The organism is Halorubrum salsamenti (assembly GCF_007671685.1).
GTDB lineage: Archaea > Halobacteriota > Halobacteria > Halobacteriales > Haloferacaceae > Halorubrum > Halorubrum salsamenti.
This window is the reverse complement of record NZ_VCNL01000003.1, coordinates 1-55,109: the sequence shown is the minus strand read 5'-3', so window position 1 is coordinate 55,109 and position 55,109 is coordinate 1. Positions and strand designations below refer to the sequence as shown.

The following is a 55,109-nucleotide window of genomic DNA, read 5'->3' as shown; positions in this document are numbered from 1 at the left end:
GCCCTGTCCGCGGCGAGCTCCTTGTCGATGTCGTCTTCGACGTACCCCATCGACTCCACGGTGACGACGTTGCCGCCGCCGGGGTCGACGACCATCACCTCCTCGCCCACCTCGATCGTCCCCTCGATCGAGCGCGCGGAGTAGTGGGGGTTGAACCCGCCCCCAGAGAGCTTCACCTCGCCGCCGGCGGTGGTCACCTCCTCGGTGACGACGCCGGTCTTTCCCTTTAGCGCGGCGCTGTCGCTCGTCTGCTGTTGACCTTTTCCGCCGTACAGGTCGAACTCGTGGTAGCCGTAGAAGGCCGCCGCGCCGAACACGAGCGTCAGCATCGCCATGACGAGGGTCAGGCCCGCGCCGACGACCCCGAGCGACGTGAGGAGGAGGCCGCCGAGCCCAGCCCCGATCAGCGCGATGCCGACCACGATGAAGTTCGCGCCCGGGGCGAGCGCCTCCGCCATCGAGAGCAATAGCCCGGCCGTCAGCAACAGCAGGGGCAGCGTGTCCGGGGAGAGCAGTCCGGACTGCACGAGCACGTCCATATCCGGACGTACGGCTGTGACGGTATAAGTGGTGGTACGAGACGACGGAACGAAACGGCACGACGACGGAACGAAACGGTCGGAACGCGACGGCGACCGGTCAGAACCCGAACAGCAGCACGCCCACGGTAAGCACGACCCCCAGCGCGACGAAGACGGCGTGCTCGGTGTCGATCGACTCGGGTTCGATCGGCTCGGTCTCGGGCGTGTGGGTGTCCTCGGTGACTCCGTCCGGCCCCACGTCGTCGACGGCGAACCGCCACTCGCGCTCGTCGTCCTCGTCGTCCGTCCGGGTCTCGTTCGCCCGGCTCCGCACGTCGTCGCGGTCCCCCTCGTCGCGGCCGTCGTCGCTACTCATACCAGCGGCTAGGCGGTTCACCAGTAAATGGCTGGCGGGCGGGGGCCGCGTCGGGCGGGGCGGTGTCGGATGCTGCCGTCCGCGCCCTACCGCTTCCGCGCCGCCGCGATCACGTCGCCGTCGTAGACGACGCCGCGCTCGCCGTCGACCGTCACCACGGTTCCGTCGGTCACGCTCTCGGGGAGGCCCGCGCCCGAGACCATCGGGACGCCGAGTTCGCGAGCGACCACGGCCGGGTACCCCGTCATCCCCTCGCGGGCGTCGACGATCCCGGCGAGCGCGTCGAGGTCGCCCGTGAACTCCCCCTCGAAACTCGGGCCGAGAGCGACGATCGACCCGTTGGGGACCTCGCTCAGGTCGCCGTCGGCGGTGCGGTACACGGGGGCTGCGACGCTGCCGGCGACGACCGCCTTGCCGGTCACCAGCGTCTCGGCGGCGACATGGACCTTGAGCGTGTTCGTCGTGTTCGTCCCCTCGAACTCGGTCAGCATGCCCGAGAGCACGACGAGGGTGTCACCGGAGGCGGCCCCGCCGCGGTCGAGCGCGGCGTCGACCGCGTTGTCGAGGATCGTCTCCATGTCGTGGGCGTACTCGGTCAGGACGGGGCGAACCCCCCACGAGAGCGCGAGCTGGCGCCGGACGCGGTCGTTCGGCGTCGTCGCGACCACGGGGACGCCCGGTCGGAACATCGCCGTCTTGCGGGCCGTGAACCCGGACTCCGAGACGGCGACGACCGTGGAGGCGCCGATGTCGCGCGCGAGGTAGCGCGCGGACCTGGCCAGCGCCTCGGTCCGCGAGCCCTCCGCGGCGGCCGGGACGCGCTGTTCGCGCGTCTCCGCGTACTCGTCGCTGGACTCGACCTGCCGGACGATCCGGTCCATCGTCTCGACGACGTTGACGGGGTCGTCTCCGATGGCGGTCTCTCCGGAGAGCATCACGGCGTCGGTGCCGTCGAGGACGGCGTTGGCGACGTCCGAGGCCTCGGCTCGGGTGGGGCGGCGAGAGGAGACCATCGAGTCGAGCATCTCCGTCGCCGTGATGACTGGGACGCCCGCGTTGACGCACTTGCGGATGATCCGCTTTTGAATGACGGGCACGTCCTCCAGCGGGCACTCCACGCCGAGGTCGCCGCGGGCGACCATCACGCCGTCGGCGGCGTCGACGATCCCGTCGAGGTTCTCGACCGCGCCCGCTCGCTCGATCTTCGCGACGACGGGGATATCCCCGTCGCCGCGCTCCTCCAGCGCGTCCGCGATCCGGTAGACGTCCTCGGCGTCGCGCACGAAGGAGGCGGCGACGAAGTCGGCGTTCGCTCGGACGGCCAGGTCGAGTTCGGCCTCGTCCGCCGGCGTGATCAGGTCCACGTCGATGGCGACGCCCGGGAGGTTGACGCCCTTCCGGGAGCTGAGCTCTCCGCCCGAGACGACGGTGGCGACGACCGACTCGCCGTCGACGCGCTCGACTCGGCACTCGATCCGACCGTCGTCGAGGAGGATCGTGTCGCCCGGCCCCGCGGCCGCGATGGAGTGTGTGAGACCCACGCGTTCGGGCGTGGCGTCGTCGCCCTCCGCGAACGTCACCTCGGACCCGGTCGCGAGCTGGATCGGCTCGTCGAGCTCGGCGGTCCGGACTTCCGGCCCCTTCAGGTCGACCATCACCGCGAGGGGATCGTCGATCTCGGCGTCGACGGCGCGGGCGCGTTCGATGACTTCCTCGCGGTGGTCCGTCGTCCCGTGGCTGGCGTTCAGCCGGACGACGGACATCCCCGCGTCGGCGAGGTCGCGGATCGTATCCCGGTCGTCCGACGCGGGACCGATCGTACAGACGATTTTGGCGTTTCGCATGTCGCCGGATTCGGCGCAGGGGCGGAAAAAGCCACACGGTTGAGTCGTCACCGAGTGAACGTTCGTGACGGTTGCTGGCCGGCGGTCGCGGTCCCGAGGCAGACCCCTCAGAGCGTGAGCGCGATCGATAGCGCGAGGGCGGCGACGCCGGCACCGAGGAATAGCCGGTTCGCGCGGGAGTTCGCGGCCGGCGTCAGATCGAACGTGACGTGCCGCTCCCGAAACGGGCGGAGCGGCCAGATCCCCATCGGCGTGATCGCGTCGCCGGCGATGTGCGAACCGAGGGAGAGCGTCGCGACGCCCCCGACGAACGCCGGGGTCCACGGCGGAAGGCCGGTTCCGACTCTCGGGGGGAAGAGAGCGGCCCCGTCGCCCGCGGGGACGGCTATCGCGGCCGCGAAAGCGACGGACGCGCCCGCAGCGACCGCGAACGCGATCGTGTGTGTCGGGCCCCGGTGCGCGACCGGAAGCCGGTGATCGAGGTCGGGGACCGTCGCGAACGCGACGGCGACCGCCGCGCCGAGGACCGCCAGTCCGGGCTCGCCGGCGGCCCGGATCGCCCCCGCGACCGGCGCGTACGCGAGCAGCGCGATCCCGACGTGACCTCGCCAGTACATAGGTGACGCTCGGGGGTAGCCGATAAAAAACCCGTTGGGGAGGGGGATGTCGTCAGCGGAGATCCGTCTCAGCCATCGATCGCACGGGCGTCGTCTCAGTCGTCCGCCGGCGCCGGCGCGTCGCTCGCGGAGAGCCGGACTTCGGGCTCGTCGACGCCGAGTTCGTCGAGGGCGGCCTGCGCGGCGCGCTTTCCGGAGACCAGCATCGCGCCGAACGTCGGACCCATCCGCGGGAGCCCGTGAGCCGTCGCGACCGCCATGCCGGACGCGATCAGGCCGTCGTGGACGACGCCGGTGTGCTCGACGACCGCGTCCTCGCTCTCGCCGACCCACATCGAATCGTGGCCCGGGGAGTCGTGTCCCGGGGCGCCGTACTCGCCGTCCCCCGTCTGGTCCATCCCGGTGTTGTGCTCCTTCGCGTGCTCGATGCCGGGCGCCGAGAGGACGCCGCGCTCGTCGAGCTTACTGATCGCGACCGCGTCGTGGCCGGTCGCGTCGATCACGAGGTCGGACTCGACCGCGATGGGATCGACGCAGGTGATCTCGCGGGGAAGCGCGTGGACCGGCGTCCAGTTCATCACGATCCCGCCGACGCGGTGGTCCTCGCGGACGACCAGGTCGGTGAACTCCGTCATGTTCTGGACGCGCGCGCCGGCGTCGCAGGCCGCCTTGATCAGCCCTGAGCAGGCCTCGGGGCCGGCGGCGGTGTAGAGGCCGTCCACGTCGTCGACCGGCTCGTAGTCCACGTCGAGGTCGCCGAGGATCTCCTGTGCGGGGTCTCGCACCGTCACCGTGTTCATCAGGAACCCGCCGAGCCAGAACCCGCCGCCGAGGTAGTTGTTCTTCTCGACGATCATCACCTTCACGCCGCGCTCGGCCAGCTCCTTGGCCGCCATCAGCCCCGACGGGCCGCCGCCGAGGATAATCACCTCGGAGTCGGTGAAATCGAGGAACCCGTCGGTCCACTCGTTGCCGATGGCCTTCGTCACGTCGGTCTCGCTCACGTCGCTGAAGCCGTCGAATCCGTGCATACAACCAAGTAATATTACTAGGTAGTAAAAGACGTTGCGGTCGATACGCGGCTGTGCTTATAAGACATGACGGTGGATCGACTGCAAACATCTTCAACGCCGCCAAAGCCCCAGTCGCGACGGCTCGATGCGCTCGCTGTGGTCCTCGTCGCTCGATGCGCTCGCTCCTGCGGTCTCGCCGGCGGCTTCGCCGCCGGCTGTCCGAGGGACCTTCGGTCCCTCGCTACTTGCGTCGCGCGTCTTCGTCCTTCCGGGAGACTCCGTCTCCCGTCTTGCCGCTCGCTTCGCTCGCGGAAATCGCGACTGCCCCTTTGAGTCCCACCCCACACAGCACCGCCCCGCACCTCACGCCTCCCCAGCCTCGCGGTTCGCGCTCTCCGAGCGCTCTCAGCGTCCCTCGCGGACTCCTCGCGGTCGCCGGTGGCGGCCGGTCGGAGGCGCGCCACCGCCTCGTTCGTTTATAAGTGACCGTCGCATCGCTCAGCCGTTTAAACACCGTATCGCCGTCGATACGCGGCGATTCCCGCACCTCGGGTTCGGTCGGCTCGTCGTCCCCCTTCCTGACGCCCCCGACTCGTAGCCTTTTTACGCTCGCTGGCGGTAGACGCAGTCACTATGGCTGAGGACAAGGCACGAAGCACCGGCAGCGCGGGCCGATTCGGCGCCCGCTACGGCCGGGTCTCCCGCAAGCGGGTCCAGGACATCGAAGAGGAGATGCAGAACGCCACCGTCGACGGCGACGACGTCACGCGTAAGGGTACCGGCATCTGGGTCAACGAGGAGACCGGCGAGACGTTCACCGGCGGCGCGTACCGCCCCGAGACGCCCGGCGGTCGCACCGTTCGCCGCTCCATCCGCGCCGCGCTCGCCGACGAGGAGTAAGGCGATGAGCTACAAGTGCTCTCGCTGTAAGCGCGACGTCACCCTCGACGAGTACGGCGGCGTGCGCTGCCCGTACTGCGGCCACCGCGTCCTCCTGAAGGAGCGCGGCGGCGACGTGAAGGAAGTCAACGTCGAGTAATCCCCGTTTCGACCCCGACCCGTCATCGTGACTGCCGATCCCGTCACCGCGACCGCCGACCGCGCGCACGAGACGGTTCTCTCGTTTCGCTACCCCTCCCAGCGGCGCGCGCGTCTCGTCGGCGCCGCACTCGAACCCGAAGTCGGCGAGATAGACGACGCCCGCTCCGCCGCGACCGTCTCCCGCGACGGCGACGCGGTCCGCGTCCGCGTCGTCGCCGACGACCTCGTCGCCCTCCGCGCCGGGATCAACAGCTGGTCGCGGCTCGTCGAGGTCGCCGAGCGCGTCGGGACTGGGCGCGGTCGAGGATAGCGACGACCCGCCGATACCCCGACGCTACGGGGCTGTACCCACCGAACCGATCGCTGATGGAGAAGTCGGGGGTTTTTCCGTCCGGGACGCCTCATCTCGCCCATGCAAGGGAACATGCCGCCCGAGGCACAGGAGAAGATCGAGGAGCTGCAGGAGCTGCAGGAGACCGCACAGCAGGTCGCCGAGCAGAAAGAGCAGGCGCAGTCCGCGCTCAACGAGTCCAAGACGGCGCTCGACGCCCTCGAAGACGTCGACGAGGACGCCGGGATGTACCGCGAGATCGGCGAGGTCCTCGTCGAGACGGACTACGAGTCCGCCTACGACGACCTCGAGAACAAGGTCGACTCCCTCGAAGTGCGCGCCGAGCAGCTCGAAAAGCAGGAGGAGCGCGTTCAAGAGCAGTTCGACGACCTGCAGGGCGAGCTCCAGCAGATGCTCCAGGGCGGCGCCGGCGGCGGCGGCCCGATGGGTCCGGGCGGTCCGGGCGCGGGCGGCGCGTAAGCGTCGATGTCGAGCGAATCGAGCGACGAATCGGTTGACGGAGACGACGGGCCCACGGACGAGGAAGTCGTCCGCACCGCCGCGGAGGCGGCCGAGGGCGTCGTGTTCGCCCACTACGACCAGTCGGCGGTGACCGACCTGGACGTGACGGTCACGTTCGAGGAGGGCGTGCTCGACGTCGACGTCTACCTGAACGCCCCCGACGACCCCGACCCGGACGCCGTCGCCCGCGAAGCGGCCGAGACCGCCGGCGAGGCGGTCGACGAGCTGTTCGCGGAGTAGCACGGCGGTCGCCGGCGGCGCCGCACGGTCGACACCGTCGCGGCACCCTTTTCGATTCTGTTCCGCGCGAGATAGCGACGCGTTCGCGATGCCTACGGACTTCCGTCGGCCCGACCCGCGGGCGGGCACGGTAACGACGACACTCGGGGGTGGAAACGCGTTGAACGGACGCGACTGTCGACTTCACAGCCCGACGAGCGCGATCGACATCGCGACCGCCGCGGCCGACCAGCCGACGCCGATCCAGGTCAGCACGGCGAACGCCTGTCGGGCCCCTGACCGGGTCCACGACGACTCGCCCTCGAGGTGGTCCTGTACGGCGACCATCGACTCGCCGAAGCCGACGGTCCCGCCCCACGTCGCAACGCCGAATCCGAACACCAGCGCGCCGAGCGCGAAGGAGGTATCGGTTGCGGCTCGCGACCCGACGACCGGGAACAGCACGGCCGCGACGGCGACGCCGACGAGACCGCCGACGCCGACCCACCGCGCGACCGCTCGACCGAACGGGCGGAGGTCGCGTTCAGTCAACGGTCTCTCGCATCCGGGGGTCGAGCGCGTCGCGCATCCCGTCGCCGAGGAGGTTGAACCCGAGCACCGTCAGCGCGAGCAGCAGCCCGGGGAAGAAGGACCACCACCACGCCCCGGAGAACAGCCCGAACTCGACGCCGTTCGAGAGCATCATCCCCCACGTCGGTTCCCCCGGACTGGCGCCGAAGCCGAGGAACGACAGCGCCGCGATGTCGATGATCGCGAGCCCGTAGTTGAGCGTCGACTGGACGGTGATCGGCGCGAGGCAGTTCGGGAGGATGTGGCGGACGAGCAGCCGCGGGTCGGTCGCGCCGAGCGCCTTCGTGGCGTCGGTGTACTCGTCTTCGAGCACCTTCAGCGCCGCTCCCCGGACCACGCGAGCGAACCGCGGCGTGTACACGAGCGTCAGCGCGCCGACGGCACGCCACAGCCCCAGCTCCTCCGGGAAGATCGTGACGAGCGCGAGCGCTAGGAGGAGCGACGGGAACGACAGCAGGACGTCCATCGTCCGCATGATGAGGTTGTCCGTGAGGTCACCGTAGTACGCCGCGACGATCCCGAGGCCGACCCCGAGGAACGTCGACGCCGCGACGGTGACGGTCCCGTAGAGGACGGCGTACCAGGCCCCGTACAGCACCCGCGGGAAGATGTCGCGCGCCTGCCCGTCGGTGCCGAACAGGTACTCCAGGCTGGGCGAGGCCTCGGAGGGGTTCGTGCCGAACTGGGTCGCCATGAGGTCGCTGATGTTGTAGGTGAGCCGCGCGTAGATGGCGAGCAGGACGACGCCCACGATGATGACGATCCCGGTGACCGCGAGTCGGTTCGAGACGAGCTGCGAGAGGAACGGGCTCGCTCGCAGGCGCTCGACGATGCCTCGTTCGACGGTTTCGGTCTGTGTTTCTGTACTCATTGTTCGATGCGGGGATCGAGGATCGAGTAGGTGAGATCGACGCCCAGGTTGACCAGCGTGTACAACACGGCGAAGACGAGGACAGTTCCTTGCACGACGGGGTAGTCGCTGCGATTGATCGCGTCGACGAGCAGCGTGCCGATGCCGTTGATTTCGAAGACCGTCTCTGTGAGGACCGCACCGCCGAGCAGCGATCCGAACTGGATGCCGATCACGGTGATGACGGGGATGAAGGCGTTACGAAGCCCGTGTTTCATCACGGTGATCTTCGAGCCCTGCCCCTTCGCCCGGGCAGTCCGCATGAAGTCTTGGCGGATCACCTCCACCATCGACGAGCGCATCATCCGCGAGAGCAGCGCCATCTGGTAGATGCCGAGCACCACGACCGGTAACAACAGGTGGGTGACCGCGGACCGGAACGCCGCGAAGTTCCCGGCCAACAGCGTGTCGACGAGGATGAACCCCGTGACCGGGTCGACGAAGTACGCCGATCCGATCCGGCCGCTGGTCGGAAGCAGTCCGAGGAACTGCGCGAAAAGCAGGATGAGCAGCGGACCGCTCCAGTAGATCGGGATGCTGATTCCGCTCAGTGCGCCGATGCGGGTGAGGTGATCGGTCCACGTGTCCTGTTTGACCGCGCTCAAGATACCCAGTGGAAGCCCGAACAGGAGGCCGGCGAACTGGCCGAGCAGCGCGAGTTCGATCGTGATCGGGAGCCGGTCCGTGAGAATCTCGCTCACCGGCGTGCCGCGGTTCACCTGGTAGGACTGACCGAAGTCGAACGTCGCGACCTCCCCCAGGAACCGAATGTACTGCTGCCAGAGCGGGTCGTCGAGCCCCAGGTCAGACCGGATCTGGTTGACGAACTCTTGGCTCGCTCGCTCGCCCGCGATGACCACTGCCGGATCGCCCGGCGAGAGGTGGAGGATGGCGAAAACCACCGTCGCGACCCCGAACAACACGGGGAACAGCATGAGCAGGCGTTTCAAGACGAAGCGTTTGGAGACCATTCAGACGTATCGGCGCGTGGGACGGTCAAAAAATCTGTGTTCGGTTCTCGTTACTCGAGTTCGACCGCTTCGAGGTACGGTCCGCCTATCGCGGCGACGGTGTAGTTGCTCACGCTGTTGGACACGCCGCGAACCTCGTCGGCGTAGTCGATGAACACCCACGGCGCCTCGTCGTGTGCGATCTGGGCGGCCTCCTGGTACAGCGCGGCTCGGTCCTCCTGATTCGTGGTCCGCTGGGCCTCCTCGACGGCGCTCATGTACTCGCTGTTGGCCCACGCGGCGTTGTTCGAGGTGTTGAATCCCTCGGTGTCCCAGGACACCCAGTCTTGCCCCTCCGGCGCCTCGGTCTGCGGGTGCATGAGGACGTAACAGAAGTTGTCGGGGTCGGCGTTGTCGGTGTACCAGCCCGCGAGCGTCGCGTCGTGGCGCCCCTGGCTGGTGTACGTGAGGTAGTCGGAGAACTGTCGGTCGTCGATCGACACCTCGATGCCGATCTCCGAGAGGTTCGACCGGATCGTCTCGGCGGTCGGGAGCGGCGCGGGGTTGTACCCGCGGGGGTTCTGGAACGTGGTCAGCGAGAACGAGAACCCGTCGCCGTAGCCGGCCTCTTCGAGCAGGCTCTGCGCCTGATCGGGGTCGTACTCGTAGGGGCTGATGTCGTCGTTGTGGCCGAACAGCGCGGGCGGGATCGGCTGGTCGGCCTGCGTTGCGATCCCCGAGTAAATGTTCTCGACGATCGCCTGGGTGTCGATGGCGTAACTGATCGCGCGGCGGACCCGGCGGTCGCGGAACGGCTCGACGCGCGAGAGGTTAAACGCCATGTACCCGATGTTGATTCCCGTCGCCGTCCGGTTCTCGGCGCTGTCGGACCCCTCGATGATCTGCATGCTGTCGGGATCGAGCCCGTCGATGATGTCGAGTTCCTCCTCCACGAGCGCCTGTGCACGCGTGGAGTTCTGGCCGCGAGTGAGGAACAGCACCTCGTCGACGTTCGGGCTCTCTCCCCAGTAGTCGTCGTAGGCGGTGAGCCGGATCCGATTGTTGGCGTCGTCGAGGTTCTCGAGCTGGAACGGACCGGTACCGACCATCTCGTCATCGAGGTTCGTGTCGCCCTCGATCGCGTCTTGGGAGATGACGACGGCCGCGAACATCGCGAGGTTGCGGAGGAACGGCGCGTACGTCTGGGTCAGCGTGATCGATAGCTCGTAGTCGCTCGGCGCCTCGACGCTCTCGATCCAGTTGCCCAGCGTGAACGGCCCGTACGCGGAGGCGTCCTCGAAGTGGTACTCGTAGTCGTCGTCGACGAAGCGCCGATAGGTGGCGATGAAGTCGTCGGCGGTGAAGTCCGACCCGTCGTGGAAGGTCACGTCCTCCCGCAGCGTGAGCGTCACCGACTCGCCGTCCATCGACCAGTCGGTGGCGAGCGACTCCGTGAGTGACGCCTCGCCGACTTGGAACGAGATCAGTCCTTCGTACGCTTGGTTGGTCACCTTCGCGACCTCGCCGCTGGTGGTGTTCTGCGGGTCGAGCGTGCTGGAGTGAGCGCCGCGGCCGTAGCGGAGCGACGTCGTGTCGCCGTCGTCGCCGTCGGTGCCGTCGTCGCCGTCGGTGCCGTCTCCGCCGTCGTCGCCGTCACTGCCGTTTCCGCCGTCGCCGCCGTCGCCGCCGTTTCCGCCGCAGCCGGCGAGGGAGGCCACGGACGCCGTGGCGACCGTCGCGCCGCCCGCTCGTTGCAAGAAGCTCCGTCGTGAGGTTCCTGTGGTATCAGGGGACATACGTTGACGGATAAATCAGCCACCTAGATAATTCTGGTGGACAATAAGGACGGAACCACGGAAGAAACTCTGTCCGAGTGGTCACGCGTTTGTTTGTCGGGCGGATCAATCGTCGTGGAGGTGACAGGCGGCGGGATGGGCGCTCTCGTCGAGTGCGGGATTGGATCGCTCGCAGACGCTCTCGAAGGTCTCGCGCAGGGTGGCCTCGGCCTCTTCCCACCGATCGTTTTTGAGATGCTCGAAGGATTCGGCGACGACCGCTCGGGCCTCTCCCGAGAGGGGACCGTCAAAGAAGTACTCGAAGAGAGTCGGGTGTTCGCCGCCGTCGGCGACGGCGGTCGTCACCGATTCGTCCTCGATACGGACCTCCGACTCGATGGCGTCGAGGTCGATGTCCCTGGACTCCAGACGCTGTCGGTAGAACATCACCTCCCGGTATCGCTCTTGGTCGATGTCTAGTCCGTCCGGCGGAATGATCGACGGACACCGCGTGCGGAACCGGCAGCCGGAGGGCGGATCGATCGGCGACGGGACGTCCCCCTTGAGGATCGTTCGGTCGCCCGTGTCAGCAAGGGGGTCCGGCTCCGGAATCGCGGACAACAGCGCCCTCGTGTAGGGGTGTTTCGGCGTCTCGAACAGTTCGTCCGTCTCGGCGACCTCGACGATCTGCCCGAGGTACATCACGGCCACTCGGTCGGAGATGTGGCGAACGACGCTCAGGTCGTGAGCGATGAACAGGAAGGTGAGTCCGAACTCCTCTTGGAGGTCCTCCAGGAGGTTGATGATCTGCGCCTGGACGGAGACGTCGAGCGCCGACACCGGCTCGTCGGCGACGATGAAGTCGGGATCCACCGCCAGTGCCCGTGCGATACCGACTCGCTGGCGCTGGCCGCCGGAGAGCTCGTGAGGGTATCGACCGAACTGCCCGCGCTCCAGCCCGACCGCGTCCATCAGCTCGAAGACGCGCTCGCGGCGGCGTCCCTCGGCGAGGTCGTGGATCTTCAGCGGCTCCATGATCGTCTGTCCGGCCGTCATCCGTGGGTCCAGACTCGACATCGGGTCCTGGAACACCATCTGCATGTCCTTCCGACGCTTCCGAAGCTCGGACTTCGAGAGTGACCCGAGCTCCTCGCCGGCGAAGACGACGGTGCCGTCGGTCGGCGGGTCCAGGTGGAGGATCGCTCGCCCCGCGGTGGACTTCCCGCAACCGGACTCGCCCACGAGCCCCAGCGTCTCTCGCTCACGCACGTCGAAGTCGATCCCGTCGACGGCCTTGACGCTCGGATCGCCGCCGCCGAGCACCCGGTCGAGTGCGCCCTCTTCCTGTTGGTAGTACTTCCGCATCTCGCGGACCTCGACGATCGGGTCGCCGATGGCCGACCTGGCGCCGACTTCGACGCCATCGGTTCCGTACGCGGCCTTGTCGAACTCGTCGTGGACGCACTTCGACCGATGGTCGACATCCCCCGGGCCGTGCTGGAGGAACGGGATCTCCCCCTCGCGGCACTGGGGCTCGGCCCACGGACAGCGCGGCGCGAAGTGGCATCCCTCGGGCATGTCGATCAGATCGGGAACGTTCCCTTCGATCGGCGTCAGCCGCTTCTTGTCCTCGGTCGGGATCGACTCGAGCAGCGTGTAGGTGTAGGGGTGGCTGGGGTTAGCGAAGATCTCCTCGACGGGGCCTTCCTCGACGATCTCGCCGGCGTACATCACGGCCACGCGGTCGCAGGTCTCGGCCACGACGCCGAGGTCGTGGGTGATCATCAGGACGGACATCCCGAACTCCGTCTGAAGGTCGTCGATCAGATCGAGAATCTGCGCCTGGATCGTCACGTCGAGCGCGGTCGTCGGCTCGTCAGCGATGAGGAGGTTCGGCTGGCAGGCGAGCGCGATCGCGACGAGCACGCGCTGGCGCATCCCGCCGGAGAACTCGTGTGGATAGTCGTCCAGGCGCTGTTTCGCCTCCGGGATGCCGACCGCCTGAAGCATCCTGACTACCTCGTCCATCACCTCTTCGTCGCCGTCCCGCCCCCCGATCTTCGGGAGGATCTCGTTGATACCGTTGAGCCAGGTGTCTCTCTTCTGACCGCCGTACCGATGGAGCCGCAGCGACTCGGCGATCTGTTCGCCGACGGTGATCGCCGGATTGAGCGAGGTCATCGGGTCCTGGAAGATCATCCCCATCTCTCCCCCGCGGATTCGGCGGACGGCCGCTTCGGGAGCGGCCGTCACGTCGACGATGCCCTCGTCGATGTCGATGTCGCTCGGGTCGGCTCCGTCGCGGATCCGTGCGCGGGAACCGTCGTCGAGGTAGACGAAGCCGTCGACGGCCTCGTCGACCGCCGCAGCGAGTTCGTCGCCCACGTCCTCGGGGCCGTCGCGGTCCTCGAGGCGGTCGGCCGCGCGTCGGAGGTCGGCCGCGAGATCTGCGGGATCCGCGTCGGCGGCGAGGTCGTCGGCCATACCGCGAAGCTCTGCCGGAGTGTCGGAGACGCGCTGTCCGGCACGGAGGTCGCTGGTGACGGCCGCGAGCGCGTCGATCAGTTCGGAGGGGTACGGGACGTACGCGCCGTCGAACTCGTCGAGGAGGGAGGCCGCGAGCGCGGCGTCGGCGAGGGCGATCCGGCCGCCGACGACCTCGCCCGGATCGTCGACGAGATCCATCGCGGAGAGGGCGGTAACGCTTTTTCCGGATCCGGACTCGCCGACGAGGCCGACGGTTTCACCCTGTTCTATCGTGAGGTCGATGCCGTCGACGGCCTTGACCGCACCCCGTTCAGTTTTGAACTGGGTGCGGAGCGTCGAAAGTGAAAGGAGGTTAGTCACTACCAGCGGTAGCGCACCTCAAAGGAAAATATCTTTGGGAGTGGTGGGAACCTTTTATGGCCTCCCCCGAACGTCTCCCGGTATGGGCGAATCCTCTGGGGACGGCGTCACTCCCAACGTACAGGCCAGAGAGGGCTGGCCAGCGGTCATCGAAGACATGGAAGCGACCGCCGCGGAGTACCGAGACGGCGGGTGGACGACGCTTGAACTCCACCCCGGCGACTCGGTCCTCGTCGACTCGGACCGCCGAACCGGGATCGACGTCGTCCTCCCGGGTCCCGAGTTCGAGAACCTCGAATCGCTCGTCGAGGAGCGGTCCTTCCGAGACGTCGAGGTGTTCCGCGCCGAGGGCGACGGGCTGATGTACCTGCTTGTCGTCGAGACCGATCCGGAGACCGAGACGGCCGTGTTCGTCCCCGCGTACTACGACCCGAGCGCGGCCGCGGAGACGATCGAGTCGATCAGAGAGGAGGGGACGGTGACGCTCTTCTGTCGCCGACTGAACGACGACACGGTGGAGTTCGTCCACAACGACCCGGCACCGTTCCTGCCGGAAACCGGCGAGTGACGCCTCCGGACGGCCGTTTCACGACCACCGTTAACTATTCACGTGATGCCGTGTAACGTTAACGCATGTCATCCAGCTATGGCGGCACATCGGCGTTCGATCGGCTCCGCGCGCGGCTCGACGGGCAGTCCTACGCCTGCGAGGAGTGCGGATTCGTCGACGAGGGGGGGACGTGGGAGGCGGTGACGACGGGCGCGACGGTCGAGTACCGCCGGGAGTGCCCGAGCTGCGGGACCGAGCGCGTTCGATTGTATCGGCTCTGAGAAGGGAACCGGTCGAGGTCGACCGCCTACGCGGACTCACAGACCGCGACGAAGTTCTCGAACACTTCCTCGCCCCGCTCGGTGTGGGCGACCTCGGGGTGCCACTGAACGCCGTACAGCCCCGCGTCGGGGTTCGACATCGCCTCCACGTCGCAGACGTCGGAGGTCGCGGTCCGGACGAACCCCTCGGGGACCTCGGTCACCTCGTCGGCGTGGGAGGCCCAGACGCGCGTCTCCGGGGCCAGCGAACCGACGAGCGGGTCCTCTTCGTCGGTGATCTCCACGTCGACGTCGGCGTAGCCGCCGTAGTCGCCGCCGCCGACCGTGCCGCCGCGCTCGACAGCGATCAGCTGCATCCCGAGACAGATGCCGAGGACGGGAACGTCCAGATCGAGGTAGTCGGGGGCGTTGCCGACGCGGTCCATGTCGGGGCCGCCCGAGAGGACGATGCCGTCGGCGTCGAGCTCCGACGGGGGCGTGTCCGCCGAGACGATCTCGGTGTCGACGCCCACGTCGCGGAGCGCCCGCCGTTCGAGGTGGGTGAACTGGCCGTGGAGGTCGATGACGACGATCCGGGTCATGGCGGCGATTGACGGCTCCCGCACAAAAGCGGCTCGGAACGTATCGCAGTATCGTGGTGGTTTTGGACGCTAAAACTACACGATGATACACGAACGTGGATCGACTAGAGGTCGAGCGGCCCGCTTTTGGTGAACTCTCGGAGCAGGACCGTCGCGTACGACCCGCTCGGGAGCGCGAACGCGAACCGCGGGTCGCCGTCGTCGAACGTCACGTCGAGGTCGCTCCGGAGGAGGATCGCCCGCCGGGTGCCCGACGAGTCGAACTCGCCGGGGAGCGCGAAGTCGCCGGGCTCGATCCCGGCGTCGGCGAGGACCTCGCGCTCGATCTCGCCGGGATCGCCGTCGCCGAGGTCCGTCTCCGTGCCGACGAGGGGCGCGGTGACGAACGCCCGGCCGCGCTCGCAGTGTCGGGTGACGACGGAGACCCGGTCCTCGTCGACCCGCTGGAGCCGGTCCGTGTCGGGCGCGTACAGCTCGTCGGGGGCGTCGCCGTCGGCGAAGCAGACCACGTCGCCGGCGACCGGGCGGTCGAACGGGAGCCCGCGGCGAAGGCGCTCGCTCAGGACCCGGTTGAAGAGGAACGACTGCGCGGCGTTGACGAAGAGCCGCTGGAGGTTCGAGGGGACCGCCTCCAGCGCGTGCCGCCAGTCGTCGCCGTCCGGCGGCGCGTCGGGGGCCACGCCGCGCTCGGCGAGCCGATGGACCATCGAGCGCTCGAACCGGAGCTTGCCCGGGATCGCGTCGAGGCAGGCCTCCCAGTCGCCGTCGCCGGTGCCGTCGGCGGCGGGGGCGGATTCCCCTTCCACGCCGAACGCGGCGTCGACGCGATCGCGCGCGGCGCGGGTGTCGTCCGGCTCCGTCTCCGAGGGGTTGCCGGCGTACAGCCGCACCGCCTCGCGGAAGTCGTCGCGGACGACCGCGAGCCCGACGCGGTGGGTGACGGGACGCCGGCTCCCGAACCGCTGCTGGCCGAAGTAGTTGGGGACGCCGACGCCGGCGGAGTCGCCGTCGGTCGAGTCGCTTGCCGCCGACCCTCTCCCGTCGCCTCCGAACGCCCGCAGGTCGCTCACCGCGTCGGCGACGCGCTCGGGTGCCTCGGGAACGGCGTCGGCGACCCGGATCTCGAACGCGTTGCCCGCGAGGTCGCCGAACGAGAGCCCGCGGCCGGCGCGGCCGAGGGCCTCGATCTCGGCGCCGCGGATCTCGGGGAGGTCGTCGGGGTCGACCTCGCGGAGCGTGAACAGCTGGGTGGTGACGGCGCGCTTGTCCTTCGTCCCCGCCCACGAGACGCGCTCGCGGCTGATCCCGAGAGCGTCGGAGACTCGACGCGCGAAGTCGTTCGTGTCCCAGTCGCGGAGCGTGACGCGGACGACGAGCTCGGGGTAGCTCCCGGCCTCCGCGCCGAGCGGTTCCGGCTCGAACGCCTCGAGCTCGCGGACCCGGAAGTCCTCTGGCGACTCGCGGAGCCGGCCGCCGATCCCGTCGGCGTCGCTGACGTAGTGGTCGATGCCCGCGGCGCGCTCGGCCGGGTGCGCCTCGCGGAGGGGAGTTGACGGCGCCATCTAGTACAGCGAGAGGTCGCCGGTCACGCGGTCGACGGTGTCGTCGCGGGCGGGACCCACGGCGAGCGCGGTGACGGTCCCCGGCTCCAGTTGGGTGTGGCCGGCGTCGCGGACGATCGCGTACGGGATCCCCTCCCTGTCGGCCTTGTCGGCCAGCTCGAACAGCTGGCTCTCGGACTCGCCCTTGAGCACGACCTTCTTTTGTCCCTCTCCCTGCCACTTCTTACGGACCCGTCGCCCCGCGTCTTGGTACGCCGACAGCGACGCGTGCGCGACCTGCGCGGCGAGTTTCCCTTCGCCCATCCCGATGTCGGTGCGGGCGACGATGGCCTGTTTCATGTCTCTCTCCACCGCCGCCGCGGGTTTAGCGTTTGTCTCTCACCGGTCGCTTCGTCCGATCGGCGGTCGACGGGCGACCTGCTGCGGTTCTCATTCGGTGGGGTCAACCGCGGTATTGAAACGCCTGAGGCACGCAGCATGACCATGCACCGCAGACGGTTTCTCCGGCGGACCGGCACCGTCGCGAGCGTCGGCGCGCTGACGGGGTTCGCCGGCTGTGCCGGCGTCGGCGGCGAGCCGGGCTACGACGTGGGGATGATGGCGTCCGCGTTTCAGCCGGCCGAGGTGACGGTCGCCGTCGGCGACACCGTCGTCTGGGAGAACACGAGCGCGCGCGGCCACACGGTCACCGCCTACGAGAGCGCGATTCCTGACGAGGCCGAATACTTCGCCTCGGGCGGCTACGACGGCGAGGAGGCGGCCCGTGAGAGCTGGGCCGGGAATTTCGGGGGTCGCTTGGAGAACGGCGACCGCTACTCGCACACCTTCGAGGTCGCCGGCCGCTACGCGTACGTCTGTATCCCCCACGAGACCGGGGGGATGGTCGGAACCGTCCTCGTGGAGGAGTGACGTGCGAGCGCACCGACCCGACCGCGTTCTCCCCCGGGCGACGAAACCCATTAGCACGCGCGACTCCAACCGCAGGTGACTCGACTCATGGACCTCTCACCGCTTCTCGGGACCGATGTTCTGCTGTTTCTCGCCATCGGGCTGCTCGGTGGCGCCCACTGCATCGGGATGTGCGGCCCGCTCGTCACGGTGTACGCCGGTCGGATGGGCGACGGGAGCGAGCGCGCCGACGGCGGAGCGCCTACCGCCGGCGCGACTGCCGACCGCCGCGGGAGCCACCTGACGACCTACGAGGTCCGCCAACACGCGCTGTTCAACCTCGGACGCGCCGCGAGCTACGCGACCATCGGCGCGGCGCTCGGCGCGCTCGGCGGGGCCGTCCTCGTCACGACGGCGACGCTGACCGGCGCGGCGGAGGCGGTCCGCGGCGCCGTCGGTCTCGTCGTCGGCGCGGCCGTAATCTTGGTCGGGGTCCGGTACGCGCTCGGCGGCGCGACCGGCGGGATCCACCTCCCCGGACTCGACCGGGTCTCCGGCTGGCTCACGGGCCACGTCGACCGGCTCGCCAACGGCCCCGGAATCGTCGGGCTCGGCGCGGTCCACGGGCTGCTCCCGTGTCCGATCCTCTACCCGGCGTACCTCTACGCGTTCGCCAGCGGCTCCGCCGTCAGCGGCGCGCTCGCGCTCGGCGCGCTCGGCGTCGGGACGATGCCGGCCGTCTTCCTCTACGGCACGGTCATCGAGAGCGTCGACGCGGTCCACCGTCGCCGAGTTCACCGACTGCTCGGCGTCGTGTTCGTGGCGCTCGGCTACGTCCTGTTCGCGCACGGGCTGATGGCGGTCGGCGTCCACGTGCCGCACCCGAGCCTGCCCTTCTGGAACCCGATCGACGTCGCGGCCGCGGGGGGTCACTAACCCATGAGCGCGCCCGACTGCACCCTCTGTGAGCTCCCGACCGACGGCGTCGACGTGGTCGACGACGAGGGCAACGAGTTCTGCTGTACGGGCTGTCGGGACGTGTACGAGACGCTCGGCGACGTCGACGTCGACGCGGACGCGGTGCGCGAACGGCGGCGTGAGGGCAGCGAGGGCGAGACCGGCGACGCTGGCGGCGGCGCCGCCGACGAGGCCGAGGTCCCCGCCGACCACGAGGCGACGTTCCTCGAAGTCGACGGGATGCACTGCGCCACCTGCGAGGCGTTCATCGAGACGGTCGCGACCGAGAACGAGGGGGTCAGCGCCGCGAGCGCGAGCTACGTCACCGACACGGTGCGGATCGACCACGACCCCGACGCGGTCTCCACCGACGACCTCTCGGAGGCGGTGAGCGGGCTCGGATACAGCGCGTACGACCGCGACGACGCCTTCTCGCGCCGACAGGCGGACAACATGGCGACGGCGCGGCTCGCGGCCGGCGTGCTCGTGGGGATGGCGGTGATGCTCCAGTACATCGTCATCATCTACCCGACGTACTTCGCGTTCCCGTTCTACAACGAGCGCACCTTGGAGTACCTCAACGAAGCGATGGCCTCCTCCTCGGGGACGTACTTCTTCATCGTGATCGCCGTGCTGACGACGGTGGTCCTGTTCGTCACCGGGAAGCCGATACTCAGGGGCGCGTACGTCAGCGCGAAGACCCGGTCGCCGAACATGGACTTACTCGTCGCGCTCGCGGCGCTCAGCGCGTACGTCTACAGCACGCTCGCCGTGATATTCGTCGAGTCGCCGTCGATCTACTACGACGTGACCGTCGCGATCATCGTGATCGTCACCGTCGGCAACCACTACGAGGACTCGATCAAAAAGCGGGCGACCGAACTCCTCTCCGATCTCACCGCGGTGCAGGTCGACAGCGCTCGGCGGATCGTCGGTGACGGCGGGGGCGCGGACGGCGGTGGAAGCGCCGCCGGCGAGACCGAGGAGGTCGCCATCGACGACCTCGCGCCCGGCGACCGCCTGCTCGTGCGCGCCGGCGAGCGGGTTCCGGCCGACGGCGAGGCGGTCGCGGGCGACGCCGCCGTCGACGAGTCGGTCGTCACGGGCGAGTCGATGCCGGTCCGGAAGACGCCCGGAGATGCCGTGGTCGGCGGCTCCGTGGTCGCGGACGGGTCGCTGACGGTCGAGGTCGGCCCGGACGCGACCTCCAGCCTCGACCGCGTCGCCGAGCTCGTCTGGGACCTCCAGAGCGGGAACCACGGCGTCCAGAAGCTCGCCGACCGGCTGGCGACGATATTCGTCCCGGTCGTGCTCGCGGTCGCGCTCCTCGCCGCGGGCGCCAACCTCGCGCTCGGGAACGGAGTGACGGAGGCGATGCTCGTCGGGCTCACGGTGCTCATCGTCTCGTGCCCGTGCGCGCTCGGGCTCGCGACCCCGCTCGCGGTCGCGGCCGGGATCCGCGACGCGCTCGAACGCTCCATCGTGATCTTCGACGACACCGTCTTCGAGCGCCTCCGCGGCGCCGACACCGTCGTCTTCGACAAGACGGGGACGCTCACCACCGGCGAGATGCGGGTCGTCTCCTCCGATATCGACGACGACCTGCTCCGGCTCGCCGCCGCCGTCGAGGAGCGCTCGGCGCACCCGGTCGGGCAGGCCATCGCTGTGGCGCGCGCCACCGACGGCGCGCTCGGAGACGCCGGCGCCGCGTCGGGCTCCCGCACCGGGTCGCCCGCGGCCGCCGACGGCGGGCAGGTGAAGTCGGCGGAAACCGACGACGGCGACGCCCTCGCGGTCGCCGACTTCGAGAGCCACGCCCGCGGCGTTTCCGGCGTCGTCGACGGCGTCGAGGTCGTCGTCGGCCACCCGGACCTGTTCGACGAGCGCGGGTGGACGGTCCCCGAGGAGATCCGCGAGGCGGTCGCTACGGCGCGCGACGTGGGGCGCGTCCCGGTCGCCGTCGGACGCGACGGCGCGGCGGAGGGGGTCGTCGTTGTCGGCGACGAGCTGCGCGAGGGGTGGGCGGAGACCGTGACCGAGCTGGCCGACTCGGGCGTCGAGGTGGTCGTGTTGACGGGCGACGACGAGCGCGCGGCGACCGTCTTCAGCGAGCACGACGCGGTCTCGTCGGTGTTCGCTGGCGTGCCGCCGGAGGGGAAAGCCGAGACGGTCGAGCGGCTGAAGGCGCGCGGGCGAACGGTGATGGTCGGCGACGGCACCAACGACGCGCCCGCGCTCGCCGCGGCGGACCTCGGCGTCGCGCTCGGCGGCGGGACCGCGATGGCGGCCGACGCGGCCGACGTGGCGATCGTCGACGATGATCTCGACTCCGTGGCGACCGTCTTCGAGCTCTCGCGGGCCGCGGGCCGGCGCGTGAAGGGGAACATCGGCTGGGCGTTCTGCTACAACGCGGTCGCGATCCCGCTCGCGGTGACCGGTCTCCTCAATCCGCTTTTCGCCGCGGTCGCGATGGGAGCCTCCAGCCTGCTCGTCGTGACGAACTCCTCGCGGGCGCTGCTGAAGTGAGCACACGATCTCGGTGGTCGGGTGTCAAAGCGCCAGTACGAGGGTGACGAGCCAGCCGAGTCCGGCGATGCTCAGGGCCACGTTCCGATGTCGAGCCGGTTCGGTCGGCGGATTCCGGAACAGGGCCTCGTACAGAACCAGCGTGGACGCGGCGCTTCCAGCTGCGAGCCCCTGCTGAAGCGCTACCGCTGGATGGAGCCCCACGGCCGCGCCGGCGAGCAGGAGGGCGGCCATCGCTATCAGCTGTTTGTCGTAGCGGCTCACCATCCCTCGTTTGAGCTTTAACGGCCGCGAATAAAGCCGTCTCGTCGGTTCTCGTCTCCCGATAACCACGGATACGATCCCCCGATCGACCGCCGGGACCGCAAGCGACTTTCGGCTCACGCGAGTACTCTCACGTATGTCACAGGAGCCGCGGTCTTTCGGCGTCCCCACCAACGACGGGATGCCGGCGCTCGGGCTCGGAACGTGGGAGAACGACGATCCCTCGCAGTGTGCCGACTCCGTCAAGACCGCTCTCGAAGCGGGCTACCGCCACGTCGACACGGCCCAGATCTACGGTAACGAGGCCGCCGTGGGCAAGGGGGTCACGGCCGCGGACGTGGACCGCGACGACGTGTTCCTCGCCACGAAGGTGTGGATCGACAGCCTCGCGCCCGAGGACGTGGCCGCCTCGACCCGAGAGAGCCTTCAGAAGCTCGACACCGGGTACGTCGACCTGCTGTACGTCCACTGGCCGGCCGGCGAGTACGACCCCGAGGAGACGCTGCCCGCGTTCGCGGAGCTCCGCGACGACGGCCTGATCGACCGGATCGGCGTCTCGAACTTCGAGCCGCACCACCTCGACGCCGCGACCGACGCCCTCGGCGAGGCGCCGTTCGCGAACCAGGTGGAGTGTCACCCGCTGCTCCGACAGGCGGAGCTGCGCGAGTACGCCGACGCCAACGACGTCGAACTCGTCGGCTACTCGCCGCTCGCCCGCGGGAAGATCCTCGACGACCCGACCATCGCCGACATCGCCGAGAAGCACGGCGTCAGCGCGGCGCAGGTGAGCCTCGCGTGGCTCCGCGCGAAGGGCGTCACCGCCATCCCGAAGGCGACCGGCGAGGACCACCTCCGCGACAACCTCGCGAGCCTCGGGCTCGAACTGGACGACGAGGACGTCGAGACGATCGACACCCTCGGGCGGACCGACCGCCAGCTGAACCCGGACTTCGGTCCGGACTGGTAAATAAGCGGCCGTCTCCGGACGGTCCGGGCGGACGGCCGACACGAAAGCCTCGGCGAACGACTGTCGAGTCAGACGTGCTCCGCGAGGAAGTCGACGATCGCGCGGTACGCCTCGATGCGGTTCTCCAGCTTCGAGAAGCCGTGCCCCTCGTCGTCGAAGATCAGCTTCCGGACGGGGACGCCCTGTTCGCGCGCCTCCTCGACGATCTGTTCGGCCTCGCCGACGGGCACCCGCGGGTCGTTCGCGCCGTGGAGGACGAACAGCGGCGCCTCGATCGCCTCGATGTTGTTGATCGGTGAGATCGACTCGAGGAACTCCCGATCCCCCTCCAGCGACCCGTACTCGGCCTCCCGCAGGGCACGTCGCCAGTCGCCGGTGTTCTCTAAGAACGTCACGAAGTTCGCGATACCGACGACGTCGACGCCGGCGGCCCACAGCTCGGGGTACTCGGTGAGCGCCGCGAGTACCATGAAGCCGCCGTAGGAGCCGCCCATGGCGACGACGCTGTCGGGGTCGACCTCGGGGTGATCGTGGAGCCACTCCACGCCCGCCCGGACGTCCGCGACCGAGTCCATCCGGTTCTCCACGTCGTCGAGTGCGGCGTACGCCTTGCCGTATCCCGAGGACCCGCGGACGTTCGGCTCGAAGACGGCGTAGCCGTTGTTCAGCAGGTACTGCTTGACCGAGGCGAAGGAGGGACGGCGCTGCGACTCGGGGCCGCCGTGGATATCGACGACCACGGGGTAGCCGTCTTCGGGCGACTCCGTCTCCGGGACGGAGAAGAACGCGGGGATCTCCCGGCCGTCGAACGTGGGGTAGTGGACGAGTTCGGGCTCGACGAACGTGTCCGGCGGGATCCCGGCGGTCGAGGCGGCGGTCCAGCGCTCCCTCTCGCCGGTCGTCGCGTCGACGACGTACACGTTCGCGTTGTGGGTGCTGCCGGTCGCGGTGATCGCGAAGCGGTCCCCGTCCGGGCTGAAGCTCACGCCGCCGGCGACGCCCTCGGGGAGGTCGGGTGTCGGGAACGGATCGACCCGGTCCGGCTCGACCAGCTCTCCGACCGTGATCTCGGTGTAGCCGTCGACGTTGCGCGAGTAGACCACGCGTCGGGACTCCTCGTGGACCGCGACGCCGTCGACGTTCCAGCCGTCGTCGCCGGGCTTCGCGGGCGCGTCGCCGTCGTCGTCCCCGTCGGGTCCGTCTTCGCCGGACGCCACGACCGAGAACTCGCCGCTGGCGAGGTCGAGCCGCTCCAAGCGCAGCGTGTCGCTGTCGCGGTCGGTGACGAGGTAGAGCCCCTCGCCGTCGGGCCCCCACTCCGGGCTGCCGTAGCGGACGTCTCCCTCGTGAGGCGTGTGGTGGGTCAGATCGCCGCTGGCGACGTCGAGCGTGTACACGTCGTGGTCGAACGAGGAGTGCGCCTCGTGGACGATCAGCCGGTCGTCGCTCGGCGACCACCCGGCGACGGAGAGCCACCCGTCGCCCTCGTACACCAGTTCGGCGTCGCCGCCGGTCGCGTCCCGGTCTTGTACGTACACGTCGAAGACGGCCTCGTCGCGGCGGTTCGAGGCGAACGCGAAGCGGTCTCCATCGCCGTCCCAGCCGCCCCACCGGTGTTTCGCCTCCGGGCGATCCGTGAGGTCGGTGATCTCGCCCGACTCGTAGTTGAGCAGGTACAGCTGGGCGCGCTCGTTGCCCCCCTCGTCCATGCCGAAGACGGCCTCCGCGCGCTCCGGCGAGGAGTCGACGAACGAGACCGACTCCTCGAAGAACGTGTGCTGTTCGGGCCACCCGAGCGGTTCGTCGAGCGACCACACCTGTCCGGTTCCGGTCGTGTTCAACAGGAACGAGAGCCGCCCGTTGGGTCCCAGATCCGCCCCGCCGGCGTTCCGTACGTTGAGGTATCGCTCGATGTCGTACCGGTGCATGGGGCCCGATACCCGCCGTGATGTGAAACCGTTTCGGGTGGGAACATCGATCGCACGGCCGCGACCCGCGCGCCGTCGGTCGCTCGTCCTCCGACTCTTCCCCCGCCCGCCGGATGCCGTGTCTTTTTATCCGCCCCAGCCATCCGGTCGGCGTATGCGCGTCGCGTTCGTCTCGCTTTTCGCCCCCGGCCACGGCGACACGCCGGCGCGATCGCGGACGCGACGGATCGCCCGGGGACTCGCCGAGCGCGGCCACGACGTGATCTGGCTCTGCGCCCGCTGGTGGGGCGGGGACCACGACGCGTTCGAGGACGACGGGATCGCCTACCGCTCGGTGACCGCCGACCCGTCGCCGTCGTCGTTCGCGGCTCGGCTCCCGCTCGCGCTCCACCGGGCGGATCCCGACGTGGTCCACGCGGTCAACACCCCGCCGACTCCCGGGATCGCCGCGACCGTCGCGGGCACGCTCTCACGGACTCCCGTCGTCGTCGACTGGTGGCGCGACCACCCCGCTGACTCCCGCCGGCGCTACCGGCTGCTCGCCCGGCGGGCCGACGTCGTCACGACGCCCTCGCGGACGACCAAGACGCGGGTCCGCGAGCAGGGCGCCGCCGGCGAGGACGTTCGAGTGATCCCCGAGAGCATCGACTTCGACCTCGTCGAGTCGGCCGGCGTCGACGACCGGTTCGACGCGGTGTACGCCCGGCGGCTGGACCGCCACGCCAACGTCGAGACGTTTCTGCTCGGGCTCGCGGAGCTTCGCGATCGGGACTGGACCGCCGCGATCGTCGGCGACGGGCCCGAGCGCGCTCGGATCGAATCGATGGCGAGCGACCTCCGGATCGACGACCGGGTGTCGTTCCTCGGCGACCTCCCGCTCCGCGAGCGGGTGGCGCTGTTCAAGGGGACCCACGTCGCGGTGGCGACGGCGACGTGGGAGACGTTCGCGACCGATCTGCTGTGGGCGCTGGCGTGCGGCTGCGTCGCCCTCGTCGAGTACCAGGCCGACTCGAGCGCCCACGAGCTCGTGGAGGGACGCCGGCGCGGGCGGCTCGTCACGAGTCCGGCCGAACTCGCCGACGAGTTCGTCGCCGTCGGCGACCTCGGCAGAAAGTCGATCGAGCGCGACTTCGCGTCCTACGACCGCGACGCGGTGCTCGACCGGGTCGTCGACGCGTACCGAAAGCTCCTGAACGAGGAATAAGACCGGAAGAACCGCGCGGACCGCGACGAGCGACTACTCCTCGTCCTGCGTGATCGTGCCGCCGTACTTCATGAAGACGAACGCGAGCCCGAGCGTGCTCATCATCGCGACGAACGTCGCGACGCTGAGCGCACGGGCGCCCTGCGGGACGAACACGGCGCCGGACCCGCCGCCTCCGCCGGTCGATTCCGTCTCGATGTCGCCGCCGACGGCGAGGCCGCCGTGCATGCCGACCGCGGTGTGGGGAACGCAGTGGTAGTGGGTGATTCCGACGTCCTCCTCGCTCGTCTCGTACTCGTAGGTGTACCCCTCCTCGCCGACCGGGTCGCCGCTGTCGAGGCTGGCCGGGCCGCCGCCCTCGACCGTTTGGACGTTGTGGTCGCCCCCGTTCCCGGTCCACTCCCACGTGATCGTCGTGCCGGGGTCGACCCACAGGAGGGTCGGATCGAAAGCGAGTCCCTGGTCGCCGGCGCCGACCTGAACGGTGACCTCGCTCTCCCCGCGGGCGTCTTGGTACGATCCGACGTTCCCTTCAGCCCCGCTCGGCCAGACCGGCTGCTCCTCCTGTGCCGCCGCGGTCCCCGTCGTCGCCGCCGTCGCTCCCGCGACGCCGGCCGCGCCGCCGGCGGTCCGGATGAACCTGCGCCGAGAGACGTCGTCCGTGCTCATACACCCCGGTTTGTGACGGCCTATAGTGAATATGTTGATCCGAGCGTGGTCAACTCTCCCGACCGATGCCCTGATCGACGGCGGGAGTACGTCTCTCAGTGTGGTGGTGTGGTCATTTATAAGTCGGATCGGGGTGTTGCTGTTGGTGGTTTATAAGTATTCGACGCTGTGGTGACGACCTCCAAAGCCCCGGCCGCGAGGACTCGCGCGGCTCGCTGCGGTCCTCGTCACTCGCGTTGCTCGTTCCTGCGGTCCTTGCGTCGCCGAGCTTCGTCCTCGTGGCCGCCCCTTTGAGTCCCACCCTGCCGCACCGCACAGCACCTCACACCTCCCCAACCTCGCCGCTCGCTCCGCTCGCGGCGTCCCTCGCGGGCTAGCTCGCGGCCGCCGATGGCGGCCGCTCGCAGGCGCGCCACCGCATCCTCCTTTATAAGCGATCGTCGCTGTCGCCCACAGCCGTTTAAATATCGTATCAACTCCGACGAACTGCAAAACCCACTCCCGCTATCGCTCGCGTTCCGACCCGTTTATGGTCGCCGACGCGCGCTGTCTCGGTATGACCGACGACGAGCGACGGAGCGAACTCATCGACGCGCTGCGGGCGGCCGACGCCGTCCAATTCGGTGAGTTCGAGCTCTCGCACGGCGGGACGAGCGACTACTACGTCGACAAGTACCTCTTCGAGACCGACCCCGACGCGCTCCGGCTCGTGAGCGAGGCGTTCGCCGACCGGCTCGCCGACACCGACGCGAAGCTCGCGGGCGTCGCGCTGGGCGCGGTCCCGCTCGTGGCCGTGACGGCCGCGGAGACGGGCCGCCCGTACGTCATCGCGCGCAAACAGGCGAAGGAGTACGGCACGGGCAACCGCATCGAGGGCCGACTCGACGAGCGCGAGGAGGTCGTCGTGCTGGAGGACATCGCTACGACCGGGCAGTCCGCGGTCGACGCCGTCGAGGCGCTCCGCGAGGCGGGCGCGACGGTGAACCGCGTGCTCGTCGTCGTCGACCGCGAGGAGGGCGCCGAGGAACTGCTGGCCGAGCACGACATCGAGCTGGAGTCGCTGCTCACGGCGACGGAACTGCTTGCGGAGCGGGACGCGGAGTAGGCCGGTTTTCTCGCCCGAAATCGCGCCTCGGCCGCTCCACCGTCGGCGCCGCGACCCGGTCGAGCACGTCGTCGATCACGTCGCGCTTGTCGGCGTCGTCGACGGCGGCGTCCGGCGTCAACGCGAGCCGGTGGGCGAGCGTCGGCTCCGCGACGCGTTTCACGTCGTCGGGCGTGACGGACTCCCCATCGGCCACGACCCCGCCGCCGACCTCGTCGACGTCGCGGGAGCAGGCCGCCGCGACTTCGGGGACGTCGATACCGTCGCCACGCGATCCGCGTCGAAAAGCGATGTCGGGGAGGCTCCGACCTCGCCGTCGGCGATCGAAACGCATAACAGCGGAACCGGCCAACCGAAGGATGAGCCGAGGTAGCCTAGCCTGGCCAAGGCGGTAGATTCGAAATCTACTGTCCATTCGGACACCGGAGTTCAAATCTCCGCCTCGGCGCTTCTTTCGGACGCTCGACTCGGTAGCGATCGGACCGCCTCGATCGATCGCCTACGGCTCCCCGCCCAGCGACTCCTGCTCGGACGCGGAGTCGCCGCGGAGCCGCCGCCGGCGCTTGTCGTAGGCGGCCTCGAGCTTCGCGTTGGTCGCCCGCGAGACGAGGTACAGATCGGCGTCGTCGCCGTCGCGTGGGTGCGCGCTCGCGACCCAGACGTGGCCGTCGCCCGTCGAGAGGTCGTCGGCCCAGCGCTCGGCGGCCGCGCGGCTCTCGAACGCGTGGCGGGAGCCGTCCTCGAAGACGAGCCGACCCACCTTCGCGTTGCGCTTGCGGGCGGAGGGCTTCACCGCGACGACGACGCTCACGGACGCCGTTCGGGCGGCATCGCTTAAAAACCTCGTCAGACGCGGTCGCTTGCGACGCCGCTCGACGATCGGGGCGAGCCGGTCGAACCGCAAGAAACGCAACCCCGTCTTTCGTAGCATGACGCATGAGCGATCCGGACTGGTACGAGGACGCGACGATCTACTCGTTCGACGTCAAGACGTTCAACGACAGCGACGGGGACGGCTGGGGGGACTTCCGGGGCGCGATCGAGCGGCTCGACCACCTCGACGACCTCGGCGTCGACGCCGTGTGGATCCGCCCGTTCTACCCGAGCCCGCTCCGGGACAACGGGTACGACGTGGCCGACTACCGGGGCGTCGACGACCGGCTCGGAACCCTCGCGGACTTCCGCGAGTTCGCGGATCGGGCGCACGAGCGCGGGATCCGCGTGATCACCGACCTCGTCTTCAACCACACCTCGAACGAGCACGAGTGGTTCCGGCGCGCCCGCGAGGACCCCGAGTCGGAGTACCACGACTACTACCTGTGGACGAGCCACCTGGGGGACGCCCACCAGCGCGGCAACATCTTCCCCGAGTACGAGGACGGCGTCTGGTCGTACGACGAGGCCGCCGGGAAACACTACTTCCACCAGTTCTACGGCCACCAGCCCGACCTCAACGTCGCGAACCCCGCCGTCCGCGAGGAGCTGTACGACGTGCTTCGGTTCTGGCTCGATCAGGGTGCCGACGGCTTCCGGATCGACGCCGCTCATCCGATGCTGATGCCGAAGGGACACAACGCGACCACCCTCGACGAGACCGACCTCGGTGAGTCCATCGAGCTGTTCAAAGAGATGCGGCGGGTCGTCGAGGCGGAGCAGTCGGACGCGGTGCTGCTCGCCGAGGCCGACGACGAGCCCGAGAACCTCGACTACTACTTCGGCGGCGGCGAGGCGTTCCACCTCCAGTTCAACTTCGTGATGAACGCCCACCTCACGTACGCGGTCGGGGTGAAGGACACGTGGCCGCTCGACCGCGCCGAGCAGATCCTTCCGGACGTCTCCGGCGTGGGCGGGTGGGTGAACTTCCTGCGAAACCACGACGAGTGGAACCTGCTGAAGCTCCCCGAGGAGGCGTTCGAGCACGCCCGCGAGTACTTCGGTGACGACCGGGGCGACTCGTGGATCTTCGAGCGGGGCCACCGACTCCGGCTCGCCGACCTGTACGACGGGGACCGCGATCGGATCGCCGTCGCGCACAGCCTGCTCTTCGCGCTCCCCGGTTCCGTCGCGCTCCAGTCCGGCGACGAGATCGGGATGGGCGCCGACCTCTCCCTGCCCGAGCGCGAGTCCGTCCGCACGCCGATGCAGTGGGACAACTCGGAGAACGGCGGCTTCTCGACCGCCGACCCGGAGGACTGTTACAACCCCGTGATCGACGGGGGCGAGTACGCCTACGACCGGGTGAACGTCGCCGACCAGCGCGACGACCCCGACTCGCTGCTCTCGCGGGTCCGAGACCTCTCGGCGGCCCGCGACGACTGCCCGGCGATCGCCCGCGGCGCGTACTCGGTCCCCGAGGCCGACCACAAGGAGACGCGCGTCCATCGGTTCGACCACGCGACGGAGGACGGTCGGGAGGTCGTCCTGCTCTGCGCGCACAACCTCGCCGACGGGTACCGCGAGGAGATCGTCGGCTTCGACGTCGACCCCGAGACGGTCGAGCACGTCGTCGGCGACGGCGAGCACTACGTCGCCGAGGGCGGCGTCACGTTCCTCCTCGACGAGTGCGACTACGTCTGGCTGCGCGGCGAGAAGCGGTAGGATCGGAGCCCCGCGACGGCGATCTGCTCTCCCCGATCGCCCTCAGTCGTCGGCGAGCGAGGCGGCGTCCGGCGCCGACCCGTCCTCGGCGGCGGCGGAGAGCAGACGGTCGAGCCCGTCGACCATCGCGACGACGCTGGCGCGCGTGATGTCGGCGTCGGTCGAGGAGACGCTCACGGACCGGTCGCCTCGCGAGAGGTCGACCTCGACGGTGACGACGGCGTCGGTCCCGCCAGTGATCGCGTCGACGTGGTAGGAGTCGAGCTCGAAGTCGACCCCGCCTCCGGCGCCCTGTTCGCTTCCGTCTCCCGCCAACGCAGCCCGCACCGCCTCCAGCCCGGCGTCGACCGGACCATCTCCGGTGCCGGAGGCGACGCGCTCGTCGTCGCCGACGCGGAGCCGGACCGAGGCCGTCGGGAGGTTCCCGCCGGAGGTGGCCGACAGGTCGACGAGTTCGACGTACCGGTCGCGCTCGCGGCCCTGCACGTCCTCCGTGATCGCGAGGAGGTCGGCGTCGGTGACGCGTTTCCCGCGGTCGCCGAGATCCTTCACGCGGCTCACGACCTCGCTCAGCTCGCCGTCGTCGACCGCCACGTCGTGCTCGGCGAGGGCCGCTTTGACCCCCGCACGCCCGGCGTGTTTCCCGAGGACGAGCCGCCGCTCGCGCCCCACCGTCTCCGGCGGGTACGGCTCGTACATCGTCCCGTCCTTCAGGGTCCCGTCGGTGTGGATCCCCGACTCGTGAGCGAAGGCGTTGGCGCCGCAGACCGCCTTGTTCGGAGGGAGCGCGACGCCGGTCGCCTCCGAGACGGTCCGGCAGAGCCGGTAGAGCCGCTCCAGCTCGACGGTGTCGACGTCGTACGACCGGTCGAGCGCGATTGCGACCTCCTCCAGGGCGACGTTGCCGGCGCGCTCGCCGACGCCCATGACGGTGCCGTGAACGGTGTCGGCGCCCGCCTTCAGTCCCGCGTGGACGTTCGCCACGCCGAAGCCGAGGTCGTCGTGCGTGTGGAGGCTCGTCGGGCCGCGGTCGGCGAGCCGGGAGACGACCTCCGCGGTGCGCTCCGGGTCGGCCGCGCCGACGGTGTCGCAGTAGCAGATCCGGTCGGCGCCGGCGTCGAGACCGGCGCCGAGTAGGTGTTCGAGGTAGTCGAGGTCGGCACGGGAGCCGTCCTCGCCGAGCACCTCGACCCACAGCCCGTGATCCGTGGCGTACTCGACGAGTTCGACCGTCGTCTCGACCACGTCGTCGCGGGTCGAGCCGACCTTCGTCTCGACGTGTTTGTCCGACGCGGGAACGACGAGGTTGATCCCGTCGACGCCGCAGTCGAGCGCGTGGTCGATGTCGGCCTTCACGCCGCGTGCGAAGCTCGTCACGGTCGCGTCGAGCCCCTCGGCGGCCACCCGGCGGATCGCCTCGCGCTCGCCCTCGGAGGTGCACGCCGAGCCGGCCTCGATCAGGTGCATCCCAGCCGCGTCGAGCTCGCGGGCGACGTCGACCTTCTCGGCCGGCGTCAGCGAGACGCCGGGCATCTGCTCGCCGTCGCGCAGGGTAGTGTCTAACAGCTGTACCTCGTCGAGTGTGGTGAGTTGTGTTCGGGTCAAAAGGGAGTCCGTCGGCTGGTCGGTGGGTTCGGGGCCGGTACCGCCGCGGGGCGGTCGCGCCCCGGTGTCGTTATCGTCGGAGAATTTCGCGGCCAGCCGCCGTGAGGCGACTTCCTCTATCCTCCGAACGATCACGAACGTCTCGTGTCATTCGTGTCCGTGGCGAGGAGTCACACACGGATAAGTCGTCGGGTTGCGACAGCTTTGACCGGGGCGGCAACCCGCGGCGAGCTCGCCGACGTTCTTCCGAGCGGGGCCGTCTCACCCCAGCAGCGACCGGAACGACCGTCGCCCGGTACCGCACCGCTCTCGGTAGTCGCAGGCGGAACACCGTTCGTCGTCGACGCGCGACGGCGGGCCGTCGATCGCGCGGGCGGCCCGCAGCGCCCGCCGGTAGGCGGCCTTCTTCCGAGTCGTGAGTCGGACCTCGCGGACGGCGCCGACGCTCGGGTACTCGATCAGCGCGCGCGGCACCTCGCGCTCCCGCTCCCACGCGACCGCCTTGGCGACGGCGACGGCTCTGACTCCCTGCGGCTCCCAGACACCGTTTTCCGGCGGCTCACCCGGTGAGACGACCGTGGGGATCGGCGGATCAGAGTCCGTCTCACCCGCGAGCAACTTGTGGACCGTCCCGTGACAGTCCTTTCCGGATCTGAAGACGCGCTCGTGTTCGGGATCGGAGAGCCGGTCGTAGTCGTCGCGCTCGCGGAGCCGCGACAGGTTCCGGCGGTACGCGGCGGGCGACCGACGGATCGGCAGTCGCCGGAGCGTCGCGTCCGGCGCGTCGACGAGCGTCGGGTACCGGAAGCCGAGATCGACCCGAGCCCGCGCGTCGCCGGGAACGTCTCGGTCGCGGTCGCGACGCGCGTAGTAGAGCTGTCGCGGGCAGTAGGCGGCGCGAGCGAGGTCGCTGAAGGGGATCACGGAAGGGGTTGGCCGCGGCTCGGGTGAAAAGGATCGGTGGGCGTCGAAGGAGTCCCCGTCGCTCTCGCGACACCGGCCGCGGTGGCGTCCCCGATCGCTTATCACGGATGTCGGAACCACCATCCCACGTGACCAGACGCCCGTCCCGGCGCGGTCGAGGCGGTCGCGCGGCGAGCCGCCCGGGATCGACGAGCGCCGCCTGTTCGCCATTCGGGCCTTCCTCCGCGGGTTTTCAGCCGACTCCAGCGGCGGCGCCCCCGCCGCTCACTCCCGGATCCGATCGAGATCCGCCACGAACGCCCGGAGCGCCTCCCGAGTCACGTGGGGCATACAGACGACGCGCAGCTCGCCGCGCCCCGTCCGAGAGACCTTCCAGCCAGCCTCCCGAAGCGCGTCGAACTCGGACCCCGGGAGCGCCGCCGCGACGAGCGGTAGCTCCGGCTCGACCACGTCGTACCCGCGCTCTTCGAGCGCCGTCGCGAGCCACTCGGCGTTGGCGGTCGCGCGCTCGACCGCGTCGCGGTAGCCGTCCGGCCACAGCGCCTCCATCGCGGCCACCGCGCCGGCGACGCCCGCGCCGCTCCGCGTTCCCGTCAGCGTCGCCTGCGACCGCGTCTCCAGGTAGGGCGTGTCGATCGCGAGCGCGTCCAGCGCCGCGTCGTCGCGGGCGATGAGCCCGCCGGCCGGCACCGCCGCCTGTCCGAACTTATGGGGGTCGATCGTCAGCGTGTCGACGGCGGCGTCGCCGAACGACCACTCGCCGTCGGTGAAGGGGAGCACGAACCCGCCCCACGCCGCGTCGACGTGCATCCGCGCGCCCGTCTCCCGTGCGATCTGGGCCAGTTCCGGGATCGGGTCGACTCGGCCGTACTCCGTGTTCCCGGCGACACCGACGACCAGCGCGGTCGCGTCGTCGACGGCGGCCGCGACGGCGTCGGTCCGGGTCCGGAAGTCGCCGTCGACGGGCACCGTCCGGAGCTCCACGTCGAGCAGCTCCGCGGCCTTGTGAAACGAGAAGTGGCCGCTCTCGGGGACGACGACGTTCACGTCGCTCGCGTCGTGGCGGTTCCGCGCCGACCGGACCGCCTGCACGTTCGCCTCCGTGCCGCCGGAGGTGACGTACCCCGCGGCGTCGGTCGGTGCCGGGTGGTCCGCGAGCGTCGCGAGCAGTTCGACCGCGCGCTCCTCCAGCGACGCGACCGCCTCGTACGTGGCCGGGTCGCCGGGATTGGTCGCGAGAAATCGCTCGGCCGCCTCCTGGGCCGCGGGATGCGGCTCGGTGCACATCGAGGAGAGCACCCGGTCGAACGACTGCGGCTCGGGCTGCTGCATTCGACCGAACGTTACCGCGGAGGGTCTTACCCGTTCCGCTCCGGGCGCTCTCTCCTCCGAGGCTCGCTCCTGCGACCGCGTCAGCGAACCGAGTCGAGGAGGAGCCGCTGTTCGGTCCGCTTCACCTCGTGTTGCACGTCCCGCACCGCGTCGATGTTCGCCGAGATGGAGGAGATGCCCGCCTCAACGAGGAAGTCGACCATCTCGGGTTTCGAACCCGCCTGCCCGCAGATGCTCGTGTCGACGCCCAGCTCTCGACACGTCTCGATCGTGTCGCCGATCAGCTGTAACACCGCCGGGTGGAGCTCGTCGAACCGGTCGGCGACGTGCTCGTTGTTGCGGTCGACCGCCAGCGTGTACTGCGTGAGGTCGTTCGTACCGAAGGAGGCGAAGTCGATCCCGGCGGCCGCCAGCTCCTCGATCTGCAGCGCGCTCGCGGGCGTCTCGATCATCACGCCCCACCGGTGCGTCTCGGGATCGATCCCGGACTCGCGCATGTGCCCTTTGATCCCCTCGATGTCGCTCGCGTCGTTGACGAGGGGGAACATCACCTCCAGGTTGTCGTACCCCATCTCGTAGAGCCGTGCGAACGCCGCCAGCTCCTGACGGAACGGCTCGGGCTTGTCGAGGCTCCGACGGATCCCGCGCCAGCCGAGCATCGGGTTGTGCTCCGCCGGCTCGCCCTCGCCGCCCTCGAGCTCTCGGAACTCGTCGGTCGGGGCGTCGATGGTCCGCACTCTGACAGGCCGGGGATAGAACTCGTCGGCGACCCGCCGGACGCCCTCGATGAGTTCGTCCTGATACGCGCGGGCGCCGTGATCGGCGATGTACTTCTCGGGGGTCTTCCCGAGCGACAACACCATATGCTCGATCCGGAGCAGGCCGACGCCGTCGGCACCCGTCGCCGCGGCGCGCTCGGCGGCCTCCGGAATCGAGACGTTCACCTTCACTTCCGTCGCCGTCATCGGTTTGACAGGGGTCTCCGGCCGCGCCGCCTCGACCGGTTCGAACTCCTCGCCGGACTCGGCCTCCTCGTCGGTGCCGGCGCGGACGGTTCCCTTGTCGCCGTCGAGCGTGACGTTCTGTCCGTCGTTCAGGAGCCGCGTCCCGTTTCCGGTGCCGACGACGGCCGGAACGCCGAGTTCTCGAGAGATGATCGCGGCGTGACTCGTCATGCCGCCCTCGTCCGTAACGATCCCGGCCGCCCGTTTCATCGCGGGGACCATGTCCGGCATCGTCATCTCGGTCACCATCACGTCGCCCTCCTGCACTTGATCGAGGTGGTCGAGCTTGTGGACGATCCGAACGGTCCCGGAAACGACGCCCGGACTGGCGCCGAGCCCGTCGACGAGCACGTCGGCGTCGTCGCCGGCGTCTCGGTCGCCCGCGCCGTTAGCAGCGGCGCCATCGCCGGAATCGTCTTTGCCGGCGGCGCCCCCCGCGGATTCGCCCTCGCCGGTCTCTGGATCGCTCTCGGTCTCCTCTTGGATCGTCGTGATCGGGCGGGACTGCAGCATGTAGATCTCTCCGTCGTAGATCGCCCACTCTACGTCCTGTGGCGTCCCGTAGTGGTCTTCGACGCGCTTCCCGAGTTCGACGAGCTCCTCGATCTCTGTGTCGGAGAGTACCCGGCTGTTCCGGCGGTCGTCGTCGACCTCCAGCGTGACGGTCTCACCCGTCTCCGCGTCTTTGACCATCTCCACCTTCTTGTCCGCGACAGTCACTTCGTCGACGGTGTCCCGCTCGCGGTCGTACACGTAGTTGTCCGGCGAGACCGTCCCGGAGACGACCGCCTCCCCGAGTCCCCACGCGGCCTCGATCGTGATCTGCGGGTCGCCGGTCGAGGGGTGGCTGGTGAACATCACGCCGGACTTCTCGGCGTCGACCATCCGCTGGACGACGACGGCGATGTCGACCTCGGCGTGCGGGAACCCCCGCTGCTGCCGGTAGTATATCGCCCGTTGAGTGAAAAGCGACGCCCAGCACTCCTTCACCCGTCGGATCAGATCCCGCTCGCGGACGTTGAGGAAGGTCTCCTGCTGGCCGGCGAAGGAGGAGTCCGGGAGGTCCTCGGCGGTCGCAGACGAGCGAACGGCGACGAACGCCTCCTCGCCGTCGTCGCCCATCGTTCGGTACCGGTCGACGATCTCCTCGCGGACGTCGTCGGGGAGCGGCGTCTCTAAGATCAGCTCTGCCGCCGTCTCCTCGGCTTCCCGGAGCGCGGCGGAGTCCTCTGGATCGACGTCAACCGCGGCGAACAGTTCCTCGTCGATTCCTGCCTCCTCGATGAAGGTGCGGTACGTGCCTGCCGTGACGGTGAATCCCGGCGGAACCGGGAGTCCAGCGCCGATGAGTTCACCGAGCGAAGCTGCCTTTCCGCCGACGGTCCCGACATCGTCGGCGTCGACATCCTCGAGCCAGAGTACTGCCATTCGTGTGTTCGGAGGATCCGAGAGCCGACGTATGAAGCTTCCGGCCTACGCAACCGTGAATAAAAGATTACTCGCGGTCGAGTGATCGCGTCAGATCGGGGCGCGGATCCGATGAGTCGCCTCTGGCGCGACGGCATTCCGTCCGACCGAGGCGAGTCGTATCGTTCCGATAGCCGCTACGGACGGAGGGACAAGAAACGTGGTAGAGGGCCGAAGCGATCCGGGGAACGACGAACCGGTTGACGGCTCGTACACATCCGTACGGCCCGTCCACTGGAATACTTATCTCCCGATCCAACAACACCGTTGGTAACATGTTACAGGTTCTGTAACACAATCGCCGATACAAACCATGTCGACTTGGTCCGTCACACCGACGCGAGCCGCTCCCGCTCCGCGCGCAGGAGGCGCTCCCAGAGGCCGAACAGGCGGCTGTCGAGCCCGTATCCCTCATCCACCCGCCGGACCCACGCGTCGTCGGCGAACAGCAGTTGCTGGAACCGTCGCACCGGCTCGGAGAGGTGATCGCGATCGCCACCGTAGTACGACAGCGACTCCTCCCGGGCCCGGTCGACGAGCGCCGGCGGGACCTCGATGCCGTCGGCGGCCGCGGCGTGTTCGAACCACTCCAGGTGCAACAGCGCGGCGGCGAGCAGGAACCGCTCGCGGAACCCGGAGACGCGGGCGAGCGCCGGCCTGCCGTCGACGGTCACGTCTCGCGGTCGGGAGAACTGCGGCGCGGTCACCGTCACGTTCGCGGCGTCCGCGACCGCGGCAGCGACACGTCGGAGCCGCCACTCCCCGTATCTGACCGGCCCGATCAAGCCGAGTTCGTACCACGTCGGGAGCCACTCGCAGTACGGCTCGGAGAACCGCCCGTCGGCGAGCAGCGTCGCCGAAACGGAGCGGGCCGCCGCCGGCGACAGCCCCGACGGATCCTCGCGGAGATCGGCTGTAATCCGTGCCCCATCGAGCGCGTCAGTTCCCTCGAACCCCATCCCTTCGGCAACGTGGCGGGTGTACGTGCGACTCGCGGCGTACCAGTCGGCGAAGTCGTTCGGCGCCGTCAGGCGGAGGAGTCGGAGAACGGTGATGATCGTCGTACGGGGCGGAACGGCCTAACTGCTGTGGCGGTTCATCCCTCGAAACCGTCTCCGTTCCCCTCTGCCAGCGCGTCGTCGAGCCCCCACTCCGACGCGCGCTCTGCCGCCTCCGAGCGGGCCTGTTCGCGGATCGCTTCGATCCGCTCGTCGTCTTCGAGGAATGCCGCGACCGCGTCACCGTCGTCGTCGCGGTCGGCGTCCAGTCGCTCGTCCGGGGCCGCGTCGCGGGTGCGGTCGGCGAGCGCCTGATCGTCCGCGAGTTCGGTCGCCGCGGCGCCCGGCGAGACGCGGAGCGCCTCCTCCTCGTGGGCGGTTTCGAGCGCGCCGCCGTCGACCGCGTACAGCTCGACGCGGTAGGGTCCGGGGACCGCGAGCTCGGCGAGCGCGTCCGGGCCGCCGCTGTCGCTCACCGTGTTGTACGCGAGGACGGGGACGCCCTCCGCAAACGTGACGACGCCGCGGGCGTCGCCCTCCAACAGGAGCGTCTCCTGTGGCACGAGGGTCGCGTAGCCGGTCAGCCCTCGATCGAGCGCCCGGGCGAGCGTCGTGCCCACGTCGGAGACGACCCGCGAGCGGAGCAGATCTCCCCGGGGGATCCGGAGTTCCGGCGACTCCGCGGTCCCCGTCATGGCGTGTCCGGGACGACCGCGCTCCGGAAGCGGTCGGCGACGGCCCCCTCGTCGCCGTCGCGCACGTCGAGCCGGGCCGCCGCCCGCCGGTAGCCGGCGGCCGGCTCGCTCTCGGGAGCGTGTGCGAGGAGGGGCTTCCCGGCGCGTCTCGCCGCCCTGACGGCGTCGCTGTCGGGGACGCTCGCGAGGACGGGTCCGCCGAAGCGGCGCTCGGCCTGTTCGGCCACGTCGGCGGCGTCGTCGCGGACCTTGTTGAACAGCACGCCCGCCGTCTCCGTCCCGTACGAGCGCGCGTATTCTTGGACCTTCAGCCCGTCGGAGAGCGCGGGGATCGTCGGCTCGACGACCACCACGACGCGGTCGGCGAGGACGACCGGCAACACCGCCGACTTCGAGCCGAGCGCGGCCGGCGAGTCGAGCAGCAGCACGTCGGTGTCGGCGGCGAGATCGGCGACGACCTCGCGGAGGCGACCCGGCTCGGCCGCCTCGAAGCCCGCGAGCGACGTTCCGCAGGGGACGACGGAGAGCCCGAACCGGTCGTACGTCGCCTCGGAGACGGCCGTCGCGGTCCCCTCAACGAGGAGGTCGTGGAGAGTGACTGTCGCGTCGTCGAGCCCGGCGTGGAACAGCAGGTTCGCCATCCCCGTGTCGGCGTCGACGACGGTGACGTCGTGCTCCTCGGCGAGCGCCATCCCCAGCGCGAGCGTGCTCGTCGTCTTCCCCGTGCCGCCCTTCCCGCTGGCGACCGCGAACGCCTCGACCATGCGCCGACGTGTCCGGTCGCCGGGCTAAAAGCTGTCCATCGCGGTCGCACCGGAGCCGTCACCGCTGTCCGGACTCCACCGGTCCCACCGGACAGCGTTTTGCCGTTCGGAACCAAGCGTCGACCATGCCTACCGTTATCGATGCGGACGCGCTCCGCGACAGGATCGACGAGCGACGGCGCGGCGAGCGGTCGTTCGCCCTCGTCGACACGCGTCCCCGAGAGAGCTACGAGGGCTGGCGGATCGCCGATTCGATCCACTACTTCTACAAGCCGTTTCACGAGTTCGACGCCGACGACTTCGAGGCCGAGACGGGGCTCGACCCGGACGACACGATCGTCACGGCTTGCGCGAAGGGGAAAGCCTCGCTTGACTTCGCCGAAGAGCTGGAGGCCGCGGGCTACGACGACGTCTCCGTCGTCGCGGACGGGATGCGCGGCTGGTCGGGCGTGTACGACCGGACCGTGGTCCCGCTTCCCGACGCGGGCGACGACCCGCTCGACGTCGTTCAGATCCAGCGACGCGCGAAGGGGTGTCTCGGGTACCTCGTGGTCGGTGGACGGCCGGACGATGAGAAAGCCGATCCCGACGGCTCCGACCGCGTCGCTATCGCCGTCGACGTCTCTCGTCACGGCGACGAGTGGCGGGAGGCGGCCGCCGAGCGGGACGCGTCGATCGCGGCGGTCCTCGACACCCACGTCCACGCCGACCACCTCTCCGGCGGCCGGGCGCTCGCCGACGACCTCGACGTACCCTACTTCCTCCCGGCGGCGGCCGCCGAGCGCGACGTGGCCTACGCGTTCGAGCCGCTCGCGCGCAACGAGACGCTCGACGTCGGCGGGGTCGACGTGAAGGCGCTCGCGACGCCCGGCCACACCGACGACGGTGCGAGCTACCTCGTCGGGCGGTCGGCGCTGCTTACCGGCGACACGCTCTTCACCGACAGCGTCGGTCGGACGGAGCTGCAGTTCGCGGCGGTCGGCGACGGAGGGGGCGGCGACGCGGCCGACGACGCCGCGAGCGACGGAGGTGGCGAGAGCGTCGGCGCGGCGACCGGCGCCGAACGCCTCTACGACTCGCTTCACGGGACGCTGCTCGCGGAGCCCGACGATGTCGTCGTCTGTCCCGGTCATTTCGCAGTCGCGAACGACGGGACGACCGGCGACGTCGTGCCCGGTGAGCCGGTGACGACGACGGTGGGAGCGGCGCGCCGGGGGATCGGAGTGCTCGGCCTCGACCGCGAGTCGTTCGTGGAGCGGATTACGGCGACGCTACCGGAGAAGCCGCCGAACTACGAGGCCGTCATCGCGGCGAACCGCGGCGTCGAGTCGCCTTCGGACGAGACCGCGGCGATCGAGCTGGAGCTCGGGCCGAACCGGTGCGCGGCCGACGCCGGGACGGAGCCCGCGGCGGACGACTGAAGCCGATCCGCTCGACCGAGCGGCCGATAGAGGGCTATCGGTCGTCCCGTCGGTTGTCCCGATCGGTCGCGTCGTCTCGGTCGGCTTCCAACTCCGCAACGCGCTCGCGGAGATCGTTCCGGTCTCGGACGAGCGCGTTGACGGTCGCTTCCAGATCGGCGATCCGATTCGTGAGATCGAGGTACGCGTAGCCGGCGAACAGACCGACGACGAGGCCGAGTACCCCGCCGATGAAGAATCCGACGAGGGTCGTGACCGCCATAAAGAAGGCATCGGCGATATCCTCGGCGTTGATGGGGAGGGAAAGCGGCATACGCCCGCTGGTACGCGATTCCTCAAAAGGGTTCTCACCGTTCTGTCCGACTCGCTACCGCCCGACTTCTCCCGTCCGCCTCACTCGTCGTGGATGAAGACGAGCCGCTTCGACTCGGTGTTACAGAGGCAGAGGTCGATCCCGTCGCGGGTCGCGCCGATCTGCTGCCAGCCGTGGTCGCTGACGAACAGCGTCTGAAAGACGCCGCGGTCGCAGTCGGGGTTCGGGCAGCCGACCCCCGCGGCGTTTTTGTACACGGTGGTCCCGCCACCGGAGCTCTGGCGAACCAGTCCGTCCCTCAACGAGCGGAACTCCTCTGCAGACATCGGGCCCTCGGTCTCCTCGTCTCCCATGCGTTCGCGTTCGCGGCCCACAGTATATAAACCGCCTGACTGTGGCAACTGGTGGCACGAATCACGGTTCCTGTCTCCCGTCTCGCGTTCACGCCGCGTCCCGCTTCACGGCGTCGGCATACGCGTCCGCGATCCGGGTCGGCTCCGGGAGCTTGTAGCCCGCACACAGCGCCTCGACGATCTCGACGGTCGCCGCGGGCGACACGCGGTGGCCGGGACTCACGTACAAGGGGTTCACGCGCCGGCTGTTCGGGTACTGTCGGGACTGGAAGGCGTGGCCGATGACGGGGGCTGCGGGAGTGTCGCTGTCGCCGTCGAAGGCCTCGCCGTCCACGCCCGCCGTCTCCACCGACTCGTCCGCCCGGATCGGCGTTCGCCATCCCGTCGGTCGCTCGTCGGTGGACTCGTCGGGCGTGCCGCACAGCAGGCTCTTCGCGACGCCGACGCTCGGCACGTCTAGCAGGACGCCGACGTGAGTCGCCACGCCGGCCTGCCGGAAGTGGATCCGGCCGGAGCCGTCACAGACCAGCAGGTCGGGCTCGGCTTCGAGCGCGTCGAGCGCCGCCAGCATCGGCCCACCTTCCCGGAACGCGAGCAGCCCCGGGATGTAGGGGATCGAGAGGGGCGTGATCGCGCTGGCGTACTCGATCACGTCGCCGTCGCGGATCGCGACCGCGGCGGAGACGGCCCGGTCCGCTTCGTCGTCGGGCGTCAGAAACGCCTGATCGATCCCCACGACGACCGGGGACTCCGGATCGCCGGCGCTCGAGCGCGTGCCCGGGAGCGTCTCTTGGCGTGGGTCCGGCAGCCCGTCAGTCAGGTCCGCGGGCTCGTCGATCGCGACCGCGGTCGGATCGATCCCGTGATCGTCCGCGAACGTCGCCGTCGCCGCCAGCTCGCGCTGGAGCGACTCCATCTCCCCGCGCGACAGCGACGGGTCCGGGAGGAAATCGGAGCGCTCGACGTCGTCGAGGTCGCCGCGAGGCGGGTCGGCCGCGGGTTCGCGTCCCATTCAGAATCGCCCGCCGGGACCGCCTGGGCCGCTCGGTCCGCGGGGGCCGCCCGGCCCGCCAGGGCCACCCATCTGTATCCCGCCGGAACCGCCCGCGGACCGCGCGAGGCCCTCGTTGCGCTTGCCGAACGCGAGCCCGATCGCGAACCCGATCAGGTGCGCGAGGTGCGCGATGCCGCCGGCGGCGCCGGCTCCGCCGGCTTGGAGGCTCTGTACGACGAGGAACGCCGAGACGAGCGCGATCCCCCAGGTGAGGTACTTGATCTTCATCGGGATGACGAAGAAGAGGAGCACCTGCATGTTCGGTCGCCAGACGGTGAGAACGCCGAGGATCGCGAATCCGGCGCCGCTTGCGCCGAGCACGCCGGTCGGCGGCGCGCCCGTTGCGATCGCGAACAGGACGTGGCCGAGGCCGGCGAGGATCCCGGACGCGAAGAAGAACCCGACGAAGCGGCGGGAGCCGACCGCGCGCTCGACGAGCGGGCCGAAGAAGAACAGTACCACGCTGTTCCCGATGATGTGATAGAGACCGACGGGCGAGTGAGAGAGCACGGAAGTCACCCACGTCCAGACGTTCCCGAGGGCGTTCGACTGGAGGACGAACAGCTGGTTGTGCAGGGTCACACTGATCCCGTGGTACGTAATCAACTGCGCGACGAACGTGATCCACATCGCCGCGAGGATGGCGTACGTCGCGTTCCCGCGGAAGTAACTCACGAGCCCGCCGGTGCTCGTCTCGCGGTCGATCCGTCGCTTGATACGCCCTGAGATGCCGGCCGACGTGCCGCCCGAGCCACCTGACCCGCCGGTCTCGACGCTCTCGTCGAACCCGCTGTCGAAGACGCCGCCGGGATCGTCCCACTCGGCGAGCCCCGGACAGTCGTGGTTCTCGGGCAGACGGTGGTCGGCACAGAACGTCTTGCCGCACCGTTTACACTGATACGGGAGGTTCTCGTACTCCCCACACACGTCGCACGTCGCCATTACCAGGTCTTACGGGGGCGTTCGTAAAGCGGTTTGGCTCTCAGACCGCTCTCACCATGTCAGATATCCACCGTCCATGAGCGTACCACGTTCGGTGGTTCCGCACCGATCATTTCAGAAATAGAATTATTAATCAGAAAAGACAATATAATTATCTGTTTGTCGAATGCGGAATCGATCTGCGCCGCTATACTGGAATATGGTATAATCAACTATAAACGCAAAAATAACTAATATTTTATTTCTTTTCTTATTAATTACTAATTTTTAGTGTATTTTCTACGTATTATTTATATACTCTATACATCCGATCGGATGTGTCTCCTCTTGAAGCTATATCTGTGTTATATCTAAATATAAATGGATATATTGTATTCTTATATTTCTACTCCGACTCGATCGTCGAGACCACCGGGGTGGTCGCGTTGAGCAGGATCGACTGCGCGACGCTACCGAACAGCACTTTCCCGGTTTGCGACCGCCGTCTCGGGCTCACGACGATGTACCTCGCGTCCTTCTCGTCCGCGTACTGCACGACCTCTTCGACGGGCCCGCCGACGAGGCCGACCGTCTCGTACGGTACGTCGATATCCGAGACCGCCTCAGCCGCCATGTCGCTGGCCGCCTCGCGGATCTCGCTCATGTCTTTCGGCTCCTCCGCCTGTGCGCTGGTGATCCCCAGATCGAGGAACTCCGAGCGCGTCAGGGCGTGTACGACGTGAACCGTGTCATCGAACGCCCGTGCGAGGGCGGCCGCCTCGTCGACGACGTTCGACGCTCTCTCGGACCGATCGACGGCTGCAACGATCGTCATGCTTGCCCTTTCCTCGCCGGTATAATATAGTTTTGGCGACCGGTACCGGAACGGTGCCGTCTACCGGCAACTGTTCGCAGGTGCGATTGATCCCACTTCTCCGGAAATCAGTCGGAACTCGGGGTCGTGGCAACACGGGTGCACGTCTGTCGTACTCGTACTAGCGAGGGTTTTGCCCATATTCGGAAACGCACTCACTGATAGTGGAACGCGGACACCGGAAACCGCTGCAGGGACGTTCGAGACGACGGGTTCCGAGGGGGCGACAACTCCGTCTCTCGAGCGCTACTCGCGGAGCGCTCGCACCGCAGGTAAGAGTATCGTCCCGACGCTCAACAGGAGGATGATGAGCGCGATGGGACTCGTGAGGAAGATGTCGGGCGATCCGTTCGACAGCTCCAGCGACCGACGCAGGTTCTCTTCCGCGATCGGAGCGAGGATCAGCCCGAGGACCATCGGCGCGAGCGGATACCCGCGGAGGCGCATCGCGTAGCCGAGCACGCCGGACCCGAGCATGATCCACGCGTCGAAGAGGTTCCCACGGAGCGCGATCGCGCCGATCACACAGAGCAGTAGGATGACCGGCCAGAGGAACTGCTTGGGGATGTTGATGAGCCGCGCCCAGTAGTTGGCACCGAGCAGCCCGAAGACGAGGATGAACACGTAGATGAGCAGGAACCCGACGAATATCGTGTACAACAGTTCCGGCTCGTCTTGGTATAGACCCGGGCCGGGATTGACGTCGTGAACCAACAGCGCACCGATGAGGATCGCGGAGACGGAGTCTCCGGGGATTCCGAGTGTCAGCGTGGGGATCAGGGCACCGCCAGTGCTCGCGTTGTTCCCCGACTCCGCCGCGGCGACTCCGCGGATGTTTCCGTCGCCGAAGGACGGTACCGCGTCTTTGATCCACCGGGTGGCCTCGTTGTACGTGATGAACGCGGCGATATCGCCGCCGGCACCCGGAATCGATCCGATCAGCGATCCGAGGATGCCACCGCCGGCGCTCACGGGGAGTATCGCCCGCAGGTCCGACAGTGACGGGAGCGCGCCCGATACGTCTTGATCGACCCGCTCTCTGTCCGTTTTAATTCCTTGACCGTACTTTCGGAGACCCTCCGCGATCCCGAACAGTCCGATCATCACCGCGATGAACTCGACGCCGGTGAGCAAGGCGGGCAGGTCGAACGTGAACCGGTGATACCCCGTGATCGGGTCGATCCCGACCGTCGCGACCAACATCCCGAGGAGTCCGGAGACCATTCCCTTCGTGACCGAGTCACCGCTCACGCTGGCGATGATCGTTAGCCCGAAGACGGCGAGCGCGAAGAACTCCGGCGAACGGAAATTGAGCGCGGCGTCGGCAATCACGGGCGAAAAGAACATCAGCGCGAGGACGCTGATAAAACCGCCAACGAAGGAGGCGATCGTAGCGACGCGGATCGCCCGCCCGGCCTCCCCTCGCTGTGACAGGGGATATCCGTCGAAGATGGTCGCCGCCGCCGACGGCGTTCCGGGCGTTCGAATGAGGATCGCCGGGATCGACCCCGCGTACACCGCCCCGCCGTAAATTCCGAGGAGCAGCATCATCCCGTTGGCCGGGTCCATCGTGAAGGTGAACGACAGCAGCACAGCGATGGTCATCGTTGCCGTCATTCCCGGGATGGATCCCATGAGGATACCAAGCAGGATACCGAGGATCATCAGCCCGACGGCGAGCGGGTCCGTCGCGTTGAGAGCTCCTTGGACGATGTAGTCAACCGTCATTAGACACCCACCACCAGCGGAAGTTGCGGCAGCAGTCGGGATACCGGGATGATCGCCTCAGGGAGCCGGACGAGGAATATCCGTCCGAAAACGTAAAACAGCAGCGTCGGCACGCCGAGCGAAAGGCCGACGAGGAGCAGCGGAGACCGAATGCCGGAGTAGTAGAGGAGGACCCCGAGGAATAGCATCGACCCGACCCAAAACCCCAAAATCGGTATCGCGAGAACGTACGCCACGAGGAGTCCCAACACGACGGTCGGCGGCCGAACGTCGATGTCGCTCATTTCGAGTTCGGTTTCGCCTCCGTTCAGCATGTCGGCGGCAGCGAAGACGATTATCCCGACCGAGGTGAGGATCGGGAAGAAACTCGGTCCGAATAAACTGTCGTTGGGGAAGTTGCTCGCGGCGTAGATGACCACGAGCGAGAGGAGGATGAATCCGACCGACAGCGGGTGCGACAAGAGCATCCCTACGGAGACCCGGTCGACCGTGTCTGCGATACGTTGTTTTACCATGTGTACTTCTCACTCGGCAAACAGGGGATCTGCTTGTATAAAGCTACTGGAACCCCTTTATGCGGCCGAGAGGAGGTCGGTTGATCGAACGGAGAGACCGAACGACCGCGTGAGATCGGTCGGCTCGTGGCGTCGATCAGACGAGACTGTCCGAACCTGAGAAACTCCGGCAGATTTAATTCAGAAACGACCGGACATCGAGATGACTATGAGCGTAAGTAACGTAGTCGATGGTATCGACCAGATACAGTTCGAACACGTCCGTGTGTTCGTGCTCGAAGACGTCCCGGAACCGGGGTCGATCACGCTCGTCGACACCGCCTTCGATGAGAACGGGCCCGAACTCGTCGAAACACTGGAGTCGCAATACGGGGGAGTCGATCGCGTGATCCTCACGCACGGTGACCACGGTCACCACGGCGGACTCAGCCACGTCGTAGAGGCGTTCGACCCCGAGATCGCGATGCCGGCCGACGAGACGAAGCTCTACGACCACCTCGAGGAAGCGAACCTCGATATCGAGCCGGATGTCGCCTACGAGGACGGCGATGTCCTCGACGGCAACATTCGGGTCATCCAGGTGCCCGGCCACACGGAGGCGACGTCGGCGCTGCTCCTCGAGGACCGAGACATCCTCATCTCTGGCGACGTTCTCGACGGCGCCGACCGGGGCGGACTTCCGGCCGGGTATCTCCTCCCGCCGCCGGCGCTTTTCAACGACAATCACAGAGACGCGGAGTTGAACCTCTACGCGCTGCTCGAACACGAGTTTGACGCGCTTCTCGTCTTCCACGGATCACACGTCTTCGAGAACCCGAAGGGGAAGCTCGACAACTACCTCGTCGAGCGCGAGTGGAACGAGTGGGACCCTCGGACGGACTAACCGAGTCGGAGCCAACTCCGTTTTCACACAGAATCATCCCGCAGCGAGACCTACTCTCGCAACACCGAGACCTACTCTCGCAACACCGATACGTCGAAGACCGGCTTGCACGTCTCGCCGGACAGGAAGGCTTCGAACGCCGTCTCCGGGTCGGTGAGACTGAACCGGTCGTCGAGAAACGTTTCGTGGTCGACATCACCGGTGGCGATCAGTCGGAAGGCCCGGTCGAAGTCGCGGTACAGCGCGCTGTAGGAACACTGGAGATCGACCTCCGCCCGGACCAGCGACGTGGTGGGAATCGAGGTCTCACCGGCCTGACCGATCATGACGATCTGGCCCCCTTTCCGAACCGCGTCGGTCGCCATCGGTAGCCCGGAGGAGTGACCGGTCGTATCGAAGACGACGTCGTACCCGAGCCCGCCCGTGTCTTCCGCCCAGTGCGTCTCCACGTCGCTCTCCTCGATGTTGACCGTGGCGTAGCCGAGGTCCTCCGCAAGCGGGAGTCGGTAGTTCGTGTCTCGTCCCACGCCGGCGACGGTGACGGTCGCGCCCTGCGCGTCCGCGACCTGTGCGGTGAGGAGCCCGATCGGTCCCGGGCCGGCGACGAGGACGGTATCGCCGGCACCGACACGAGAGTTCTCGATGACTGCGCGCGTGCAGACCGCGGTCGGCTCCGCGAGCGCGGCGTGTCGCGGATCGACTCCCTGCGGGACGATCTGTAACGAGTCGGCGGGGGCCGTGATGTAGCCGGCGTAGGCGCCATCGCGGTCGATACCGGTCAGTTCGATGTTCTGACAGATGTTCTCCTTTCCGATCTGGCACTGGAAGCACTCGCCGCATCCGCGGATCGGTCGTTCCACGACGCGCTGTCCGGGATCGATCCGCGTGACCGCGTCGCCGACTTCGACGACCTTCCCCGTGTATTCGTGACCGATTACCGTCGGGAGTGACATCCGCTCGAACGCGGACTTGAACTGGTAGATGCCGGCGTCGCTTCCACAGAGTCCCGCGTACTCGACTTCGATGAGCGCCTCGTCTGCGGCCGGTTTGGGCTGTTCGATGTCGACAAGTTCCATACTCCCGGAGTCACGGCGGGTTTTTGCGAGCCCTCGCATACTGGATTCTGAACGGGTGTGTGACATAAGGTTTTGGTATCGGACACTCTACCCCCTCGAACGATCCAAACGCTTATTATACACAGTCGAATATGCAGGATTGGCATGGTAAGAGATACCAGCGGCCGAACTGCATCGAACAGGCGGACGTTTTTGAAGAGCGCTGGCGTCACCGGGCTCGCGGCAACCGCGGGCTGTCTCGATCAGCTCAGCGGCGGTCAGTCGTGGCCGTCTCGGCCCGTGGAGATCGTTTCACCGTGGGCGGCCGGTGGCGGAGCCGACCGGACGAGCCGCGCGGTCGCCGACGCGGCGGAGAACTACACAGACGTTTCTTGGAACGTCAGCAACCAGACCGGCGGTTCCGGATCGGTCGGGATGAACGCGGCCGCCAACGCTGACGCCGACGGCCATACGATCGGCTGTACGGCGCCCGAGATCGCGCTGTTCGAGCATCTCGGTATCGCCGATCTCAGTCCCGACGACATCACACCGATCATGCAGTACACGGAGTTCCCGGCGACGCTGCTCGTCAACGAGGACTCCGACTTCGGCTCCGTCGATGACTGGGTCGCCTACGGCCAAGACAACACGATCCAGATGGCGAACTCCGGGTTCGGCTCCTCCTGGCACATGGCTGCGGCAGGGATCGCCAGCGAGGCCGACGTGCAGGTCGAGCACATCTCCTACGAGGGCGCCGCGCCCGCGATGACCGCCGTCGCGAACGGGGAGGTCGACGCCACCGCCGTGGGAGCCGCGGAGGCGGCACCGCAGGTGCAGGACGGCCAACTCGAGGCGCTCGGGGTCGCCTTCAGCGAGCCGGTCGACGCGCTCCCGGACGTGCCGACGCTGGCCGACGAAGGGCTCGACATCGAGATCGGCTCTTGGCTGGCGCACTTCGCGCCCACCGGTATCTCCGACGAAGTCCAGCAGAGCCTCCTCGAGACGTATCAGTCGGTGTACGAGGACGAGGGCTTCGTCGAGTTCATGAACAACAACGGCTTCATCCAGACCCGCCGGACCGGCGACGAGCTGCGCACCTTCCTCGACGAGCAGTACGAATTCTACGGGAACCTCGTCGACGAACTCGGCATCGAAGAGCAGTAACGGCCGTCGGACCACGAACGCGAAGCGACTCCGTTTTTCTCGAAGTCACGGAACGGCCGCAGTAACTGGCGTGGCGATATCGGACGGGGAGTAACTCACCGATGAATTTATGCGTCGGGTAAACCTCGCCGGGAATGTGCACACCATCGAACACGACATCGAGCGGCCAGACCGGAGTATCGTCGAGGCCTTCGAGGAGGTCCCGAGCACGATCGTTTCCGATGTGACCGGGAATATCGGCCTCACCATGGACGCTGGAATCACGCCCGCCGGCGACGGCGTCGAGATGGCCGGGACGGCGGTCACGGTCAACGCGTCGCCGGGGGACAACCTGATAATCCACAAAGCGATCACGATGGCCGAGCCGGGCGACGTGCTCGTCATCGACTGTGACGGCTACACCGATGTCGGCCACGTCGGCGAACTGATGTGTACCTCCTGTATGGCGAACGGGCTCGGTGGTCTCGTCATCGACGGCGGCTACCGGGACAGCCCCGAGATCGCGGCGATGGATTTCCCCGTCTACGGACGCGGCGTGAACCCGCAGGGGCCGCTCAAGCAGGATCCGGGGTCGGTGAACGTCACGGTCTCGGTCGGTGGCGTGAGCGTCGACCCCGGCGACATCCTCGTCGGCGACGACGACGGGATCGCGGTCATTCCCGGCGACGGCGCCGAGCGGGTGCTCGAACTCGCTCACGAGAAGATGGACGCCGAAGACGCCACGCGCGAGGAGGTCAAGTCGGGTGAGTACCTCTTGGAGATCAACGGTTACGACGAGCTACTCGACAACCTAGAGGTCGTGGGTCCAGAGGACTCGATCCAGTAGACGCGTCAGGGGCGGAGCGCCTTTCGCGACGTGACTGTCCGAGACCCGGACAGCGATCACGCCGGCGTTTAGATCGAACCGACGATCGGCCCGTCCTGACTACCTGGCGGAACGTCCCCCTGATCACAACCGCGAACACCGATTACTTCGGCGGTCCGTCCCACTCTCCGCCGTCGTCTTTCGGTTCGTAGCCGAGCACGGCCTGCGCGTGTTCGATACCGAACCAGCGAGCGGCGTTCCCGCTCACGGCGTAGAACGCGTCGTAGGTGACCTCCTCGTCCGCGAGGCAACACTCCAGCATGTGCGCGAAGTCGCGCTGGGAGGTCCAAGACGCCTTCAGCCGCTTTACCATCTCATTGTACTCCTCGCTCCCGCGTTTCCAGGACCCGGTCTGTGACTGGTCCCACACCTCGTCGTCGTCGACGCGGTGTTCGTCTCCCCTGTCGACCCCGCGTTCCGCGTCGCCGTACGGGTGATCGTACTCTTCGGTTCGGACGCTCGAGATGCGCAGCGAGTACACATGCTCCGGCGCACCGTCGCGCCGCGCGTGGACCCGGCACATGTGTTCGCCGAACATCTTCGAGGCGCCGTAGTATCCGTCCGGCTTCGGAAGGGTCTCGTGGGTGAGCCGGAACGGGTCGTGTTCGCTCGGATAATCCTCCTCGTAGAGTTCCGGAGCGTGGTCCTCCTCGTAGAGTCCCATCACGCGCTGTGAGGATGCATAGATGAGCTTCTCGACGCCGGCGTCCTCCATCGCCTTGAGCACGTTGTAGGTCCCGAGGATGTTGGGATCGATTATCTCTTCGAAGTCGGCACCGGCGTCGGACTGCGCGGCGAGATGGATAACGGCGTCCTGTCCGTCGAACGCCGGTCGTATCGCCTCGTAGTCGGCGATGTCCGCGACGTGCGTCTCGTAGTCCGGGTGATCGCTCCGGTTGAGGTACGTGAATTCGTATCGATCGTCGTCCGCCATGTGGTTGAGGATCGCCTCCCCGGCCTCACCGAACGGACCCGTCACAAGCACATTTTGAGCTGCCATCGCTGATCGTCGGTCGTTCATCATCTCATTTAACTCTTTGTGTTCTCCGAATCTCACCCGGCTTCAGACGGGTTGCGAGCCTCGTTGAAACGCCTGCTCTCGCCGCTCGATGTATTTCACTATCGTTGGAATATACATATCGAAAAACCATTATAGTTACACACGTATGTTTGTAATGGGTGGGGCTGTATGAGCGATCGGCGGGTCGCTTTCGGGACAGATCGGGAGCAAAAAGGGGCCGTATCCAACATTGTGAAAACTCACGACTCATCTGGGAGTGAATGGGTGACCTCCTCCACCGTCGGCGAGGAACCCGAGGCAGCGAACTCCGGAACCAGTGAACTTTATATTATCTTGTGAAGGCCACAGAATATGGAGCAGAGACGCGCGTGGACGGTCGCGGTGTTCTCGTTCATTTTCGCTGATGCTATCGCCGTGCAGGTACGGGGGCCGATACTCGCGAGTCTCGGCGAGGAGTTCGGCGCTTCGACGGCCACGCTGGGGCTCGTCGCGCCGGCGGGGACCGCTGGGTTCCTCGTGGCGATTGTCGTCACCGGAGTGCTTGCCGGTCGGCTCCCGATGCGACCGTCCCTGCTCGTCGGCGCGACGTGTACGGTCGGTGCGCTCGTCGCGATGAGCGTCGCTCCCACCTACGCGGTCTTTCTGGTCGCGCTGCTCGGGCAGGGAACGGCCGCCGGCGCGTTTCGCGGCCTCGATCGCGTCGTGTTGAGCCACCTCCACGCCGAACGCCGCGCACGGATGTACACGGTCTACACGCTCGTGTGGGCCGTCGGAGCCGTGCTCACGCCCCAACTCGTCAGCGTCGTCCTCGCCGTCGCCGACTGGCGGATGCTGTTCCTCGTCGTCGCGTGCGCGTTCCTCCCCGCGACCCTACTTGCCGCGCGGTACGACCTCCCTTCGATAGACGCGGAGCGCTCGGTGTCGCGGGCCGAGCTCGCGTCGCTGCTTCGCCGACCGGCCGTTCTCGGGAGCTGTCTCGGGATGGTTCTCACCGGAGCGCTCGAAGGCGTCCTCTTCACTTGGCTCGTGTACTACGCCGAGACGTTCTACCCGACAGCGACCGCGAACGCGCTGTTGTCGGTCTATCTCCTCGCGTACATCCCGGCGCGGCTCGGCTGTGCGACGGCGATCGAACGAGTTCCGCATCTGCTGCTTCTGTTAGCGGCGCTTGTTCCCGCGATACCGGCGCTCGCGGTCGCCTTCTCGGGCGTGACCGGTCCAGCGCTTTTCGCCGCGGTTTTCGTCGCCGGCGCGGCGATCTCGACCGGATTCCCGGTGCTCTCCGCGTACGCGGTCGAGTCGGCGCCCGAGTACAGCGGTCCGCTCAACGCGGTCACGAACGGGTCGACGTACCTCGGACTCGCAACGGCGCCCGCAGTCGTCGGGGTGCTCGCGGGGCGGTACGGGATCGGGACCGCGATTCAGTGGACGGCGGTCGCTATCGCCGTCGCGTTCGTTCTCGCCGTCGGCACACTGTGGCGGTGGACGGACACGCCCGGCGTCCCTCGCCCTACATAACATATTTCTTAACATCATTTAAAAAATATCTTTCTTAGCTACGACCGCACGGAGCCATCGATCTCTCCTCTCATGAAGGCCACACACATCAGAAATGCATCTTAAAACACAACTATATTTAATATTAGATTGTCTTTTCTCCACTTTCACGTGATTATTTGAGTATTAGTGAGAATTCGATCGTAATAGAACTACAGATGTCGTCTAGGACCAACACATACCCCCAATTTGCGATTATATATTTAGAACACAAGCGTATATAGGCTATATGTCTGTGTATTTTGAAGATTATCGACGATATCCCCGAAATGAGTTGATCCCATCGATAAGGCTTGACTTGCGAGAATTATTTCTAATTTAGATATACTATCTAGAACAAGACGGATTTTATATGTTTAGATCAGCGTTCGTACTTTTATGAACGACGCCTGAGCTTGAGCTCGATGATGTTCTTTTTGTTTAGTAGTTCGGGCGCGATCTCGGTCTCGATCCGGTGGTCGTCCATGCGGCTGAGCGGCCCGCTGACGCTTATCGCGCCGACGGCGTCGTCGGGCTCTGAGACGATCGCCGTCCCGACGGCGCAGACACCCTTAAAATGCTCTTCGCGGTTGATCGAGTAGCCGCGCTCGCGGATCTCGTCGAGCTCGTCGCGGAGGCGCGTCTCGTCGGTGATAGTGGAGTCGGTCACGGATGTGAGCTCCCGCTCGTCCAGAATGCGGTCGACCTCCTCCGCGGACAGCTCCGCGAGGATGGCCTTCCCGGTCGCCGTCGAATGGGTGTGGAAGTGGTCGCCGAGCGGCGCCTGGTCGTCGACGGAGTTCGGGCTTTGTGACTTGTACAGCTGGACCGAGTATCCGTTCTCCTCGACGACGACGTTCGCGTGTTCGTCCGTCTTTTCCCGCAGATCGTCGAGCTCTGTCTTCGCCGCTTGGTACAGCGCCATCTCATCGCGGAGACGGCCACCGACCTGAAGGAACTCGAGGCCGCAACGGTACTCCCCCGACTTCTTGACGACGAATCCCGTCTCGACGAGCGTCGTGAGGTGGACGTGAGCCGTGCTCACCGGCATGTCGAGGTGTTCCGCCGTCTCCGAGAGCGTCGCTCCGCCGACCTCGTCGAGGCACCTGACGATGTCGAACGCGTGGCGGACGCTTTTGATCTGACGCGGCCCCGTCTCTTCCGATTCCGACCCGTTCGGCTTTGCCATAGGTCGATCTGTGCGAGCGGCCGTACTAATACCTGCGCGTCAGTTTCAACGAAGGTGAAACGTCCGAGTGCACGTGTCGCGCTCCCGGCGCGGCGAGGTCGACCCGACGGCGATGCGACGCCCCGACTGCGACGCGGCGTGTGGGCGACGAGACGCCGTGCGTTCCGGGTCCGCAACGGACTGCGTCGACAGTGAACGTTTTCACTCGTCGGATGATAGAGTATCGCATGAACTTCGAGGCGTTCGTGCTCGCGGCCACGACAAACGATCTGACGCGGGAGCCGGCCGCGCGCGGGCTGGCAGATGTCATCGAATTTCGGATGGACAAAGCGGACGATCCGCTGGAGCAGCTCGACGACTACGACGGGCAGCTCCCGCTCATCGCGACGAACCGAACCCGCTGGTTCGGCGGACAAGCACCCGATACGGGGCGGCTCGACCGACTGTCAGCGGCGTCGCGCTCGGATCACGTCGAGGTCGTCGACGTCGAGCTGGAGACGGCCCGCGGGATGGAGTGGGTCCTCGACGAGCTCCGAGACAACGCCGTCGACTGTATCGTCTCTCACCACACGTTCGAGGACACCCCGGAACGCGAGGTCCTCGACGCGATCTTCCGTCAGTGCGGTGAGTACGGGGACATCGCCAAAGTGGCGACGTTCCCGCGGAAGCACACGGACGTGCTCCGCCTGCTCCGCTCGATCAACGTCGCAACGAAGAAGGGCATCGACGTGGCCGGGATCTCGATGGGCCGGATCGGGAGCCACTCTCGGGCGGTCGCTCCGATATACGGCTCCAGACTCGGGTACGCGCCGCTCGCGGACGACGAGAGCGAGTACGCGCCGGGGCAGATCCCCCTAGAACGCCTCCGAACGCTGATCGACGATCTCACGGCGGAAAGCGAGATCCAGAGCGCTGCCGCGGCCGCCGAGGACCGCCCGGAGAACCGACAGCCGGCGGAACACTGACTTATCGGCCGCGGTGGCCCGGCGGAGGACCCCAGCCGATATTGGCGTCTGCGGACGAGCGCAGGGGCGAGGAGATCCGTTTCGGGATCCTTATTATTGTACCGCGCCACTCGCCACCAATGTGTACTCTCTGTAGCCAGAGCGGGGGCGATCGGCGATGAAGGAGGACGAGAACGCGGTCCACGCCTACATGATCCGGCTCGAACTCGTCGACGAGCCGGGTGAACTGCTCCGGTCGCTGCGTCCGATCAGCGAGAACGGCGGGAACCTGCTGTCTATCTTCCACGAGCGGGGAAGTATGACGCCGCGCGGTCACATTCCGGTGGAGGTCGACCTCGAGGCGACTGAGTCGCAGTACGAGGCGATCGTCGAGGACCTCCAAGACGGGGGAATCAACGTGATCCAGGCCGGCGAAGAGCGCTACAGCGAGTCGCTCGTGTGCGTCCTCTCGGGACACATCGTCGACACGGACCTGTCGGGCACCCTCTCGCGGATTCAGGACGGGTCGAACGCGACGGTGACGGACCTCTCGCTGTCGGCGCCGCAGGGAACTCGAAACACGTCGAGCGCCCGCCTGCGGCTCGCCGTCGAGGAGGGCGAGGTGAGCGAGACGCTCGAGACCATTCGCGGGATCGCCGATGGAAAGGACCTCCATCTCATCGAGCCGCTGACGCGGGGTGAGCCGTGAAACTCGCGATCGTCGGCGCCGGCGTCGTCGGCCGTGCGGTCGCGGAGCTCGCGGTCGACCGCGGCCACGAGGTCGTGGCGGTCGCGGACTCGTCGAGCGCGGTCGTCGCGGACGGGTCGGACGGCCGGGACGTCGGCG

56 protein-coding genes, 1 tRNA gene and 1 pseudogene (1 of these 58 running past the window's edge) are annotated in these 55,109 nt (G+C 67.8%); 23 read left to right on the top strand and 35 right to left on the bottom strand.

Annotated features, from left to right (window positions below; genetic code table 11):
* The 5 genes from FGL94_RS09320 to FGL94_RS09300 all read right to left on the bottom strand — a co-directional run.
* A protein-coding gene (locus tag FGL94_RS09320) for an NfeD family protein (RefSeq protein ID WP_144923929.1) crosses the window boundary here: on the bottom strand, window positions 1–539 show its 5' portion. 88 nt of this gene lie to the left of the window's left edge; only the first 539 of its 627 coding nucleotides appear in the window; the start codon lies at window positions 537–539; the stop codon falls past the left edge of the window.
* A gap of 100 nt (window positions 540–639) precedes the next feature.
* A complete protein-coding gene (locus FGL94_RS09315) occupies window positions 640–897 on the bottom strand; it encodes a DUF7312 domain-containing protein (RefSeq protein WP_144923926.1) in 258 nt (85 codons plus the stop codon).
* An 86-nt stretch (window positions 898–983) separates the two neighbouring features.
* Window positions 984–2,741: a pyruvate kinase gene (pyk, locus tag FGL94_RS09310; RefSeq protein ID WP_144923923.1), complete on the bottom strand. Its 1,758-nt coding sequence runs from the start codon at window positions 2,739–2,741 to the stop codon at window positions 984–986.
* Between the two features lie 107 nt (window positions 2,742–2,848).
* Entirely contained in the window at window positions 2,849–3,358 is a 510-nt protein-coding gene (locus FGL94_RS09305) for a metal-dependent hydrolase (protein WP_144923920.1), read from the bottom strand.
* A 95-nt stretch (window positions 3,359–3,453) separates the two neighbouring features.
* Entirely contained in the window at window positions 3,454–4,389 is a 936-nt protein-coding gene (locus tag FGL94_RS09300) for a thiazole biosynthesis protein (RefSeq protein WP_144923917.1), read from the bottom strand.
* A gap of 615 nt (window positions 4,390–5,004) precedes the next feature.
* On the opposite strand from FGL94_RS09300, the gene FGL94_RS09295 reads away from it, so the two are divergent.
* The 5 genes from FGL94_RS09295 (at window position 5,005) to FGL94_RS09275 (ending at window position 6,505) form a co-directional block, all read left to right on the top strand.
* Entirely contained in the window at window positions 5,005–5,271 is a 267-nt protein-coding gene (locus FGL94_RS09295; protein ID WP_008004716.1) for an eL43 family ribosomal protein, read from the top strand.
* Window positions 5,272–5,275: 4 nt separating this feature from the next.
* On the top strand, window positions 5,276–5,410 hold the full coding sequence (locus FGL94_RS09290) for a DNA-directed RNA polymerase subunit P (protein WP_004049526.1): 135 nt from the start codon (window positions 5,276–5,278) through the stop codon (window positions 5,408–5,410).
* A 27-nt stretch (window positions 5,411–5,437) separates the two neighbouring features.
* Window positions 5,438–5,722 (top strand): KEOPS complex subunit Pcc1, encoded by a 285-nt coding sequence (locus tag FGL94_RS09285; protein ID WP_144923914.1) that lies wholly within the window; start codon window positions 5,438–5,440, stop codon window positions 5,720–5,722.
* Window positions 5,723–5,836: 114 nt separating this feature from the next.
* A complete protein-coding gene (locus tag FGL94_RS09280; protein ID WP_144925000.1) occupies window positions 5,837–6,223 on the top strand; it encodes a prefoldin subunit beta in 387 nt (128 codons plus the stop codon).
* A 6-nt stretch (window positions 6,224–6,229) separates the two neighbouring features.
* Window positions 6,230–6,505 (top strand): DUF3194 domain-containing protein, encoded by a 276-nt coding sequence (locus FGL94_RS09275; RefSeq protein ID WP_144923911.1) that lies wholly within the window; start codon window positions 6,230–6,232, stop codon window positions 6,503–6,505.
* Window positions 6,506–6,688: 183 nt separating this feature from the next.
* Here FGL94_RS09275 and FGL94_RS09270 read toward each other — a convergent pair whose 3' ends face one another.
* The 5 genes from FGL94_RS09270 to FGL94_RS09250 all read right to left on the bottom strand — a co-directional run bounded on the left by FGL94_RS09270 (window position 6,689) and on the right by FGL94_RS09250 (window position 13,557).
* A complete protein-coding gene (locus tag FGL94_RS09270; protein ID WP_144923908.1) occupies window positions 6,689–7,036 on the bottom strand; it encodes a DUF7268 family protein in 348 nt (115 codons plus the stop codon).
* Window positions 7,029–7,946, bottom strand: coding sequence for an ABC transporter permease (locus FGL94_RS09265; protein ID WP_144923905.1), 918 nt, complete (start codon window positions 7,944–7,946; stop codon window positions 7,029–7,031). Before FGL94_RS09265 ends, FGL94_RS09270 begins: the two co-directional genes overlap by 8 nt.
* Window positions 7,943–8,956, bottom strand: a complete 1,014-nt coding sequence (locus tag FGL94_RS09260) for an ABC transporter permease (RefSeq protein ID WP_144923903.1) — start codon at window positions 8,954–8,956, stop codon at window positions 7,943–7,945. Before FGL94_RS09260 ends, FGL94_RS09265 begins: the two co-directional genes overlap by 4 nt.
* A 50-nt stretch (window positions 8,957–9,006) precedes the next feature.
* Window positions 9,007–10,731, bottom strand: a complete 1,725-nt coding sequence (locus FGL94_RS09255) for an ABC transporter substrate-binding protein (protein WP_144923900.1) — start codon at window positions 10,729–10,731, stop codon at window positions 9,007–9,009.
* Window positions 10,732–10,836: 105 nt separating this feature from the next.
* Window positions 10,837–13,557, bottom strand: a complete 2,721-nt coding sequence (locus FGL94_RS09250; RefSeq protein ID WP_144923898.1) for a dipeptide ABC transporter ATP-binding protein — start codon at window positions 13,555–13,557, stop codon at window positions 10,837–10,839.
* A gap of 82 nt (window positions 13,558–13,639) precedes the next feature.
* Between FGL94_RS09250 and FGL94_RS09245 the strand changes: the two genes are divergently transcribed.
* Together FGL94_RS09245 and FGL94_RS09240 are read left to right on the top strand one after the other, a co-directional pair.
* The gene (locus FGL94_RS09245; RefSeq protein WP_144923895.1) at window positions 13,640–14,125 is read left to right on the top strand and encodes a DUF7529 family protein; all 486 of its coding nucleotides are present in this window, start codon (window positions 13,640–13,642) and stop codon (window positions 14,123–14,125) included.
* Between the two features lie 65 nt (window positions 14,126–14,190).
* Entirely contained in the window at window positions 14,191–14,388 is a 198-nt protein-coding gene (locus FGL94_RS09240; protein ID WP_144923892.1) for an HVO_0649 family zinc finger protein, read from the top strand.
* A gap of 26 nt (window positions 14,389–14,414) precedes the next feature.
* Here FGL94_RS09240 and FGL94_RS09235 read toward each other — a convergent pair whose 3' ends face one another.
* From FGL94_RS09235 to pth2, 3 genes are all read right to left on the bottom strand, one after another.
* Complete coding sequence (locus tag FGL94_RS09235; protein ID WP_144923890.1) at window positions 14,415–14,969, bottom strand: GMP synthase subunit A; 555 nt, start codon at window positions 14,967–14,969, stop codon at window positions 14,415–14,417.
* 104 nt (window positions 14,970–15,073) lie between these two features.
* Entirely contained in the window at window positions 15,074–16,531 is a 1,458-nt protein-coding gene (gene truD, locus FGL94_RS09230) for a tRNA pseudouridine(13) synthase TruD (protein ID WP_144923887.1), read from the bottom strand.
* Window positions 16,532–16,870: a peptidyl-tRNA hydrolase Pth2 gene (pth2, locus tag FGL94_RS09225; protein ID WP_144923885.1), complete on the bottom strand. Its 339-nt coding sequence runs from the start codon at window positions 16,868–16,870 to the stop codon at window positions 16,532–16,534.
* A 144-nt stretch (window positions 16,871–17,014) separates the two neighbouring features.
* Here pth2 and FGL94_RS09220 point away from each other — a divergent pair, with 144 nt between their 5' ends.
* The 3 genes from FGL94_RS09220 to FGL94_RS09210 all read left to right on the top strand — a co-directional run bounded on the left by FGL94_RS09220 (window position 17,015) and on the right by FGL94_RS09210 (window position 20,902).
* Window positions 17,015–17,440: a cupredoxin domain-containing protein gene (locus FGL94_RS09220; protein WP_144923882.1), complete on the top strand. Its 426-nt coding sequence runs from the start codon at window positions 17,015–17,017 to the stop codon at window positions 17,438–17,440.
* Window positions 17,441–17,527: 87 nt separating this feature from the next.
* Entirely contained in the window at window positions 17,528–18,355 is an 828-nt protein-coding gene (locus FGL94_RS09215) for a sulfite exporter TauE/SafE family protein (protein WP_144923879.1), read from the top strand.
* Window positions 18,356–18,358: 3 nt separating this feature from the next.
* Window positions 18,359–20,902 carry a heavy metal translocating P-type ATPase gene (locus tag FGL94_RS09210; RefSeq protein WP_144923875.1) on the top strand — a complete coding sequence of 848 codons (2,544 nt, stop codon included), beginning with the start codon at window positions 18,359–18,361 and terminating at the stop codon, window positions 20,900–20,902.
* A 24-nt stretch (window positions 20,903–20,926) separates the two neighbouring features.
* Here FGL94_RS09210 and FGL94_RS09205 read toward each other — a convergent pair whose 3' ends face one another.
* Window positions 20,927–21,169 carry a hypothetical protein gene (locus FGL94_RS09205; protein ID WP_144923872.1) on the bottom strand — a complete coding sequence of 81 codons (243 nt, stop codon included), beginning with the start codon at window positions 21,167–21,169 and terminating at the stop codon, window positions 20,927–20,929.
* A gap of 178 nt (window positions 21,170–21,347) precedes the next feature.
* Here FGL94_RS09205 and FGL94_RS09200 point away from each other — a divergent pair, with 178 nt between their 5' ends.
* Entirely contained in the window at window positions 21,348–22,133 is a 786-nt protein-coding gene (locus FGL94_RS09200) for an aldo/keto reductase (RefSeq protein WP_144924997.1), read from the top strand.
* 68 nt (window positions 22,134–22,201) lie between these two features.
* On the opposite strand, the gene FGL94_RS09195 is transcribed toward FGL94_RS09200, so the two are convergent.
* The gene (locus FGL94_RS09195) at window positions 22,202–24,061 is read right to left on the bottom strand and encodes a S9 family peptidase (RefSeq protein ID WP_144923869.1); all 1,860 of its coding nucleotides are present in this window, start codon (window positions 24,059–24,061) and stop codon (window positions 22,202–22,204) included.
* A 154-nt stretch (window positions 24,062–24,215) separates the two neighbouring features.
* On the opposite strand from FGL94_RS09195, the gene FGL94_RS09190 reads away from it, so the two are divergent.
* Window positions 24,216–25,265, top strand: coding sequence for a glycosyltransferase family 4 protein (locus tag FGL94_RS09190; protein WP_144923867.1), 1,050 nt, complete (start codon window positions 24,216–24,218; stop codon window positions 25,263–25,265).
* A 33-nt stretch (window positions 25,266–25,298) separates the two neighbouring features.
* Here FGL94_RS09190 and FGL94_RS09185 read toward each other — a convergent pair whose 3' ends face one another.
* Entirely contained in the window at window positions 25,299–25,934 is a 636-nt protein-coding gene (locus FGL94_RS09185) for a halocyanin domain-containing protein (RefSeq protein WP_144923864.1), read from the bottom strand.
* Between the two features lie 556 nt (window positions 25,935–26,490).
* On the opposite strand from FGL94_RS09185, the gene pyrE reads away from it, so the two are divergent.
* Window positions 26,491–27,039 carry an orotate phosphoribosyltransferase gene (pyrE, locus tag FGL94_RS09175; protein ID WP_186313371.1) on the top strand — a complete coding sequence of 183 codons (549 nt, stop codon included), beginning with the start codon at window positions 26,491–26,493 and terminating at the stop codon, window positions 27,037–27,039.
* Here pyrE and FGL94_RS09170 read toward each other — a convergent pair.
* Window positions 26,999–27,238 (bottom strand): annotated as a pseudogene (locus tag FGL94_RS09170) (hypothetical protein); the annotation flags it as partial. The gene pyrE and the pseudogene FGL94_RS09170 overlap by 41 nt on opposite strands.
* Before the next feature lie 164 nt (window positions 27,239–27,402).
* Between FGL94_RS09170 and FGL94_RS09165 the strand changes: the two are divergent.
* Window positions 27,403–27,487: transfer RNA gene (locus FGL94_RS09165), tRNA-Ser, on the top strand.
* A 51-nt stretch (window positions 27,488–27,538) separates the two neighbouring features.
* On the opposite strand, the gene FGL94_RS09160 is transcribed toward FGL94_RS09165, so the two are convergent.
* Window positions 27,539–27,850: a hypothetical protein gene (locus FGL94_RS09160; protein ID WP_144923855.1), complete on the bottom strand. Its 312-nt coding sequence runs from the start codon at window positions 27,848–27,850 to the stop codon at window positions 27,539–27,541.
* Window positions 27,851–27,975: 125 nt separating this feature from the next.
* Here FGL94_RS09160 and FGL94_RS09155 point away from each other — a divergent pair, with 125 nt between their 5' ends.
* Window positions 27,976–29,637 carry an alpha-amylase family protein gene (locus tag FGL94_RS09155; RefSeq protein WP_144923852.1) on the top strand — a complete coding sequence of 554 codons (1,662 nt, stop codon included), beginning with the start codon at window positions 27,976–27,978 and terminating at the stop codon, window positions 29,635–29,637.
* A 42-nt stretch (window positions 29,638–29,679) separates the two neighbouring features.
* Here FGL94_RS09155 and FGL94_RS09150 read toward each other — a convergent pair whose 3' ends face one another.
* From FGL94_RS09150 to FGL94_RS09120, 7 genes are all read right to left on the bottom strand, one after another.
* Window positions 29,680–31,242 (bottom strand): (R)-citramalate synthase, encoded by a 1,563-nt coding sequence (locus tag FGL94_RS09150; protein WP_186313370.1) that lies wholly within the window; start codon window positions 31,240–31,242, stop codon window positions 29,680–29,682.
* 261 nt (window positions 31,243–31,503) lie between these two features.
* Window positions 31,504–32,166 (bottom strand): Dna2/Cas4 domain-containing protein, encoded by a 663-nt coding sequence (locus FGL94_RS09145; RefSeq protein WP_144924994.1) that lies wholly within the window; start codon window positions 32,164–32,166, stop codon window positions 31,504–31,506.
* Between the two features lie 264 nt (window positions 32,167–32,430).
* On the bottom strand, window positions 32,431–33,498 hold the full coding sequence (gene mfnA / locus FGL94_RS09140; RefSeq protein WP_144923846.1) for a tyrosine decarboxylase MfnA: 1,068 nt from the start codon (window positions 33,496–33,498) through the stop codon (window positions 32,431–32,433).
* Window positions 33,499–33,578: 80 nt separating this feature from the next.
* Window positions 33,579–35,930, bottom strand: a complete 2,352-nt coding sequence (gene ppsA, locus FGL94_RS09135) for a phosphoenolpyruvate synthase (protein WP_144923843.1) — start codon at window positions 35,928–35,930, stop codon at window positions 33,579–33,581.
* Window positions 35,931–36,298: 368 nt separating this feature from the next.
* Window positions 36,299–36,928 (bottom strand): hypothetical protein, encoded by a 630-nt coding sequence (locus tag FGL94_RS09130; RefSeq protein ID WP_144923840.1) that lies wholly within the window; start codon window positions 36,926–36,928, stop codon window positions 36,299–36,301.
* Window positions 36,929–37,065: 137 nt separating this feature from the next.
* Entirely contained in the window at window positions 37,066–37,662 is a 597-nt protein-coding gene (locus tag FGL94_RS09125; protein WP_144923838.1) for a hypothetical protein, read from the bottom strand.
* The gene (locus FGL94_RS09120; RefSeq protein WP_144923835.1) at window positions 37,659–38,426 is read right to left on the bottom strand and encodes a nucleotide-binding protein; all 768 of its coding nucleotides are present in this window, start codon (window positions 38,424–38,426) and stop codon (window positions 37,659–37,661) included. The genes FGL94_RS09125 and FGL94_RS09120 overlap by 4 nt, the downstream gene beginning before the upstream one ends.
* Window positions 38,427–38,551: 125 nt before the next feature.
* On the opposite strand from FGL94_RS09120, the gene FGL94_RS09115 reads away from it, so the two are divergent.
* A complete protein-coding gene (locus FGL94_RS09115) occupies window positions 38,552–39,847 on the top strand; it encodes an MBL fold metallo-hydrolase (protein ID WP_144923832.1) in 1,296 nt (431 codons plus the stop codon).
* A gap of 34 nt (window positions 39,848–39,881) precedes the next feature.
* Here FGL94_RS09115 and FGL94_RS09110 read toward each other — a convergent pair whose 3' ends face one another.
* From FGL94_RS09110 to FGL94_RS09080, 7 genes are all read right to left on the bottom strand, one after another.
* Entirely contained in the window at window positions 39,882–40,160 is a 279-nt protein-coding gene (locus FGL94_RS09110) for a hypothetical protein (RefSeq protein ID WP_144923829.1), read from the bottom strand.
* Window positions 40,161–40,240: 80 nt separating this feature from the next.
* Window positions 40,241–40,513 (bottom strand): DUF7385 family protein, encoded by a 273-nt coding sequence (locus FGL94_RS09105; RefSeq protein ID WP_144923826.1) that lies wholly within the window; start codon window positions 40,511–40,513, stop codon window positions 40,241–40,243.
* An 88-nt stretch (window positions 40,514–40,601) separates the two neighbouring features.
* A complete protein-coding gene (locus FGL94_RS09100) occupies window positions 40,602–41,525 on the bottom strand; it encodes an endonuclease V (protein ID WP_144923823.1) in 924 nt (307 codons plus the stop codon).
* Window positions 41,526–42,509 carry a rhomboid family intramembrane serine protease gene (locus FGL94_RS09095; protein WP_144923820.1) on the bottom strand — a complete coding sequence of 328 codons (984 nt, stop codon included), beginning with the start codon at window positions 42,507–42,509 and terminating at the stop codon, window positions 41,526–41,528.
* 385 nt (window positions 42,510–42,894) lie between these two features.
* A complete protein-coding gene (locus FGL94_RS09090) occupies window positions 42,895–43,323 on the bottom strand; it encodes a universal stress protein (protein WP_144923816.1) in 429 nt (142 codons plus the stop codon).
* A gap of 285 nt (window positions 43,324–43,608) precedes the next feature.
* Window positions 43,609–45,090: a tripartite tricarboxylate transporter permease gene (locus tag FGL94_RS09085; RefSeq protein ID WP_144923813.1), complete on the bottom strand. Its 1,482-nt coding sequence runs from the start codon at window positions 45,088–45,090 to the stop codon at window positions 43,609–43,611.
* Window positions 45,090–45,605: a tripartite tricarboxylate transporter TctB family protein gene (locus FGL94_RS09080; RefSeq protein ID WP_144923810.1), complete on the bottom strand. Its 516-nt coding sequence runs from the start codon at window positions 45,603–45,605 to the stop codon at window positions 45,090–45,092. The genes FGL94_RS09085 and FGL94_RS09080 overlap by 1 nt, the downstream gene beginning before the upstream one ends.
* A gap of 208 nt (window positions 45,606–45,813) precedes the next feature.
* Between FGL94_RS09080 and FGL94_RS09075 the strand changes: the two genes are divergently transcribed.
* Window positions 45,814–46,488 (top strand): MBL fold metallo-hydrolase, encoded by a 675-nt coding sequence (locus tag FGL94_RS09075; protein ID WP_144923807.1) that lies wholly within the window; start codon window positions 45,814–45,816, stop codon window positions 46,486–46,488.
* A gap of 71 nt (window positions 46,489–46,559) precedes the next feature.
* Here FGL94_RS09075 and FGL94_RS09070 read toward each other — a convergent pair whose 3' ends face one another.
* Window positions 46,560–47,603, bottom strand: coding sequence for a zinc-dependent alcohol dehydrogenase (locus FGL94_RS09070; protein ID WP_144923805.1), 1,044 nt, complete (start codon window positions 47,601–47,603; stop codon window positions 46,560–46,562).
* 105 nt (window positions 47,604–47,708) lie between these two features.
* Between FGL94_RS09070 and FGL94_RS09065 the strand changes: the two genes are divergently transcribed.
* Together FGL94_RS09065 and FGL94_RS09060 are read left to right on the top strand one after the other, a co-directional pair.
* Window positions 47,709–48,707, top strand: coding sequence for a Bug family tripartite tricarboxylate transporter substrate binding protein (locus FGL94_RS09065; RefSeq protein WP_144923802.1), 999 nt, complete (start codon window positions 47,709–47,711; stop codon window positions 48,705–48,707).
* 136 nt (window positions 48,708–48,843) lie between these two features.
* Window positions 48,844–49,533: a 4-carboxy-4-hydroxy-2-oxoadipate aldolase/oxaloacetate decarboxylase gene (locus FGL94_RS09060; protein WP_144923799.1), complete on the top strand. Its 690-nt coding sequence runs from the start codon at window positions 48,844–48,846 to the stop codon at window positions 49,531–49,533.
* 142 nt (window positions 49,534–49,675) lie between these two features.
* Here FGL94_RS09060 and FGL94_RS09055 read toward each other — a convergent pair whose 3' ends face one another.
* On the bottom strand, window positions 49,676–50,572 hold the full coding sequence (locus FGL94_RS09055) for an NAD-dependent epimerase/dehydratase family protein (protein WP_144923796.1): 897 nt from the start codon (window positions 50,570–50,572) through the stop codon (window positions 49,676–49,678).
* A gap of 372 nt (window positions 50,573–50,944) precedes the next feature.
* Here FGL94_RS09055 and FGL94_RS09050 point away from each other — a divergent pair, with 372 nt between their 5' ends.
* A complete protein-coding gene (locus tag FGL94_RS09050; protein WP_144923793.1) occupies window positions 50,945–52,111 on the top strand; it encodes an MFS transporter in 1,167 nt (388 codons plus the stop codon).
* 415 nt (window positions 52,112–52,526) lie between these two features.
* Here the strand turns inward: FGL94_RS09050 and FGL94_RS09045 are convergent, their stop codons facing one another.
* Complete coding sequence (locus tag FGL94_RS09045) at window positions 52,527–53,318, bottom strand: IclR family transcriptional regulator (RefSeq protein WP_144923789.1); 792 nt, start codon at window positions 53,316–53,318, stop codon at window positions 52,527–52,529.
* A gap of 296 nt (window positions 53,319–53,614) precedes the next feature.
* On the opposite strand from FGL94_RS09045, the gene FGL94_RS09040 reads away from it, so the two are divergent.
* The 3 genes from FGL94_RS09040 to FGL94_RS09030 all read left to right on the top strand — a co-directional run.
* On the top strand, window positions 53,615–54,283 hold the full coding sequence (locus FGL94_RS09040) for a type I 3-dehydroquinate dehydratase (RefSeq protein WP_345775940.1): 669 nt from the start codon (window positions 53,615–53,617) through the stop codon (window positions 54,281–54,283).
* Window positions 54,284–54,440: 157 nt separating this feature from the next.
* Complete coding sequence (locus FGL94_RS09035; protein WP_144923783.1) at window positions 54,441–54,971, top strand: amino acid-binding protein; 531 nt, start codon at window positions 54,441–54,443, stop codon at window positions 54,969–54,971.
* A partial coding sequence (locus tag FGL94_RS09030) for a 3-hydroxyacyl-CoA dehydrogenase NAD-binding domain-containing protein (protein WP_241659160.1) occupies window positions 54,968–55,109 on the top strand: 142 nt, incomplete at its 3' end. The genes FGL94_RS09035 and FGL94_RS09030, both read left to right, overlap by 4 nt.

Bases quoted from the DNA above. Each gene is read 5' to 3' on its own strand.
- FGL94_RS09065 (WP_144923802.1), top strand. From the start codon at position 47,709: ATGGTAAGAGATACCAGCGGCCGAACTGCATCGAACAGGCGGACGTTT.
- FGL94_RS09200 (WP_144924997.1), top strand. From the start codon at position 21,348: ATGCCGGCGCTCGGGCTCGGAACGTGGGAGAACGACGATCCCTCGCAG.
- FGL94_RS09050 (WP_144923793.1), top strand. From the start codon at position 50,945: ATGGAGCAGAGACGCGCGTGGACGGTCGCGGTGTTCTCGTTCATTTTC.
- FGL94_RS09295 (WP_008004716.1), top strand. From the start codon at position 5,005: ATGGCTGAGGACAAGGCACGAAGCACCGGCAGCGCGGGCCGATTCGGC.
- FGL94_RS09055 (WP_144923796.1), bottom strand. From the start codon at position 50,572: ATGGCAGCTCAAAATGTGCTTGTGACGGGTCCGTTCGGTGAGGCCGGG.
- FGL94_RS09120 (WP_144923835.1), bottom strand. From the start codon at position 38,426: ATGGTCGAGGCGTTCGCGGTCGCCAGCGGGAAGGGCGGCACGGGGAAG.
- FGL94_RS09280 (WP_144925000.1), top strand. From the start codon at position 5,837: ATGCCGCCCGAGGCACAGGAGAAGATCGAGGAGCTGCAGGAGCTGCAG.
- FGL94_RS09240 (WP_144923892.1), top strand. From the start codon at position 14,191: ATGTCATCCAGCTATGGCGGCACATCGGCGTTCGATCGGCTCCGCGCG.
- FGL94_RS09080 (WP_144923810.1), bottom strand. From the start codon at position 45,605: ATGGTAAAACAACGTATCGCAGACACGGTCGACCGGGTCTCCGTAGGG.
- FGL94_RS09090 (WP_144923816.1), bottom strand. From the start codon at position 43,323: ATGACGATCGTTGCAGCCGTCGATCGGTCCGAGAGAGCGTCGAACGTC.
- FGL94_RS09095 (WP_144923820.1), bottom strand. From the start codon at position 42,509: ATGGCGACGTGCGACGTGTGTGGGGAGTACGAGAACCTCCCGTATCAG.
- ppsA (WP_144923843.1), bottom strand. From the start codon at position 35,930: ATGGCAGTACTCTGGCTCGAGGATGTCGACGCCGACGATGTCGGGACC.
- FGL94_RS09315 (WP_144923926.1), bottom strand. From the start codon at position 897: ATGAGTAGCGACGACGGCCGCGACGAGGGGGACCGCGACGACGTGCGG.
- FGL94_RS09130 (WP_144923840.1), bottom strand. From the start codon at position 36,928: ATGGGGTTCGAGGGAACTGACGCGCTCGATGGGGCACGGATTACAGCC.
- pyrE (WP_186313371.1), top strand. From the start codon at position 26,491: ATGACCGACGACGAGCGACGGAGCGAACTCATCGACGCGCTGCGGGCG.
- FGL94_RS09035 (WP_144923783.1), top strand. From the start codon at position 54,441: ATGAAGGAGGACGAGAACGCGGTCCACGCCTACATGATCCGGCTCGAA.
- FGL94_RS09290 (WP_004049526.1), top strand. From the start codon at position 5,276: ATGAGCTACAAGTGCTCTCGCTGTAAGCGCGACGTCACCCTCGACGAG.
- FGL94_RS09085 (WP_144923813.1), bottom strand. From the start codon at position 45,090: ATGACGGTTGACTACATCGTCCAAGGAGCTCTCAACGCGACGGACCCG.
- FGL94_RS09300 (WP_144923917.1), bottom strand. From the start codon at position 4,389: ATGCACGGATTCGACGGCTTCAGCGACGTGAGCGAGACCGACGTGACG.
- FGL94_RS09115 (WP_144923832.1), top strand. From the start codon at position 38,552: ATGCCTACCGTTATCGATGCGGACGCGCTCCGCGACAGGATCGACGAG.
- FGL94_RS09070 (WP_144923805.1), bottom strand. From the start codon at position 47,603: ATGCGAGGGCTCGCAAAAACCCGCCGTGACTCCGGGAGTATGGAACTT.
- truD (WP_144923887.1), bottom strand. From the start codon at position 16,531: ATGGCGCCGTCAACTCCCCTCCGCGAGGCGCACCCGGCCGAGCGCGCC.
- FGL94_RS09105 (WP_144923826.1), bottom strand. From the start codon at position 40,513: ATGGGAGACGAGGAGACCGAGGGCCCGATGTCTGCAGAGGAGTTCCGC.
- FGL94_RS09110 (WP_144923829.1), bottom strand. From the start codon at position 40,160: ATGCCGCTTTCCCTCCCCATCAACGCCGAGGATATCGCCGATGCCTTC.
- FGL94_RS09275 (WP_144923911.1), top strand. From the start codon at position 6,230: ATGTCGAGCGAATCGAGCGACGAATCGGTTGACGGAGACGACGGGCCC.
- FGL94_RS09245 (WP_144923895.1), top strand. From the start codon at position 13,640: ATGGGCGAATCCTCTGGGGACGGCGTCACTCCCAACGTACAGGCCAGA.
- FGL94_RS09185 (WP_144923864.1), bottom strand. From the start codon at position 25,934: ATGAGCACGGACGACGTCTCTCGGCGCAGGTTCATCCGGACCGCCGGC.
- FGL94_RS09260 (WP_144923903.1), bottom strand. From the start codon at position 8,956: ATGGTCTCCAAACGCTTCGTCTTGAAACGCCTGCTCATGCTGTTCCCC.
- FGL94_RS09125 (WP_144923838.1), bottom strand. From the start codon at position 37,662: ATGACGGGGACCGCGGAGTCGCCGGAACTCCGGATCCCCCGGGGAGAT.
- FGL94_RS09215 (WP_144923879.1), top strand. From the start codon at position 17,528: ATGGACCTCTCACCGCTTCTCGGGACCGATGTTCTGCTGTTTCTCGCC.
- FGL94_RS09235 (WP_144923890.1), bottom strand. From the start codon at position 14,969: ATGACCCGGATCGTCGTCATCGACCTCCACGGCCAGTTCACCCACCTC.
- pyk (WP_144923923.1), bottom strand. From the start codon at position 2,741: ATGCGAAACGCCAAAATCGTCTGTACGATCGGTCCCGCGTCGGACGAC.
- pth2 (WP_144923885.1), bottom strand. From the start codon at position 16,870: ATGAAACAGGCCATCGTCGCCCGCACCGACATCGGGATGGGCGAAGGG.
- FGL94_RS09305 (WP_144923920.1), bottom strand. From the start codon at position 3,358: ATGTACTGGCGAGGTCACGTCGGGATCGCGCTGCTCGCGTACGCGCCG.
- FGL94_RS09220 (WP_144923882.1), top strand. From the start codon at position 17,015: ATGCACCGCAGACGGTTTCTCCGGCGGACCGGCACCGTCGCGAGCGTC.
- FGL94_RS09155 (WP_144923852.1), top strand. From the start codon at position 27,976: ATGAGCGATCCGGACTGGTACGAGGACGCGACGATCTACTCGTTCGAC.
- FGL94_RS09190 (WP_144923867.1), top strand. From the start codon at position 24,216: ATGCGCGTCGCGTTCGTCTCGCTTTTCGCCCCCGGCCACGGCGACACG.
- FGL94_RS09210 (WP_144923875.1), top strand. From the start codon at position 18,359: ATGAGCGCGCCCGACTGCACCCTCTGTGAGCTCCCGACCGACGGCGTC.
- FGL94_RS09265 (WP_144923905.1), bottom strand. From the start codon at position 7,946: ATGAGTACAGAAACACAGACCGAAACCGTCGAACGAGGCATCGTCGAG.
- mfnA (WP_144923846.1), bottom strand. From the start codon at position 33,498: ATGCAGCAGCCCGAGCCGCAGTCGTTCGACCGGGTGCTCTCCTCGATG.
- FGL94_RS09075 (WP_144923807.1), top strand. From the start codon at position 45,814: ATGAGCGTAAGTAACGTAGTCGATGGTATCGACCAGATACAGTTCGAA.
- FGL94_RS09100 (WP_144923823.1), bottom strand. From the start codon at position 41,525: ATGGGACGCGAACCCGCGGCCGACCCGCCTCGCGGCGACCTCGACGAC.
- FGL94_RS09195 (WP_144923869.1), bottom strand. From the start codon at position 24,061: ATGCACCGGTACGACATCGAGCGATACCTCAACGTACGGAACGCCGGC.
- FGL94_RS09205 (WP_144923872.1), bottom strand. From the start codon at position 21,169: ATGGTGAGCCGCTACGACAAACAGCTGATAGCGATGGCCGCCCTCCTG.
- FGL94_RS09255 (WP_144923900.1), bottom strand. From the start codon at position 10,731: ATGTCCCCTGATACCACAGGAACCTCACGACGGAGCTTCTTGCAACGA.
- FGL94_RS09045 (WP_144923789.1), bottom strand. From the start codon at position 53,318: ATGGCAAAGCCGAACGGGTCGGAATCGGAAGAGACGGGGCCGCGTCAG.